64 protein-coding genes, 1 rRNA gene and 1 pseudogene are annotated in these 56,565 nt (G+C 35.7%); 45 read left to right on the top strand and 21 right to left on the bottom strand.

Going from position 1 to position 56,565, the window contains the following annotated elements; translation table 11 throughout:
* Positions 1-214, bottom strand: a pseudogene (locus P9E47_RS20010) (IS4 family transposase); the annotation flags it as partial.
* Between the two features lie 224 nt (positions 215-438).
* On the opposite strand from P9E47_RS20010, the gene P9E47_RS20015 reads away from it, so the two are divergent.
* The 5 genes from P9E47_RS20015 (at position 439) to P9E47_RS20035 (ending at position 6,422) form a co-directional block, all read left to right on the top strand.
* Positions 439-678 (top strand): hypothetical protein, encoded by a 240-nt coding sequence (locus P9E47_RS20015; protein ID WP_003331864.1) that lies wholly within the window; start codon positions 439-441, stop codon positions 676-678.
* A complete protein-coding gene (locus tag P9E47_RS20020) occupies positions 675-968 on the top strand; it encodes a hypothetical protein (RefSeq protein WP_326164530.1) in 294 nt (97 codons plus the stop codon). The genes P9E47_RS20015 and P9E47_RS20020 overlap by 4 nt, the downstream gene beginning before the upstream one ends.
* Entirely contained in the window at positions 965-1,186 is a 222-nt protein-coding gene (locus tag P9E47_RS20025) for a hypothetical protein (protein WP_003331866.1), read from the top strand. Before P9E47_RS20020 ends, P9E47_RS20025 begins: the two co-directional genes overlap by 4 nt.
* Positions 1,187-1,505: 319 nt before the next feature.
* Entirely contained in the window at positions 1,506-3,464 is a 1,959-nt protein-coding gene (locus P9E47_RS20030) for an HIRAN domain-containing protein (protein ID WP_003331867.1), read from the top strand.
* A gap of 234 nt (positions 3,465-3,698) precedes the next feature.
* Positions 3,699-6,422, top strand: coding sequence for an MBL fold metallo-hydrolase (locus tag P9E47_RS20035; RefSeq protein WP_003331868.1), 2,724 nt, complete (start codon positions 3,699-3,701; stop codon positions 6,420-6,422).
* A gap of 94 nt (positions 6,423-6,516) precedes the next feature.
* On the opposite strand, the gene P9E47_RS20040 is transcribed toward P9E47_RS20035, so the two are convergent.
* Positions 6,517-8,217, bottom strand: a complete 1,701-nt coding sequence (locus P9E47_RS20040) for a methyl-accepting chemotaxis protein (RefSeq protein ID WP_326164533.1) — start codon at positions 8,215-8,217, stop codon at positions 6,517-6,519.
* A gap of 425 nt (positions 8,218-8,642) precedes the next feature.
* Here P9E47_RS20040 and P9E47_RS20045 point away from each other — a divergent pair, with 425 nt between their 5' ends.
* Complete coding sequence (locus P9E47_RS20045; protein ID WP_326164535.1) at positions 8,643-10,460, top strand: sensor domain-containing diguanylate cyclase; 1,818 nt, start codon at positions 8,643-8,645, stop codon at positions 10,458-10,460.
* Between the two features lie 235 nt (positions 10,461-10,695).
* Here the strand turns inward: P9E47_RS20045 and P9E47_RS20050 are convergent, their stop codons facing one another.
* From P9E47_RS20050 to P9E47_RS20060, 3 genes are read right to left on the bottom strand one after another with little or no spacing between them, the layout of a single operon-like run.
* A complete protein-coding gene (locus P9E47_RS20050; RefSeq protein WP_003331873.1) occupies positions 10,696-11,109 on the bottom strand; it encodes an EVE domain-containing protein in 414 nt (137 codons plus the stop codon).
* Positions 11,102-11,581: a MarR family winged helix-turn-helix transcriptional regulator gene (locus tag P9E47_RS20055; RefSeq protein WP_326164538.1), complete on the bottom strand. Its 480-nt coding sequence runs from the start codon at positions 11,579-11,581 to the stop codon at positions 11,102-11,104. Before P9E47_RS20055 ends, P9E47_RS20050 begins: the two co-directional genes overlap by 8 nt.
* Positions 11,578-11,991: an SRPBCC family protein gene (locus P9E47_RS20060; protein ID WP_003331875.1), complete on the bottom strand. Its 414-nt coding sequence runs from the start codon at positions 11,989-11,991 to the stop codon at positions 11,578-11,580. Before P9E47_RS20060 ends, P9E47_RS20055 begins: the two co-directional genes overlap by 4 nt.
* A 514-nt stretch (positions 11,992-12,505) precedes the next feature.
* Here P9E47_RS20060 and P9E47_RS20065 point away from each other — a divergent pair.
* Entirely contained in the window at positions 12,506-13,078 is a 573-nt protein-coding gene (locus tag P9E47_RS20065; protein ID WP_003331876.1) for a VWA-like domain-containing protein, read from the top strand.
* A gap of 48 nt (positions 13,079-13,126) precedes the next feature.
* On the opposite strand, the gene P9E47_RS20070 is transcribed toward P9E47_RS20065, so the two are convergent.
* Positions 13,127-13,774 carry a YczE/YyaS/YitT family protein gene (locus tag P9E47_RS20070; protein WP_326164540.1) on the bottom strand — a complete coding sequence of 216 codons (648 nt, stop codon included), beginning with the start codon at positions 13,772-13,774 and terminating at the stop codon, positions 13,127-13,129.
* Positions 13,771-14,217, bottom strand: a complete 447-nt coding sequence (locus tag P9E47_RS20075) for a GNAT family N-acetyltransferase (RefSeq protein ID WP_003331878.1) — start codon at positions 14,215-14,217, stop codon at positions 13,771-13,773. The genes P9E47_RS20070 and P9E47_RS20075 overlap by 4 nt, the downstream gene beginning before the upstream one ends.
* Before the next feature lie 144 nt (positions 14,218-14,361).
* On the opposite strand from P9E47_RS20075, the gene P9E47_RS20080 reads away from it, so the two are divergent.
* The 3 genes from P9E47_RS20080 to P9E47_RS20090 all read left to right on the top strand — a co-directional run bounded on the left by P9E47_RS20080 (position 14,362) and on the right by P9E47_RS20090 (position 16,837).
* Positions 14,362-14,814 carry a MarR family winged helix-turn-helix transcriptional regulator gene (locus P9E47_RS20080; RefSeq protein ID WP_003331879.1) on the top strand — a complete coding sequence of 151 codons (453 nt, stop codon included), beginning with the start codon at positions 14,362-14,364 and terminating at the stop codon, positions 14,812-14,814.
* A 22-nt stretch (positions 14,815-14,836) separates the two neighbouring features.
* On the top strand, positions 14,837-15,355 hold the full coding sequence (locus P9E47_RS20085; RefSeq protein ID WP_003331880.1) for a GNAT family N-acetyltransferase: 519 nt from the start codon (positions 14,837-14,839) through the stop codon (positions 15,353-15,355).
* Between the two features lie 231 nt (positions 15,356-15,586).
* Complete coding sequence (locus P9E47_RS20090; RefSeq protein WP_326164542.1) at positions 15,587-16,837, top strand: sensor domain-containing protein; 1,251 nt, start codon at positions 15,587-15,589, stop codon at positions 16,835-16,837.
* A gap of 442 nt (positions 16,838-17,279) precedes the next feature.
* Here the strand turns inward: P9E47_RS20090 and P9E47_RS20095 are convergent, their stop codons facing one another.
* Positions 17,280-17,831 (bottom strand): helix-turn-helix domain-containing protein, encoded by a 552-nt coding sequence (locus tag P9E47_RS20095; protein WP_003331882.1) that lies wholly within the window; start codon positions 17,829-17,831, stop codon positions 17,280-17,282.
* A gap of 99 nt (positions 17,832-17,930) precedes the next feature.
* Between P9E47_RS20095 and P9E47_RS20100 the strand changes: the two genes are divergently transcribed.
* On the top strand, positions 17,931-18,656 hold the full coding sequence (locus P9E47_RS20100) for an AzlC family ABC transporter permease (protein ID WP_326164544.1): 726 nt from the start codon (positions 17,931-17,933) through the stop codon (positions 18,654-18,656).
* Complete coding sequence (locus P9E47_RS20105; RefSeq protein WP_003331885.1) at positions 18,653-18,976, top strand: AzlD domain-containing protein; 324 nt, start codon at positions 18,653-18,655, stop codon at positions 18,974-18,976. The genes P9E47_RS20100 and P9E47_RS20105 overlap by 4 nt, the downstream gene beginning before the upstream one ends.
* A gap of 100 nt (positions 18,977-19,076) precedes the next feature.
* On the opposite strand, the gene P9E47_RS20110 is transcribed toward P9E47_RS20105, so the two are convergent.
* Positions 19,077-19,484 carry a MerR family transcriptional regulator gene (locus P9E47_RS20110; protein WP_003331886.1) on the bottom strand — a complete coding sequence of 136 codons (408 nt, stop codon included), beginning with the start codon at positions 19,482-19,484 and terminating at the stop codon, positions 19,077-19,079.
* A 229-nt stretch (positions 19,485-19,713) separates the two neighbouring features.
* Here P9E47_RS20110 and P9E47_RS20115 point away from each other — a divergent pair, with 229 nt between their 5' ends.
* Entirely contained in the window at positions 19,714-20,754 is a 1,041-nt protein-coding gene (locus tag P9E47_RS20115; protein ID WP_326164546.1) for an NAD(P)-dependent alcohol dehydrogenase, read from the top strand.
* Positions 20,755-21,140: 386 nt separating this feature from the next.
* Here P9E47_RS20115 and P9E47_RS20120 read toward each other — a convergent pair whose 3' ends face one another.
* Positions 21,141-21,320, bottom strand: coding sequence for an aspartyl-phosphate phosphatase Spo0E family protein (locus P9E47_RS20120; protein ID WP_326164547.1), 180 nt, complete (start codon positions 21,318-21,320; stop codon positions 21,141-21,143).
* 331 nt (positions 21,321-21,651) lie between these two features.
* Between P9E47_RS20120 and P9E47_RS20125 the strand changes: the two genes are divergently transcribed.
* The 3 genes from P9E47_RS20125 to P9E47_RS20135 all read left to right on the top strand — a co-directional run bounded on the left by P9E47_RS20125 (position 21,652) and on the right by P9E47_RS20135 (position 22,963).
* Positions 21,652-22,215, top strand: coding sequence for an RNA polymerase sigma factor (locus P9E47_RS20125; protein ID WP_326164550.1), 564 nt, complete (start codon positions 21,652-21,654; stop codon positions 22,213-22,215).
* Positions 22,215-22,415, top strand: a complete 201-nt coding sequence (locus P9E47_RS20130) for a hypothetical protein (RefSeq protein WP_003331890.1) — start codon at positions 22,215-22,217, stop codon at positions 22,413-22,415. Before P9E47_RS20125 ends, P9E47_RS20130 begins: the two co-directional genes overlap by 1 nt.
* Before the next feature lie 305 nt (positions 22,416-22,720).
* Positions 22,721-22,963, top strand: a complete 243-nt coding sequence (locus tag P9E47_RS20135) for a GGDEF domain-containing protein (RefSeq protein WP_326164552.1) — start codon at positions 22,721-22,723, stop codon at positions 22,961-22,963.
* A 243-nt stretch (positions 22,964-23,206) separates the two neighbouring features.
* Here P9E47_RS20135 and P9E47_RS20140 read toward each other — a convergent pair whose 3' ends face one another.
* The 3 genes from P9E47_RS20140 to P9E47_RS20150 all read right to left on the bottom strand — a co-directional run bounded on the left by P9E47_RS20140 (position 23,207) and on the right by P9E47_RS20150 (position 25,667).
* Positions 23,207-24,331, bottom strand: coding sequence for an HD-GYP domain-containing protein (locus P9E47_RS20140; RefSeq protein ID WP_003331927.1), 1,125 nt, complete (start codon positions 24,329-24,331; stop codon positions 23,207-23,209).
* Positions 24,332-24,390: 59 nt separating this feature from the next.
* Positions 24,391-25,254 (bottom strand): putative bifunctional diguanylate cyclase/phosphodiesterase, encoded by an 864-nt coding sequence (locus tag P9E47_RS20145; RefSeq protein WP_326164555.1) that lies wholly within the window; start codon positions 25,252-25,254, stop codon positions 24,391-24,393.
* Positions 25,255-25,316: 62 nt separating this feature from the next.
* Entirely contained in the window at positions 25,317-25,667 is a 351-nt protein-coding gene (locus P9E47_RS20150; RefSeq protein WP_003331929.1) for a hypothetical protein, read from the bottom strand.
* Between the two features lie 979 nt (positions 25,668-26,646).
* Here P9E47_RS20150 and P9E47_RS20155 point away from each other — a divergent pair.
* On the top strand, positions 26,647-27,513 hold the full coding sequence (locus P9E47_RS20155) for a helix-turn-helix domain-containing protein (protein ID WP_003331931.1): 867 nt from the start codon (positions 26,647-26,649) through the stop codon (positions 27,511-27,513).
* A 366-nt stretch (positions 27,514-27,879) separates the two neighbouring features.
* Here the strand turns inward: P9E47_RS20155 and P9E47_RS20160 are convergent, their stop codons facing one another.
* Positions 27,880-28,056, bottom strand: coding sequence for an ROK family protein (locus P9E47_RS20160; protein ID WP_326164570.1), 177 nt, complete (start codon positions 28,054-28,056; stop codon positions 27,880-27,882).
* Between the two features lie 313 nt (positions 28,057-28,369).
* Between P9E47_RS20160 and efeO the strand changes: the two genes are divergently transcribed.
* The 5 genes from efeO (at position 28,370) to P9E47_RS20185 (ending at position 33,077) form a co-directional block, all read left to right on the top strand.
* The gene (gene efeO, locus P9E47_RS20165) at positions 28,370-29,230 is read left to right on the top strand and encodes an iron uptake system protein EfeO (protein ID WP_003331933.1); all 861 of its coding nucleotides are present in this window, start codon (positions 28,370-28,372) and stop codon (positions 29,228-29,230) included.
* Positions 29,231-30,535 carry an iron uptake transporter deferrochelatase/peroxidase subunit gene (gene efeB, locus P9E47_RS20170; RefSeq protein WP_003331934.1) on the top strand — a complete coding sequence of 435 codons (1,305 nt, stop codon included), beginning with the start codon at positions 29,231-29,233 and terminating at the stop codon, positions 30,533-30,535.
* 59 nt (positions 30,536-30,594) lie between these two features.
* On the top strand, positions 30,595-32,349 hold the full coding sequence (locus P9E47_RS20175) for an FTR1 family iron permease (protein ID WP_326164557.1): 1,755 nt from the start codon (positions 30,595-30,597) through the stop codon (positions 32,347-32,349).
* A gap of 133 nt (positions 32,350-32,482) precedes the next feature.
* Positions 32,483-32,875 (top strand): SET domain-containing protein, encoded by a 393-nt coding sequence (locus P9E47_RS20180; RefSeq protein ID WP_003331936.1) that lies wholly within the window; start codon positions 32,483-32,485, stop codon positions 32,873-32,875.
* A complete protein-coding gene (locus tag P9E47_RS20185; protein ID WP_003331937.1) occupies positions 32,868-33,077 on the top strand; it encodes a hypothetical protein in 210 nt (69 codons plus the stop codon). Before P9E47_RS20180 ends, P9E47_RS20185 begins: the two co-directional genes overlap by 8 nt.
* 67 nt (positions 33,078-33,144) lie before the next feature.
* Here P9E47_RS20185 and P9E47_RS20190 read toward each other — a convergent pair whose 3' ends face one another.
* Entirely contained in the window at positions 33,145-34,362 is a 1,218-nt protein-coding gene (locus tag P9E47_RS20190; RefSeq protein WP_003331939.1) for a CynX/NimT family MFS transporter, read from the bottom strand.
* A 165-nt stretch (positions 34,363-34,527) separates the two neighbouring features.
* Between P9E47_RS20190 and P9E47_RS20195 the strand changes: the two genes are divergently transcribed.
* Positions 34,528-35,448 (top strand): VOC family protein, encoded by a 921-nt coding sequence (locus P9E47_RS20195; RefSeq protein ID WP_326164559.1) that lies wholly within the window; start codon positions 34,528-34,530, stop codon positions 35,446-35,448.
* Positions 35,449-35,520: 72 nt separating this feature from the next.
* Here P9E47_RS20195 and P9E47_RS20200 read toward each other — a convergent pair whose 3' ends face one another.
* Both P9E47_RS20200 and P9E47_RS20205 read right to left on the bottom strand, forming a co-directional pair.
* The gene (locus P9E47_RS20200) at positions 35,521-36,114 is read right to left on the bottom strand and encodes a Uma2 family endonuclease (RefSeq protein WP_326164560.1); all 594 of its coding nucleotides are present in this window, start codon (positions 36,112-36,114) and stop codon (positions 35,521-35,523) included.
* A 227-nt stretch (positions 36,115-36,341) separates the two neighbouring features.
* Positions 36,342-37,103, bottom strand: coding sequence for a MerR family transcriptional regulator (locus tag P9E47_RS20205; protein ID WP_326164563.1), 762 nt, complete (start codon positions 37,101-37,103; stop codon positions 36,342-36,344).
* A gap of 231 nt (positions 37,104-37,334) precedes the next feature.
* Here P9E47_RS20205 and P9E47_RS20210 point away from each other — a divergent pair, with 231 nt between their 5' ends.
* The 17 genes from P9E47_RS20210 to P9E47_RS20290 all read left to right on the top strand — a co-directional run bounded on the left by P9E47_RS20210 (position 37,335) and on the right by P9E47_RS20290 (position 47,805).
* Complete coding sequence (locus tag P9E47_RS20210; RefSeq protein ID WP_326164565.1) at positions 37,335-37,907, top strand: nitroreductase family protein; 573 nt, start codon at positions 37,335-37,337, stop codon at positions 37,905-37,907.
* Between the two features lie 163 nt (positions 37,908-38,070).
* Positions 38,071-38,286 carry a hypothetical protein gene (locus P9E47_RS20215; RefSeq protein WP_003331944.1) on the top strand — a complete coding sequence of 72 codons (216 nt, stop codon included), beginning with the start codon at positions 38,071-38,073 and terminating at the stop codon, positions 38,284-38,286.
* A 67-nt stretch (positions 38,287-38,353) separates the two neighbouring features.
* Positions 38,354-38,755 carry a DUF3888 domain-containing protein gene (locus P9E47_RS20220; RefSeq protein ID WP_003331945.1) on the top strand — a complete coding sequence of 134 codons (402 nt, stop codon included), beginning with the start codon at positions 38,354-38,356 and terminating at the stop codon, positions 38,753-38,755.
* A 237-nt stretch (positions 38,756-38,992) separates the two neighbouring features.
* Positions 38,993-39,325, top strand: a complete 333-nt coding sequence (locus tag P9E47_RS20225) for a hypothetical protein (RefSeq protein WP_003331946.1) — start codon at positions 38,993-38,995, stop codon at positions 39,323-39,325.
* 122 nt (positions 39,326-39,447) lie between these two features.
* Entirely contained in the window at positions 39,448-40,053 is a 606-nt protein-coding gene (locus P9E47_RS20230) for a hypothetical protein (RefSeq protein ID WP_003331947.1), read from the top strand.
* 111 nt (positions 40,054-40,164) lie between these two features.
* On the top strand, positions 40,165-40,641 hold the full coding sequence (locus P9E47_RS20235) for a hypothetical protein (RefSeq protein WP_003331948.1): 477 nt from the start codon (positions 40,165-40,167) through the stop codon (positions 40,639-40,641).
* A gap of 305 nt (positions 40,642-40,946) precedes the next feature.
* On the top strand, positions 40,947-41,390 hold the full coding sequence (locus P9E47_RS20240) for an NUDIX domain-containing protein (protein WP_003331949.1): 444 nt from the start codon (positions 40,947-40,949) through the stop codon (positions 41,388-41,390).
* A 146-nt stretch (positions 41,391-41,536) separates the two neighbouring features.
* On the top strand, positions 41,537-41,755 hold the full coding sequence (locus P9E47_RS20245; RefSeq protein WP_003331950.1) for a tautomerase family protein: 219 nt from the start codon (positions 41,537-41,539) through the stop codon (positions 41,753-41,755).
* 52 nt (positions 41,756-41,807) lie between these two features.
* Positions 41,808-42,134 carry a hypothetical protein gene (locus P9E47_RS20250; RefSeq protein WP_039957515.1) on the top strand — a complete coding sequence of 109 codons (327 nt, stop codon included), beginning with the start codon at positions 41,808-41,810 and terminating at the stop codon, positions 42,132-42,134.
* Between the two features lie 17 nt (positions 42,135-42,151).
* Positions 42,152-42,490: a DUF1835 domain-containing protein gene (locus P9E47_RS20255; RefSeq protein ID WP_003331952.1), complete on the top strand. Its 339-nt coding sequence runs from the start codon at positions 42,152-42,154 to the stop codon at positions 42,488-42,490.
* A gap of 2 nt (positions 42,491-42,492) precedes the next feature.
* The gene (locus tag P9E47_RS20260) at positions 42,493-43,554 is read left to right on the top strand and encodes a hypothetical protein (RefSeq protein WP_003331953.1); all 1,062 of its coding nucleotides are present in this window, start codon (positions 42,493-42,495) and stop codon (positions 43,552-43,554) included.
* 19 nt (positions 43,555-43,573) lie between these two features.
* Complete coding sequence (locus P9E47_RS20265) at positions 43,574-44,812, top strand: DUF2812 domain-containing protein (protein WP_003331954.1); 1,239 nt, start codon at positions 43,574-43,576, stop codon at positions 44,810-44,812.
* Positions 44,813-44,818: 6 nt separating this feature from the next.
* Positions 44,819-45,574 (top strand): oxygen-insensitive NADPH nitroreductase, encoded by a 756-nt coding sequence (gene nfsA, locus P9E47_RS20270; protein ID WP_326164567.1) that lies wholly within the window; start codon positions 44,819-44,821, stop codon positions 45,572-45,574.
* 135 nt (positions 45,575-45,709) lie between these two features.
* Positions 45,710-45,904 (top strand): hypothetical protein, encoded by a 195-nt coding sequence (locus tag P9E47_RS20275; RefSeq protein WP_003331956.1) that lies wholly within the window; start codon positions 45,710-45,712, stop codon positions 45,902-45,904.
* Between the two features lie 33 nt (positions 45,905-45,937).
* Complete coding sequence (locus P9E47_RS20280; protein ID WP_003331957.1) at positions 45,938-46,879, top strand: hypothetical protein; 942 nt, start codon at positions 45,938-45,940, stop codon at positions 46,877-46,879.
* 211 nt (positions 46,880-47,090) lie between these two features.
* Positions 47,091-47,417, top strand: a complete 327-nt coding sequence (locus P9E47_RS20285) for a DUF7694 domain-containing protein (RefSeq protein WP_003331958.1) — start codon at positions 47,091-47,093, stop codon at positions 47,415-47,417.
* Between the two features lie 79 nt (positions 47,418-47,496).
* Positions 47,497-47,805 carry a hypothetical protein gene (locus P9E47_RS20290; RefSeq protein ID WP_003331959.1) on the top strand — a complete coding sequence of 103 codons (309 nt, stop codon included), beginning with the start codon at positions 47,497-47,499 and terminating at the stop codon, positions 47,803-47,805.
* Positions 47,806-47,890: 85 nt separating this feature from the next.
* Here P9E47_RS20290 and P9E47_RS23000 read toward each other — a convergent pair whose 3' ends face one another.
* Complete coding sequence (locus P9E47_RS23000; RefSeq protein ID WP_157382132.1) at positions 47,891-48,145, bottom strand: diguanylate cyclase domain-containing protein; 255 nt, start codon at positions 48,143-48,145, stop codon at positions 47,891-47,893.
* Positions 48,146-48,217: 72 nt separating this feature from the next.
* On the opposite strand from P9E47_RS23000, the gene P9E47_RS20295 reads away from it, so the two are divergent.
* Positions 48,218-48,781: a glutathione peroxidase gene (locus P9E47_RS20295; protein ID WP_003331960.1), complete on the top strand. Its 564-nt coding sequence runs from the start codon at positions 48,218-48,220 to the stop codon at positions 48,779-48,781.
* Positions 48,782-48,850: 69 nt separating this feature from the next.
* On the opposite strand, the gene P9E47_RS20300 is transcribed toward P9E47_RS20295, so the two are convergent.
* The 3 genes from P9E47_RS20300 to P9E47_RS20310 all read right to left on the bottom strand — a co-directional run bounded on the left by P9E47_RS20300 (position 48,851) and on the right by P9E47_RS20310 (position 52,215).
* Positions 48,851-49,594, bottom strand: a complete 744-nt coding sequence (locus P9E47_RS20300; RefSeq protein WP_003331961.1) for an SDR family NAD(P)-dependent oxidoreductase — start codon at positions 49,592-49,594, stop codon at positions 48,851-48,853.
* Between the two features lie 180 nt (positions 49,595-49,774).
* Complete coding sequence (locus tag P9E47_RS20305; protein WP_051015815.1) at positions 49,775-51,286, bottom strand: SLC13 family permease; 1,512 nt, start codon at positions 51,284-51,286, stop codon at positions 49,775-49,777.
* Between the two features lie 353 nt (positions 51,287-51,639).
* Positions 51,640-52,215, bottom strand: a complete 576-nt coding sequence (locus P9E47_RS20310; protein WP_003331963.1) for a DoxX family protein — start codon at positions 52,213-52,215, stop codon at positions 51,640-51,642.
* A 262-nt stretch (positions 52,216-52,477) separates the two neighbouring features.
* On the opposite strand from P9E47_RS20310, the gene P9E47_RS20315 reads away from it, so the two are divergent.
* From P9E47_RS20315 to P9E47_RS20330, 4 genes are all read left to right on the top strand, one after another.
* Positions 52,478-53,386 (top strand): DMT family transporter, encoded by a 909-nt coding sequence (locus P9E47_RS20315; protein ID WP_003331964.1) that lies wholly within the window; start codon positions 52,478-52,480, stop codon positions 53,384-53,386.
* A 73-nt stretch (positions 53,387-53,459) separates the two neighbouring features.
* The gene (locus P9E47_RS20320) at positions 53,460-55,688 is read left to right on the top strand and encodes an ATP-dependent helicase (RefSeq protein WP_326164568.1); all 2,229 of its coding nucleotides are present in this window, start codon (positions 53,460-53,462) and stop codon (positions 55,686-55,688) included.
* A gap of 42 nt (positions 55,689-55,730) precedes the next feature.
* Positions 55,731-56,057 (top strand): YnfA family protein, encoded by a 327-nt coding sequence (locus P9E47_RS20325; protein ID WP_326164571.1) that lies wholly within the window; start codon positions 55,731-55,733, stop codon positions 56,055-56,057.
* Between the two features lie 413 nt (positions 56,058-56,470).
* Positions 56,471-56,565 (top strand): 16S ribosomal RNA (locus P9E47_RS20330); the annotation flags it as partial.

A 56,565-nucleotide genomic window follows, 5' to 3' on the forward strand; every position in this document is an offset into this window, starting at 1 on the left:
ACTCCATCAAATCTTTATAGGCCCGCATCTTGATATCGAACTCAGGATAAGATTTCCAATGATCCAGTTGAGCTATCACAAAAATCTTTACAAGTGCTTCTATAGATAGCTTTTTCGTACCGTAGTTTAAGATTGGACAAGCTAAATCTTTAGTGGGTAATAATGACAAACATTGACGTAATACAGTATTTTGATTTAATATTGAATTGCTCATAGGGAGCTCCTTTTGTAGAAAGTTTGTTTTGTTGTGGGAACAAACATCTAACATTTCTACAATAGGAGCTTTCTTTTTGTTTGTCTACAAAATAAATTTGAAAATTTACATATTTTTCAAGCTATGCAAAGCTAGTGGGTCGTGAACTGTGTCCCACTGACTTGAAAATAATTACATAAACAAATAAAATTAAACTAAAGAAAAAATGAAAGTTGGTGATGATGATGGAAAGGATAAAAGAGGAATGGGTGCCAACACGTCAAGCGGAATTTGAAGCTCTAAATGAAGATTTTATTTCGAATAAAGAAATTTTAGATAATATTAAAGAAGCAGAAGAAACGGCCAGAATGAATCTTGAACAATACAAAAAGGCAATTACAGAAAGAAAAGTAAAAAATTATTCAATTGTCCAATTAAAAATGTGGGAAGAAATGGAGCAGTTGAAAAAGGAGAGAAAACTGTGAAATTCGAAAAAACAAGATTGGTTTATGAAGGTACACCTGATGAGTATACTAAATACATTCGTCAGGTTTTTTTATGTTTTGCTATCCATTTTGAGAATGTCTGGAAAGGTTTAGGTCATTTAAAGAAAACTAGAGTGTCAAATTCCAAATGGCATATTTCGTTGGGGGGATATGGAATTATTCATGCGGGTGATGCTCTAAAGCATCATATATATCCTTTAATATTTAAATATAATTCTGTATTAACTTTAGCACAATCGATTACATATGATAGAGAGGAGTCTGTTTGATTAACGATTCAGTCATTCGTTTCATAAAAGTTAATTCAAGTCAATGTGCAGAATATGTATTTCATTACGATACTGTAATTGACATACCCAATCATTCCGATCATCATCTACAGTTTGAATATAACCGCGATATTCCTACGCCCAGATTTCCAATGGATTCATACAAAGATATTGAATCTGTTCTTGAAATGATTGTAAGAGATGAAATCCTTGGTTAAAGAATATTTAACTGGCACATGAGATAAGCAATTGATCTTGAGCCGTGTCACGGTGACTGGAACTGTGTCCCGTTGTTGCAGCAAGAACCATTTAAGACTGTCGGAAGCATAGTCGGATTGTTCCAAGATAACATGGGTGATGCAAGACAATTATTGGAATCATTGATGAGATTAATAGCAATGCAGAAGTAATTGCAGGAGCATAGAGTTTGCATCATTATGTGAAGACACCTTGAGGAAAAAAGATTATTCAGGGGGTCTTTTTTTTACTCCAAGGCTTTTTGAATGAATTTTGAAAATAGGTCAAAAGGTGAATGATATGTCAATAAATATAAACGAAAGCATTTATCAGTTTATTAATCGTATGGCTGAACAACATCCGGGTCTCCCATATCGCTTTCAAGATGCAACGGTTGCAGGCTCAGTAGAAGCGCGTTATTTTCTTTGGGAGGAGGGGCTGTCAGTTGGAGAGAAAGAGCTATTAGCAATGGGGTTAATGGAGAAAGTAGCAGAATGTGTTGAACAAGCAGATACTGATAGTGAATTACGCACTATACTTGAAGAGAAGCCGGTATTTCTTTATCTTGCGAATTTAACCAACCGAATTAAGTTACTTATATCTGAAAAGCTTATCGATAAAGACAGGCTTTATTCCTTTGCCATTCGTTTAGCGACGGAGAGCGAGTTTGAAGATGAGGTTAAGCTAGGTATGCTGGTGCTTGGTTTTTTTGAAAATGATTTGGTAAGAAAAATCATCAAGATGCTCGGTTATCATAGTGAACTAACAATTTATGCGGTGGAAGCTTCCAAAAATTTTCATGACTACAATGAATTTCTATATGATTTAGCTCAAAATACATGCGGGTATGGGAAATTGGCAGCACTTATAAATTTTGAACCAATTTTTCTACTGCAACAAAAATGGATTTTGGAATATGGTGTGATCAATGAAGCACTCCCTAATATGTCCGCCATTATGTGCTTAGAAAAGGTAGACATGAGAAGGTTTTACCAAAGGCTTGAAATAACAGAGGACGTTTTTTCGAAGTTGTCATACCTTGTTGCTTATGCTGCAGAAACCAATGATATCAAAGTATTCAGCCAAAGTTTAGCTCTTGTTGAAAAATATATAGGTGCTGCTAATAATTACGCAAAGTACTTTATTGACTTGGCTGCCATTATTGCAATTAAAAAGAGTATGGCACCTTACTGGTATCATAGTGGAGAGGATATTAAAAAAGAGAATGGATGGACTAGTAACAAAGAACACGTAATAAGAAACAAGTGCTCTGAACTGCTCAAACAAGCAAAGTGGAGGCAATGTCTTATACAGGAGCTGGATATGCCCTGTCATCAGACAAGCTTAATTATACTTACTATGGAAGAAATCGGCCTAGTGCCCAGTTTTGAAACGCTACTTCCTCTATTACAAAGGGATTTTTTTGACATGAATGTTTTAAAATTTGTATTAGTAGATCATTCAGAACATTATTTGCATGACATTTTCAATTATCTCAGTAAGGTACTCCCTAAGGAAGTTTTCTGTGACGACCCTTTGGAAATCTCAAAGGATAGCATTAGTTCTGAATACAAACCAGATATTTGGCTTGTTTTTCTGCTTAAAGCGCTTCGTAAAGAACGTCAAAATGAGGAAGCATTGTTTATACGCTGTCTGACAAGCCGCTTTCCAGATGTCCGAATTGAAGCAATTCATGCGTTGCGAGTGTTTAAGAGTAATTGGAGTGCATTGGTATTTCCAGCACTAGAACAAGCTTGTGAAGTCGAGCCAGTTAATAATATTAAAAAGCGCTTTCAGCGTCTAATGGGAAAGAATGACGGCGGACAGAAAAAGGAGCAACGCTATATTGATGTTACCGAGATGAAGGTTGCCCCATCATTATGGGATGCGAGCCTATGTACCACAAAGATTGCCGGCACATATTATCGAGATCTAATGGTTATGGAAGGGAGAATAGAGAACGGGGATATTTTATATTTAATAAGGGAGCCGGATAATCCCTATGATTCAAATGCAATTATCGTAACTGCAGAGGATGGTTATGTGCTTGGTTATGTACCAAAAGCAGATAACTTAACGCCTGCTTCAATGATGGATGCAGGAGAAAAATTGTATGCCATTTTTCGAAGCGAGAATTTAGAAAAAGGAAAACCTGATATTCAAATCATGATAAGTAAACGTCCGGAGAAAGCTGGCACATTAGTCCAATTTCCTTTTTCAAAGGTGGGGAAAATAGGGAAGTATCCAAAAGGAGAATAAATATTAAATTGACTGATTTTCAATGTATCGAATAAACTCAAAAAGAAATCCCAAATTTATGTACTTTTTAGTTAAGATAAGAAAAAAGAGAGATAGGTCCAAGGAGGGGGTTCAGATATTTGGCGAAAATAAGATTTCGTTCCGTTTTTATCTGGGGAGCTTGCTCGAAGTTGGACGCAGGACCGGGAGCTGTGTCCCAAAAGAAAATATGTTTGAAAAGAAAGGAAGATAGATTTGAGAATTAGTATTTTAGGTGGCGGAAATGAAGTAGGTGCATCTTGTATCCATATTAATATGGGGGAAACAAATCTTTTAGTTGATGCGGGCATGAGAATGCATGGTGATGACTCACTTCCAGCTCTTGGTATGCTAGAAAGCCTAGGTAAACTTGATGCCGTGCTAATTACGCATGCACATGCTGATCATATTGGGGCGCTTCCAATTGTTCATTCTCTATTTCCCGATATCCCTTTCTATGCAACTCCTCCTACCATAGATTTAATAAAAATAATGATGAAGGATTCTTATAAAATTTTAGAACAACGTTCCTATCAAATGAATACTCTGATGCCTTATACAGAAGAACAGGTTAACAACCTCTTTAACTCTTTACTTCATATTCCAGCAAGTGGCGTTTTACGTATCGGTGATTTAAAAATTACAAGCTTCCGTGCAGGTCATATTTTAGGAGCTGTCATGTTCTTAATAGAAGGAGATCAACAACAACTTCTCATTACGGGGGATCTAAGCTTTCGCGCCGGCAGAACGATTCCAGGGGCGGAAGTTCCTCATCAAGTTAATCCTGATGTAATTGTTATTGAATCAACGTACGGAAATCGCGCCCATACTGATAGAAATACAGAAGAACGCCTTCTCGCAGAACATGTTTCCGAAGTCATTTCTAGTGGTGGATTCGTACTTATTCCTGCTTTTGCACTTGGGCGTGCTCAAGAGGTTCTTTTAGTATTACAAGATTATATGGAAAGAGGACTTATTCCGGAGTTCCCAATTTATGTAGACGGTTTAGTTACCCCTATAAGTAAAATTTATAACAGCTACCCTCAATATTTAAAAGGGCCTGTTGCCCATCGTATTCGCAAAAATGGAGATGTTTTTATTACAGAAGGGCGTGTTAGGGCAGTCAGTCCGAAAGAACGAAATGAAGTGCTTCAAGGTAAACCTGGCTGCATTGTTGCTTCCTCTGGTATGTTGACTGGGGGGGCTAGTTCATGGTATGCAGAACGGCTAATTTCTAATGAAAAAAATGCAATTTTCATAACAGGTTATCAAGATGAAGAAAGCCCAGGCAGAAAATTATTAAACCTTGCTGAAAATATTGAAAATCAGTTAGAACTAAACGGAACAACATATGAAGTCAAATGTCTTGTTAGAAAATATGGTCTTTCTGGACATGCTGATGCAAATGAAATCAACCGTTTCATCCAATCGTTAAAACCTACCTATACATTGCTCGTACATGGTGATGATGATGCAAGGAGTCAGATCGCTAGTCAAATTGATCAACGATTTCGTCCTATTTTAACGGAAAATGGCCAAACCTATTCTTTTGAAAAACGTAGCACTGGCAAAGGGGTAGTGGGGAAAAGATATAAGGTTGATGATGATGGAATAAAGCTTAGAGAAATGATTGGCGGCCTTATTCTTTATCAGCCTGAAAATGAAACCCTATTTAAACTCGTTATTTGTACAGGCATCTATCCAAAAGGGCGTTTGCTAACTTGTCAAACTCTTAAAGGAAAGCAATTAAAGTTGAGTCTAGAGCAAGTAGCCGAAACAATTGGAAACTGGAATCGTTCTATCGAGGAATTGACGGAAGCAGCCAATGAAGTTTTCGAATTTATTGTTCCTTTTCTAGAAAAACTGGACTGGGACATCATTCCTGAGGAGATATTGTCCCTTGAGGCCATTTTTGAAAAGTTTCAGTTAACAGACATTAAGGAAAAGCTTGCCGTAGCTTTAGCATTACAGAGTTTTCCAAGTGATCATTATTTAATACAAAATGGTATAAAATTTTATCGTTTTACTAAGGAGATGAAAAAGCAGCTCCTTCATTTAGATTTACCAATTCAAGGGAAACAGCTTAACCCCACTGCTGCTATGGAAACAGTTAGACAGCTGCTTACATCGAATCGGCACTTTATTCGCTGTGGAGTTGATGATTTAGGGAAAGAAAGTGAAAGATTGACCATCTATTTTGACTTCCCTGATGCCGTCAGTGAACAAGAGAAAGCTGGTATTTCTGAGAAAATTCGAAAAGAAACTGGTTGGAGGATAAGTTTTTCTGAATCTGTTCGCCAAGACCTCTTGCATACACTTCTTGTCAAACTCTTAGGCAGCTCAATAGGTTCACCATCTATTCATTTAAATGAGCGTAAAGTAGTCGTTTCGACAGAAAAACCACAAGGTGAAGAGAAACTAATCCGAACATTTAAGGAGGAAACAGGTTTTGACTTACAATTTAAATATGACAATGCTACTGACCCTGTGAAAATGGGGGATAAAGATATTTTTCAAGTGGATTCATCAATGCCACGTCTAGAAAATAACGCTGCGATGGAAGAAGCGAAAAAATGGGCACGTGAACGTGGCATAAAAATTTACAAAACCAGCTTGAAGGATTACAATGGTGAATCAATGTTAGAGGTGCATTTCATTTCACCAGAAATTGCAATGAGACATGTAATCGACCTTGAAGAACTTTCATACCGGGTTGGAATGCCTGTTACTTTTTCAAAAAATCCAAAGCAAAATGAAATCATTCGCATTACGTTTGAATCAATCCCTAACAATTGGAATTTTAAAAAGAATCCCTCCATTCATATGGATAAAAAGCTAGTTGTTTTAAAATTAACAACCTTTCCCAATGAATTGGAACAAAAGACAGTAAGTGAAAAAATCAATAAAGAAACAGGTTATACTCTGGAAGTGATAGTCTAAATTAGTGGGACACAGGGTCGGGAACTGTGTCCCATCAATATTTTGACATGAGAAAAATGGGGAACACCGCCCATGAGTGTCCCCCATTTTTTGATTATATCTTAAACCTGCTAATAATATTCTGAAGTTTTTCCGCAAGATTTGATAGAGCATTTGCAGACGCTGATATTTCCTCCATCGATGTAAATTGTTCTTCTGCAGAAGTAGCAACATGTTGTGAGTGTACGGATGTCTCATTAGATACATTAGAGATTTCAGTTACAGTACTGGATACTTCCTGAATAGTTGAAGTTACTTCTTCCGTTGTGACTGCCATGTCGTTAATATAGTCAGCCAACTTCTCCATAAAGTGAAGGATCCCTGAAAATCTTTCTTCGGTTTGTTGAACTATATCCAAACCATCCTTAACATCGTATGTTACTTGTTCAATTGATTGATTTGACTGAACCATATCTTGTTGGATATCAAAGATTAATTTAGAAATTTGTGAGGAAGATGTTCGTGATTGTTCAGCTAATTTTCTTACCTCATCTGCAACAACTGCAAATCCTTTCCCATGCTCTCCTGCTCTTGCAGCCTCAATCGCTGCATTCAATGCTAATAAATTTGTTTGTTCCGCTATTTCAGAGATCACATTAGATATATTACCGATTTCTTGTGAACGTCTTTCTAAAGATTTAAGTTTTTCTCCACTTTCAGTTACGGATAGGGTGATAGAGCTAATTTGTTTTACGGTTTTATCAACAAATTCTCCGCCTTCTTTTGCCTTTTGGGTTGCTTGAGAACTGACTGCTGAAATGAAGGATGCATTCTCTGCAATTGATTGCACCCGAATTGCCACTTCATCTAATGAACTCGCGCTCTCTTGCAGACTTACAGACGTACGTTCTACACCACTTGCAACTTGATGAATAGACTTCGTAATTGTTGCTGTTGCTTTATTCGTTTGATCAGCGCTGGCAGTTAATTCCTCAGAAGAAGAAGCAACTTGTTTTGAAGCTGACATAACCTCATTCATCATAGTATTAAGATTCATAGTCATACGGTTATAGCTCCTAGATAATTCTCCTAATTCATCCCCTGAGTGATCTAGAAGTCCCGCTGTAAAATCACCGTTACCTGCTAATTCAAGAGCATTTGAAACAGAATGTAGTCTCTTCTTAATTCTTAATGTATACATAATAACCGCTAGGGTTGAGGTGGCTATTACTATAGTAAGAACGAGTATGAATGTTACTAAAAATCCCTTTACAATTTTTCCAATAATATTTTGCGAAGCACCTACATAAAACATGCCAATGGGATTATCATTTTTATCTAATAAAGGCATATAAGCAGTTTGATATAGTTTACCTGCCACATTAGCCTCTCCATAATAATTTTCAACTTTTTTTAATACTGTTTCCACCACTTCTTTTGAAGCTTTTGTTCCAACAGCACGTTCGTTATTTAAAATAACATTGGTGGCTATTCTAGTATCATCTAAGAAAATTGTTACTGTATCCCCCGTGTCTGCGCCAACTTCATCAACAATTTTGTAGTTTTCATTTATGAGAGTGTTTCCTTTATAAAGTTTATCTCCTTTTACCTCCCATTCACCTGGGTAACCACTATCCAGATAACGGTAGGATAGATTAAGATCGCCTTTTGCCTTTTCTATCGCAAATTCCTCAATCCCTTTTGTAATTTGATAATTAACAACTATGCCAACAATAGCCGACAATGTAAGTATAATAGCAATAACTAATATATTAATTTTTGTACCTAATTTTAGTTTTGCAAAAAACTTCAACATGAAACACCCCAATCCTATATCTATGTATATGGACCAACGTTTCATTAGCAAGAAGCAGGGTCTCTGCTTTACACCAATTTCACATATTTATATTAATATTATCTCTTTTAAAACAACGTGAAATGGATATATTATGTAGATTTCTTGAATTTTATCCGCAACGATTAGTGGAGGGATATTGGACTATCGTGATTTTTCTTTCAATGAGTAATAAAATAATATCTCAACTTTTGCACCGCCAAAATCTAGAAGTTTGAGTAACTGCTAAACAAACGTTTAATTGAAAGGCTGGAAAGTCTGATAAGTCAATGTTATTAGCTATCCAAAGTTTAAAATTCATAATGGTAAATAGAGAATTATGTGATACTCTAAATAAAAAGGGTGAGTTTTTGTATTTAGGCTATTAAGTGGATGGGGTGTACTAGATGAATAGATTTTTATTATTAACTTTTTTCGTCTTCAATTTACTTTTTGTGAACTACAGTCATCTGCATCCTGCCTATGCTGAATCTCTAGGAAAACACTATGAATACTATATTGATAGTACAAAAGAAGTTACAATTGATGACCTTCTATCAGGTCGGTATGATGACGAATTCAAGTCAATTAAAGAAGATTATCCATCTTTTGCTTACTCGGATGATGTCATTTGGCTAAGACTTGATCCTGAAAAGTTAATAGAAGATACTAGGAATCCACATTGGTTTGAATTCATTGATAAAGTGAATCATACTGATTTGTATACAGTTGCAAAAGATGACACATATACACTCGAAAAGGGTGGTATCTCAGGAGTAAAAAACCAAGTTGTGGATTACCGATCTTTTATCTATGAGATAAGCAGTCAAGACTTAAAATACATTTTTCTCAAACTAAGTGGCGATATGCCTATACCTGTTAATACAAAGCTAATGAGTACAACGTCCTTTATTGAAGAGGTTGCCAAGTACAAATATGCATCTGGCATTTTTTATGGGTTTATGATATCGCTTTCGCTTTATAATTTGTTTTTATTTTTTTCGCTTCGGGAAAAGGCTTACCTATATTATGTTTTTTATGTAATGTCATTTATTTTATTTCAATTTACAATGAACGGTCTCGACCTTGAATATTTTGGCGACAGCTTGAACGAATGGATGTTAATTAATTCAATTTCGATTTCTTCCTGTATTCTTTATTTTTTCATGATTCTTTTTTCAAAGGAATTTCTCGGTACGAGGAAGGTTTTACCTAGGGTAAATAAAGTTTTGAACATCATGATGGTACTTGTCTTTTTACCAATCATCTTCATTCCTTTTATTGAGTTTAAGACATTGTCTGACTCTGTTTCTATGCTTGGCCTCGTCGTTTGTTTCCTTCTTTGGTATGTTGGTTACCGCCTTATGGCTAAGGGGCTTCGAATTGCCCGTTTTTATGTTGTTGCATGGACGATCCTTTTATTAACGGTTATTATTCAGGCGTTAAGCTTTTTGTATATCATTCCGTTCCATCCCATGATTTTTGAACTCATTCCGGAAATTGGCGCAGCGTTAGAGGTAATTTTCTTATCACTTGCTCTTGCAGATAAAATTAATGCTATTAAATGGGAGCGTGAGGAAGCGCAGCGTATACTGAATGAAGAACTTGAAAGGATTGTTAGCCAAAGGACGAAGGAACTAGAGTCAGCGAATGCTGATTTAGAAAAATTATCAAATACGGATCAATTAACACAGATTTACAATCGACATAAGCTAGAAAAATCGCTTTCTTTTATGATTGAAAAAGCGAATCAAGAAAAAAGTCCGCTTTCAATTATCTTATTAGATATTGACCATTTCAAACAAGTGAATGACCAACACGGCCATTCAGTGGGAGACCAGGTATTAGTTGCTTTTGCTAATCTAGTAAAAGAAGTCATTCCGAAAAATTATATTTTTGGGCGTTGGGGCGGCGAGGAGTTTTTATTAATTTGTCCAGAAACTTCAGAAATAGAGGCGCTGCCATTTGCAGAGCACATTTGCTCGAGTGTCGAATCACACGATTTCCCAGTTGTTCATCGAAAAACCTGCTCTCTTGGCGTGGCAACTTACCATCATGGGGAATCCATGGGGACATTGCTTTCACACGCTGACAAAGGATTATACCATGCAAAAGAAACGGGAAGAAATAAAGCACAGTTTTGGGACATGGGGACGGGAACTGTGTCCCATTTGAACTTGCCAACAACATCTTTACCTGAATCTAATAATGAATGTGGATGTTAAAAAGAAATAGTAAAAATTCAGAGCTGTCATTATGGGCAGTTCTTTTTTATATCAAAAATTCATTTAGTAAATGATGTAATATCTGTCCTTTTTGCATGAAATAAGCGGAGTTGCCCAATAATAAGTCCCTTTTCAAGTAATATGTACGGCATTCTTGGGCTTTTGATTCTTTTAGTTTTAGAGTATTAGTTATAAGTAAATCGCTCAAATAAATCTATCACTAATTATTAGACCATTAGTTTTTGAGATTCATTAAGTCAGATATGATCATAAATAATTCTTTCGGAATTTCAAAGTGTCCAAACCTTAATCTAGAGCGATAATCTTGCCACAACGGTAAGCTTGAAACTAAGTTTAGCGGCACAGGTGTTATTGATTTAAGAAATTTTACATTCATTCTAAAAGGTTGGAATCCAGGGTACATTTCAACCTGATAAATATTACTATCTAATATTTCGCCAATTGCAGTAAATTTTTGACAAGGGATTTTTGTACTTAATGAATTCTTGGGGCTGTAATATATAATCCAATCTCCTTTTTTCATCCTTTTTAAGGGGGAGGATTTGCCATGACAAAGCTGACAGAAACCTCCCAAAACCCCGTGTTTTACGTGATCATCTGAAGCGACACCAATCCAATATTTATTCATGACTTTCCTCCATGGAGCTAAAATCAATTCTTGAAAGTGAATATAATTGTTTTCTAAAAAAATCTTCTTCTATACCGAGAGAAGAAAAGAAGACATCATCTATTCTTTCAACTAATGGAACTGCTATTTCTAATTTGTCTTGTCCACTTTTTGTCAAACAAATAATATTTGCCCTGGGATCTCTTTCTGAAGTGTTTCTAACTATTAATTCACTTTGTTCCAACTTTTTTACTATACTTGAAACGGTCATAACATCCATATCGGCCTCTCTAGCAATTGAAGCCTGGTTAATATCCTCATGGCTTTTTGATAGATATCCTAAAGTAGTCAATACAACAAATTGGGGATGAGTAAGATTTATTTCTCTTAATTTCCTTTTAATTTCCCTATGCCATATGTTGTAAACCTTTATGAATAAAAATCCTATTGATTCTGAAGATTCCCCTTTAAATTTTGATGGAAATTCTCTCAATTTTCCACCAACTCCTTTATTGAAAGCACAGCTTTTGGTACATCACTAAATAAGTTTTTCAATAAATTAATGCTATGCTCATTAGCCTTACCATCTTTTAATTCAACAGTATGTTTAATAGTACATTTTTCATAGACTTTTGTTATCTCGTGATTAAAATATATTTCACCAAAGGAAGGAATAGTAGTTTTTGTACAAAAACTTTTATTCTCTTGAACATTTACAATTTCATAGGGTACGAGAGGTTGGCTTTCAACTTCAATCGTTCCAGTGCTACCAATGGAGAAATTCCCTTCCAAAGTTATTTTCTTTAGTTTGGAATCCCATTGGTACCATCGGTTTACATCTGCGTATAATTTCCAAACCTTTTCGGGTGAAGTATTTACTAATAATTCAAAACAAAACTTCATCAATATCTCCCTCTTTCATTGTATGTATACTTATTATAATTATACTTATATTAATTGTCAATAATAAGGTGAAAATAATTAATAATGAATTAATAAGCAAAAATTTTTAAGATAAACAATTTTGAATAGGGATAATGGATTGGATTGATAAGCTGATAGTTGATAGGGGTATTAAACGATATGAGATTGGTTATCATTGCGGAATTGAATTGAATCTTAACGATGACTAAAGGCGTTAAAATGAATATTTACACTGATTATGATGAAGACGTTAGATTGCTAAATAGTGAGGGAGCAGGGGGGTAACTTCTCCTGCTCTTTAAACGATTAAAATTTCCCTGCACTAAAATAATCACATGGTTGACTTTTCAGTGTTCCAATTGAATAATTTGTGAATGAGGAAATCCATCTTTATTAGTTTTTTGAGAACAAATCCAACACGAACAATGCCCCTTTTGCGAATTTTTATTACGTGGCTTCACTAGCCATCACAAAATAAAAAGGATTTTTAGAAATGGTAATAGAAATTAGTAAATATGGCATTAATGATATTGAAAATAAACTAAACTTGTTTTGTTTATTTCCATTTCAGCCTGTCGAAAAAAGAAGAACATATGCGAGGCTTTCCAGAAGACAATCTAGCACCCCTGACATACCTCGCCCCTCTTATGTTGATGTAGGAGGCGATGAGCACGGCAGAACATTCGGCGTAGTGCTGGATACATCGGGGTCTATGGATAAAAAACTTCTGGCCAAAGCACTCGGAACAATTGCGAGTTATAGCGTTGCACGCGATGTTCCTGCAGTTCGTGTTGTGTTTTGTGACGCCTCCGCTTACGATGCAGGCTATATGGTTCCAGAGGAAATTGCCGAAACTGTTAAAGTAAAAGGCCGGGGTGGAACACTTCTTCAGTCAGGAATTGATTTACTTGAAAACGCAACAGACTTTCCGAAAAACGGTCCCATTTTAATCATCACTGACGGAGAATGTGACCGCTTAATTGTTAAACGAAAGCATGCTTTTTTACTGCCAAAAGGAAAACATCTTCCTTTTATCCCTAAAGGAGACCTGTTCCGAATTGATTAGGGGACACGGGGTCGGGAACTGTGTTCCATTAAATATAGCAGATATCTTTTACTCCCAATTTTTTGATTGTGTACATATGCCCGATAGATTAGGGTTGTTCGTCAGTCTTTCAATCATTTTCATAAAGTAATTGAGACTAACCCCACCTAAACAAAGAGTAATTACAGTACCAATACCGATGGGTCCATTGAATATAATGGCAGAGAGCAAGAAGAATAGATATATTACTGTTCTTGAAAACAGTATGCTTATTTTAGTTAATTCTTGAATGATCAAAGTTAAATGGTCAACAGGAATGGGTGCAAAGTTTGTGTATAAATAAATTGCAGTTCCAAGTCCGATTAAGATTATACCGATTCCAAAACAAATAAGTTTACTGAACCATGTTTCGGGTGTAATCAAATTATGTAATAGGAAAAGCCACATATCAATACTAATACCAGTTATAAAGGATGTCAGTAATCCCAAGAATTCAGGTTTTTGTTTTTTTAGAAATGAATTGCAAAATATCAGTATAAAAGCGATTATGACTTCCCAACTTCCCACTGTAAGACCTACTGTTTCAGATAGTCCAACTAACAGTGCATCAAATGGTGATGTTCCAAGTTTTGATTGAATGGTGAGAGTAATGCCAAATGCTAAAATCAAAATTCCTAAAACATAAAATGTAAATTTTGTTAAGCCTAATTTTTTCATACGTATTTTGTAGACAATTCTTTTACCATTAAAATATGAGGTATGCCATCTTCCATAAATACACTTGATGAAGTCTGATATCCGAGTTTTTTATAAAAACCTTCTGCATGTTTTTGTCCATGCAATTTAGTTTTGGATACTCCATTTTTTTCTGCTACTTCTTCTAATGCTTTAATAATTACTTTTCCTAACCCAAATTTACGGTAAGGCTTTAAGATACAAATTCTCTCTAACTTACCGAATCCATCAACTAATCTTATTCTGCCTGTTCCGACTGGTTGTTCATTGAAATAAACTAATATGTGTTCGCATTGTCCATTAAGTGTATCAAATTCGTCAAGTTCATCTTCTAATGGAACACCTTGTTCTTCAACAAATACTTCTATTCTTATATCAAAGGCTTTTTTTAAATCCTCTTTTGTAGTAATTATTTTTGATTTCATCATTCTACCGCCCTCTCTGTGGTGATTTCTTTAGTTATGCTCACTCCATTATATATTGGAGTACTTTTGTTGTAAATGCAACAAAAATACAATAATATTAATTTTAGTATTAGCAAATACAACGAACAGGTGGGGTTGCAAATTATGAAGGAAATTCTTCGAGAAATTGGAATGATAGCAAGGGCTTTAGATTCTATCAGTAATATAGAATTTAAAGAATTTGACCTCACAAAAGGACAATATTTATACCTCGTTCGGATATGTGAACATCCAGGAATCATTCAAGAAAAGTTAGCTGAGATGATAAAGGTAGACCGAACAACAACAGCTCGTGCAATAAAGAAACTTGAGTTACAGGGTTTTATTGAAAAGAGAGATGATAGGCATAACCAAAAAATCAAAAAACTTTTTCCAACAGAAAAAGGGCAAAGTGTTTATCCTTTCATCAGAAGAGAAAATGATTATTCTAATACGGTAGCACTATCTGGATTGTCTGAAGAAGAAGTAGAAACCCTTTTTTATCTTCTTCAAAAGGTTAGAAAAAATATAGAAATAGATTGGGAATTTGTGAAAAAAGGAAACAAGAGAAATTATTGATGAAATAGGAGTAAATATTAAAATGACAATAAATATAAAACAATGCACCCTTGAAGATTTACACATGCTTCAAGAAATCAGTTATGAAACATTTAATGAGACATTTAAGCATCAGAATTCACCTGAAAATATGAATGCTTATTTGGAAAGGGCATTTAACTCAAAGCAATTAGAAAAAGAATTATCCAATATTTCTTCACAATTCTATATTGTTTATTTTGACAATGAAATCGCTGGATATTTAAAGGTTAATACCCATGATGCTCAGTCTGAAGAAATGGGTAATGAATCACTTGAAATTGAGCGGATTTATATAAAGAACAAATTTCAAAAACTTGGGCTTGGTAAATATCTGCTAAATAAAGCTATGGAAATTGCGTTGGAGCGAAATAAAAAGAAAATCTGGTTAGGGGTTTGGGAAAAAAATGAAAATGCTATTGTCTTTTATAAGAAAATGGGATTTGTCCAAACAGGAGCACACTCTTTTTATATGGGTGATGAAGAACAAACGGACTTTATTATGACAAAATCGTTATTGTAATTTAAAGTTATAGTTTGCTATAGACGTTGGTTGAACCGTAATGGGACACAGGGGCGGGAACTGTGTCCCGTTGGTTTTTTCTCGGGTTGTTCTCTTGTTTCTGTTCTTGTTCTATATAAAAGTTTTATAATAAAGTTGTTCAGATGTTTAATGATAATTCCAGAAAAAAGCATACTTTTCAGTTTTCATTATAATATAGAAGATATTTTAACCTTTAGGATGGTAGTTAATATGGAAGAAAATATACAAACTAGAACAGACTTACGAACAGATGAAGAGAGATTCCGTATGTTAGTAGAACATGTTAGTGATTGGATTTGGGAGGTGGATGAGAATGGTATATATACTTATGCAAGTCCAAGGATATATGATATATTAGGGTATTTACCTTCTGAGGTTTTAGGAAAAACTCCATTTGATTTGATGGAAGAAGGGGAAGCAAAACGAATAGCCCCCATCTTTGAGTATCATGTCTCTAATAAGCTGCCCATTAAAAACCTAGAAAATATAAACCTTCATCGTGACGGATATGAAGTGATTTTGGAAACCAGTGGGTCCCCCATTTTAAATGCTGAGGGAGATTGTGTTGGATATAGAGGGATGGATAGAGACATAACTGAAAGGAAGCAGATAGAGCGAAGGCAGCAGCAACTTCTTGGGATTATAGAGGCGTCCCCTGACTTTATTGCAACTTTTGATATTGCTGGGAATAGTTTTTATTATAATCCGGCTGCACGTAAACTGCTTAGTATTAATGAAAATGCTGCCTTTAACGAAGCTGTGATGGAAAGATGGGTAACAGATTTACTTAAAACGGAAGGAATACCTACCGCAATAGAAAATGGGCATTGGAAAGGGGAATCTGCTATTCTCAAAGATGATGGGACAAGTATACCAGTCTCGCAAATGATTGTAGCACATAAATCGGAAAGTGGTGCTGTTGAGTTTTTATCAACAATTGCACATGATATAACAGAAAGAAAAGAACTTGAAAAAGTTATTTATAATCAAGCACATTATGACCCGCTAACGAATTTACCAAATAGAAGATTCTTGCAAAAAAAATGGGCAGAACTAATGGGTACTTTTAAAATCCCAAAAAAAGTTGCTGTTTTATTTATGGACTTGGATAATTTTAAATATATCAATGATACGCTTGGTCATGAATTTGGAGATCGATTACTTAAAGTGGCTGCATCCCAGTTGGAAGTTTTTGTTGAGGAAAATGATTTTGTTTGTCGATATGGTGGAGATGAGTTTGTATTGATCTTTAATAATATTGAAAAAGATTTTGAGGTTCAGGAAAAAGCAGAACAGTTAATAGAATCATTTCATGAGCCATTTGGGATTGATGGACATTTAATAAAGGTGACAGGAAGTATTGGCATTAGTATTTTTCCGGATGATGGAGTGGAATTAGACACACTAATAAAAAAAGCAGACAATGCGATGTATAAGATTAAGAGAAATGGAAAAAAATGACTTTCTATGAGTGAGGCTAACCAATAGATCTCTTTAGAGAGAACCTCATTCCTCTTCCTCATGCCCAAAAGTTGGCTTCCAAACGGTAAGGTAGTTGGAAGAGCAGCGGGTAGATCTTATGTATTCAATCATTATTCGGTCAGATTTTTCAATCAAAAATCAAAACCAATTGGGGACGGATCCAATAGAATTTCGCCCCTTTTCTTTTTGTCCAATAAGGGCTTTAACCTTCTTCTATCTCCGTTATCTTTGTCCTACAAAAAATTGTGCAAATGCTTCATTCTTCTGGTTTACTAGGCAAGTAACTCCATTTTTTACTTCTTCAACCTAGTCTTATTCGATTGTAAAATCAATATAAATGCAGGCTGGATCTTTTAACTATATTATTATTTGAATAAAAGGTGAATGTCGTTAAGCATTTAATAAAAAATAGACATGGATATTAATCAGGATAGTAGATAATAGTGTAGAATCGAACCAGTTCGTCTGAAGAGTTTATATAAATGTGTTCAGTATTTGCATTAAATTTAATAGTTTCGTCAGGATTTAATTCAAACTTCTCCCCTTGGATATCAAGCGTAAGTGTTCCTCGTTGTATTAGTACATATTCCTCACCTGTATGCTTTTCGGATACATGACGAAAACCAGGCTTTAAGTCTACAGTGAAAATTTCAAACTTTTTTTCTGGATGAAATGGGAAGATAGAATAAACAAGATAGTTTTCATCATCATCAATTATTGGATTAAGTTCATTCATATTTATTTTTTCAATTTGCGGCTTATCATTTTCCTTTAAAAACCCTGAAAAAGATACTTGTAATCCATTTGCAATTTTCCAAAGAGTGGTGACAGTTGGATTTGATTTTCCATTTTCAATTTGGGCTAACATTGCTTTACTAACTCCAGTCAGTTCCGACACGTTATCTAGGCTCAATCCTCGCTTTTTTCTTATTTTGGCCAGATTTTTCGCTATTGCCTCTTGAATGAATTCCATAAAAAATCTCCTTGACTCTTTTTTGTATTCATAATAACATACATAGAAATAACATAACAGACTTATGTACAATATAGTAAACAAAAGGGTGATGCAACCATGAGCGAATTAGCAAATAAAAAATATAAAGAAGAAACTCCCCCTACATTTTCTCAAGGAGTAAAAGCTTGCGTTCCAACATTAATTGGCTACATCAGTATTGGAATTGCAATGGGGATCGTTGGAGCAGCATCCAATCTAAGTATAGTAGAAGTTGCTCTTATGTCGGTCTTAGTTTACGCTGGTGCATCTCAATTTATCATTTGTGCATTGTTAGTAGCAGGAAGTCCTTTTTCAGTTATTGTATTCACAACTTTTATTGTGAATTTACGACATTTTTTATTAAGTATGACATTAGCTCCACACTTTACGAAGTATTCTTTAATGAAAAATATCGGGATTGGATCACTTTTAACGGATGAATCGTTTGGTGTTGCCGTTAATAAGATTGTTAAAAGAGAAATGATTAATGCAAGTTGGATGAATGGGTTGAATGTAACAGCTTATATTTTCTGGATTTTATCTTGTACATTGGGTGCCATCTTTGGTAAATGGATTTCAAATCCGGAAGTTTTAGGGTTGGATTTTTCTTTAACAGCAATGTTTCTAGCATTACTTGTTTTGCAATTAGAAAGTATGGATCGTGGTAAATTGAAACTTTATCTATCGCTAATTGTTTATGTAGTTGTATTGATGTTAGTTCTCTGTATGTTTGTTCCTTCATATATTGCGATTCTCTTAACAACAATCATTGTTGCAACTATTGGGGTGGTGAAAGACAAATGAATTTGAATTTATCTATTTTATTAATCATTTTAGGTGGTGCTATTGTAACCTTTATTCCGAGAGTTATTCCATTTATCGTTATTAGAAATATAGGGCTTCCGAAAATTGTTGTCAAATGGCTTTCCTATATTCCTATTTGTATTTTTGCTGCACTTATCGTTGATAGCTTTATCATTCAAGATCATTCATTACTATCCATTGATTGGAGAGTTCTTACCGCTATTGTACCAACACTTATCATAGCCCTATGGACAAAGAGTTTGTCTGTTACAGTTATCGTGGGAATAGTAAGTATGGCCACTGTTAGGTTTTTGTTTTAATGGAGCCAATTATCGAGGAGAATTTAAGGCTGTCGTGAACTTATTGACAGCCTGTGCTATTCTCAAGAAGTTAACAAGTTCTTTGTTTGCATATCCTTCTTTAATTAGAAATCTTTATTTTATTGTTTTTATGGATAGCTTCCGTTCCAGCATCCAAAGCGGACTTATAATACCGACACTTATGCTCGATGAGTTCCATTGTTTTTTTTAACTCTTCCATTTGTGCTTCCACTGTGGCTTTTCGTTCCAGAAACATGTTATATCTTTGCTGCAACGTGGAATCCCCTTCAGAGCACCAATCAATAAAATTTTTTATCTCCTTAATAGGCATCCCGGTCGCTTTTAAACATTCAATTACTTTTAAGGCGTCTATGTCCGACTCTTTAAACAGTCGTGTTCCGTTAGGTGTCCGTTCTACAAAAGGCATTAGGCCCTCCTTGTCGTAGTAACGCAGAGTATATACGGTAAGATTTAATTTTTCTGCAGCTTCGCTGATAGAATAGTTCATCGTTGTTTCTCCTTTTTTATATAGACTTCGAGTTAACTCTAAATTTAGGCAAAATTTTATCATGCTGAATTTTAATTGTCAAAGTAAAGTCTTTTTATGATTTTATGTTGAATTCTGCATAAAATACTTATCCCTTGACTTCGAGTTAACTATAGGGTTTATTCTAGTTTTGCAAGAGAAAAGATAAGTAAATACTCTTAAAAAATCAAGTTGATGGAGGTTTAAACAAATGATAACAGCTAAAGCGCGAGCAGTGGACGGTCCTGATAAACCGTTTCGAGCTGCTGAGATTAAAAGACGTGATCTTGATTCACATGATGTTCTAATTGAAATTAAATATGCAGGCATTTGCCATTCTGATATCCATACTGCTCACGGTGAATGGGGGCCAGTGCACTATCCACTCGTACCCGGGCATGAGATTGCGGGCATTGTCACGGCTGTAGGACCTAGTGTTACAAAATATAAGGTTGGCGACCGAGCGGGAGTCGGATGTATGGTTGATTCCTGTGGTGAATGTGAGAACTGCCGTAATGGAGAGGAGCAATATTGTCTAAAAGGAAAAGTCGATACTTACGCTGGTGTTGACAAATACGGGGAACCAACTCAAGGTGGCTATTCTACCCATATCGTTGTTCCGGAAGATTTTGTACTTAGAATACCTGATAGCATTGCACTTGATGACGCAGCACCATTACTTTGTGCAGGTATTACCACATATTCTCCATTAAACCACTGGGGAGCGGGTCCTGGTAAGAAGGTAGCTGTTGTTGGTATGGGCGGTCTTGGTCATATGGCTGTCCAAATTGCACATGCAATGGGTGCTGAGGTAACAGTTCTATCACAAACATTGAAGAAAAAAGATGATGGTTTAAAATTAGGAGCAGACAATTACTATGCTACAAATGATCCCGAAACATTCGAGAAACTTGCAGGATATTTTGACTTAATTATTAACACAGTGAGTGCAAAGATTGACCTGAACGCTTATTTAGGGCTGCTTGCTCTTGACGGAAGTCTAGTAAACGTCGGTGCTCCTGCAGAACCGCTGTCATTAAACGTGTTCAATTTAATCGGTCATCGTCGTTCATTTGCAGGTTCCATGATTGGTGGCATCCGTGAGACCCAGGAGATGTTGGATTTCTGTGCGAAACATAATATTGTACCTAAGATTGAAGTAATTTCAGCCAATCAAATTGACGAAGCTTACGAACGAGTATTAGCTTCCGATGTAAAATATCGATTCGTGATTGACATTAGTACAATGTGAATTTACCTCGTCATTTAGCTATAGCACCCATGACCAAAGTAGGGCATTAACTAATGGAATACCTTCAGGTTTAACTCCTGAATATTATGGGCAACGTGCTTCGCAAGGATTAATTAATAGTGAAGGTACCCAACCCTCTGAAGATGGTCAGGGTTACTTGAACATGCCGGGTATTTATATCAAAGTACATATTCAAGTATGGGGAATGTTTCCAAGGCAATATCAATAGAGTGAGGAGGAGGGTCAAGGGGACATTCACCTATACTTTTATTGGCTCACCAGCTTTACCTGATGATATTTCTGACCTTACCAATACCAGTTAATAAATTAGAAATGGACAATAGAAGGTATAGAAGGAACTTTTGATTTCATAATGTTGAAGTTAGTTATCGTGTTAAGTGTAATTTCATCAATTGATATTCATTTATTATGTTATCAAGCTGTTGGCTTATTTTGATGGTCTTCGGATGCAAGTAACCATATAGTTTACCTGTCTCTATAAGCTCATTTCTTAAAACTTCAATTTTTGCCTCAATTTTAACCTGTTTATTTTTATTCATGGACATAGGTATTATCTCCTGTGACATTGTATAGGAAAATTATACCATATAATACTGGTAGTTATATACTATTTATAGTTTCAATATTATTAGATTTTTATTTAATTTGTCTAAATGAAAATGAGAAAAAACCAAAAAAATATTCTGAAACTTAATTGAAATTTTTAACGTCATAAGGGTAAAAGGACCCATTAAAATTGTTTTTATTAAAAGACAGGTTGGTCGTACTAGACTTGGGGTACGTACACTCAGTTGATAATTTACAAAAATTATCCAATCGAAGATAAAAATATGTTAAGGTTTAGTAGTTAAGCAAAAAAACACGAGGAGCCTTAATATGTTTCGTGAAATTTTCCGAAGGAAGAAAAAAGAACCTAATCATTCCTTTAAACTTATATATGAAATGTTTTATTCGCATGTCTATAAAACGGCATTTTTCATTACAAAAGATTATCATTCTACCCAGGACATCGTACAGGAAACATTCATTAAAGTCTTTAAAAATTTGGATAAACTCGAAGACGGTTCAAAAATGAAAGCATGGATTTCGACAATTACTACCAGAACAGCAATAGATTTTATTCGAAAGCAAAGAAAAGGGAATGAATTTGAAACAGAAGATTTCGATACTTTGATACTGAATGTAAGTGAACATGCATCGACCGTTGAAGAAGAAGTAGAAAAATCCATTTTTAGTGAAATGATTAGATCTGAAATTCAAAAACTTTCTCCTGAATATAGAAGTGTACTTTATTTTAAATATATAGAAGATTTAAAAGATCAAGAGATTGCAAATGTTTTGGGGTTAAATGTCCCAACAGTTAAAACCCGAATTCACCGTGCGAAAAATCAACTGAAGAAAAAATTACATACGAAGTCGTTTGTGGATGGTGAACTATAATGAATAAATACGATGATCAATTAGAAAGGCTTATTCACCAAAGTATTCAAGAGGATTTTAAAAATGTACCTGAACTAAATAACAGAAAAGAAGAAACATGGAATAAAATCTCAAAATATATCTTTAAATCAAGAAAAAATAAAATTCCGTATAAACCATTGATATTAGTAATGTTATTGAAACAAAGGAAGTTGAAGTAAAGGGAGTTAATGCAACGTTAGTTATTACTTCTCATGAAAATCTAAAATTTGTAGTTTGGAGCAACTAGAATACTGAATTTTTAATTGATGCATATCTCTCAGAGGAAGAAATTTTGAGGGTAGCAGACTCATTGGAATGAAAAATTAATGATAGGCGTGTGAAGGAACCTCCACTAAGATAATCGCATATTTGACTTTCAAAAGGTAAATTTTTTCGAAAAAGTCATGCAACAGTTGCAGAATATTTGATAGAGAAATTACGGTGATTATTTTTATTAACAGTTATTATTCAGGCGTTAAGCTTTTTGTATATCATTCCGTTCCATCCTATGATTTTTGAACTCATTCCGAAAAATCATATTTTTGGGCGTTGGGGCGGCGAGGAATTTTTATTAATTTGTCCAGAAACTTCAAAAATAGAGGCGTTACCATCATGGGGAATCCATGGGGCATTGCTTTCACGCGCTGACAAAGGATTATACCATGCAAAAGACACGGGGAGAAATAAAGCACAGCTTTATCAAGAAACCGATATGCAACATGAATAAATTTTTTGCTTGAAGATTTTAAACAAAATTGGAGAAGTGCTGGGATTCTTTGTTTAAGCGGAGTTTCCATCATGCTTTGGGGTCCGAGACATTAAATGATTGATGAATGCCTATTTGGAAAGGGCATTTAACTTAGAATCTTCTAGTTCAAGAATAGTTTTCAAACCGTCTCTCATTAATGTTTGATCATCTGCAATCAATATTGTTATTGGATTCATTCTCTCCACTGTCCTAGTTTTTTCCTTAATCAATCACTTTCTTTATAAAATACAAGTTGTTTGTACTAAGATCTATTTCTTTGCCATGTAGACTTCTCCATTTTTTATCATATATAAGTTTCACTACAGGCTTGCCAATTGGTTTACCCTTGATTTCTGTAACAATCCCAACATCTCCATTATTTAACAAAACCAGACTTCCCTCAGCGTAAATATTTATAACTTCTAAAAATTCCGAAATAATTTTATAGTCAAATAGAATATCTCCAGAACCAAGTAATAACTCAATTATCTCGCTCGTTGGATATGCAGGTCGATGAGGTCGAGCGTAACTTAATGCAGTATAAACATCTACAACAGCAATGATTCTTGAGAAAAGATGTAAATCATTATTTTTTAAACCATTAGGATAACCCGATCCATCAAATCGTTCATGGTGTTGATAAGCGGGTAAACTAATCTCTTTTGGAAATTTTTCTTGTAATATTTGAAAACCAATAATCACATGTTCATTCAATTTCTTTTTTTCGTTTTTAGGTAAAACATAATCGCTATTTAAAAGATTTTGATCAACAAGACAATTTCCGATATCGTATAATAAGGCAGCTCTTGCAAGTAAAACTAGTTCACTATTACTCAAATTCAAATTAATACCAATTGCAGTTGCAAGTAATGATGTTTTTATATATCTATTAAAATGTTCCCTGCCGTTTTCACTGATCACACGAAATTTTAATAGTAATTCTAATATTTCGGTCCGATCAATTGCTTGAAAAAAAATACTTTCTACTTTTTTCGTATGCTGGATAAAATTAGTTTCAAGCATCATTTTTCCGACCTTTATTGCATCATTTTTAATCATATCCAATAGTCCAGTACTATCTAAATGGTTTAACTGGTTTATAATATTAGTATATCGTTGCGGGTTTGCCCCGATTATCTCCATTTTATGATTGTTATTTTTAGCCTCTCCATTGTGTTCATATTTAACAACAACTTCACTGATACTGTACTTATTAAATAAGATCTGAATTGTTTTATCAGTTAACATTACACCTTTTTTAAGCAAAATGCTCCCATTATGATTTATCACATCCATCGACAAAATCATTCCCGGTTTAACTTTTGAAATCGGTATTCTTTGATTCATAATACACTCCTCCCTCTATAAATATTAATTTTGTGCCGATTTCAATATACAATTTTCTATTAGTTCATTTTTACTAGTAACTTTCCAAAATCTTCTCCACCAATTGGTTCACTAAAATAAAAGCCTTGTATAATATTACAACCCAACTTTTTTACAAACTCCATTTGTTCTTTTGTTTCAATCCCTTCAACAACAATAGGTAAATCTAATTGTTTAGCGAGAGAAACAATTGATAAAAAAACGATTTTGTTTTTTTTGCTATTATTTATTTTATTTATGAAGGACTTATCAATTTTCAATACATCGACATTAAGCTGTGCCAAATAACTTAAAGAATTATAACCCGTTCCAAAGTCATCTAATGCGATGTGAATCCCCAATGTCCTTATATCATCGATAATTGAAATAAAATTCGCGATATTATGAATAGCCATTGTTTCTGTTAGCTCAAATACCAAAAATGCTGGATCAACTTTGTTTTTTGTAAGAGTCTGAATAATCGTTTCGATCAAATTTTCTTGATGTAGTTGAGCAAAAGAAAAATTAATGGATAGTTTCACTTCATATCCGTTTGAATGCCAATATTGCAACTGTCTACAAGCTTTGTCGAAAATCCACTTCCCAAACGGAATAATAAGTCCCGATTTTTCAAATAATGGTATAAATTGTCCAGGTGATATTTTTCCAATAGTTGGATGATGCCAACGAACTAATGCTTCCGCAGCAATTATCTTGTTAGTGTTTAGACAGTATTGAGGCTGGTACACTAAATCAATTTGCCCTTCTATTAATGCACTTTGTAACTCTTTTTCAAAGTATCGTCTATTAAGAAAATCAATAGTGGATTCCAACTGATGTTGATTGAATTTTTTTATTGATAACCTTTGGTCTTCTCCTGTATTGTTGCTATTTTTAATGTCCATCTTATCCCCCCGCTAACACATTAATTTTTAAGGACTATAGATACATTTAATTGTAAATAACATCAATAAGCATTTTTGTTCTTTTCAAAAGTTAAAGTAGCTTTTGCAAGTAAAATGAGTTCTTCAGTATTCATATTCAAGTTAATGCCAATTCCTATTGCATATATAGACGTTTTTATATATCTATAAAAATGGATACGCCCATTATCGTTTGTAATTAGTAATTTTAAAAGAAACTCCAAAATTTGCTTCTGTTCAATTGCTTTTAGAAAAATTTGTTTTACTTTTTTAGGATATGGCACTAAATTTGTTTCAATAGTCATTATTGCCGCCCTTTCTACTTCTTTTTTAATGGTTATCATATCTTTACTGTAATCAATCCTGCCTTCCCTAGTTGGTAATACTTTCATCATTTACTTTCCTCCAGCTTTTTTATTATTGCTCCCAGAAAAATGGGGTTTATACAGTTTAATTGTAATTTCGAAAAGTCATATTTTTCATGACCAATAGTCATAAAGAAAGTAACAAAATGGTATGGGGGTTATATTTTTCCTATGGATGTTAACATTTAAAGTAATGACAATGTGAAGTAATTAGTATCTTTTTACTAGACCTCAACAAGCGAATTCATCAGTTACCTGTTGTAATGTAATTTGAGAAAAACATGCCGCAATATTTTTGATAAAATTGATAATACTTTATAATGATTACAGACAAGAAGAGATTTCTGAACAAAAATCACTAAAGTCGGTAATTTATTTGGTGAAACAATTGCTAGTGGGTTTTTCAAATAAGTGGTTTAAAACTTGATAATGGGATCCATTCGGACCTTGTCCAGGGTATAACTCAATTTAAAAAAAGATAATAATCGTTACCAGCAGAGAATTCGGAGGATTTTTTGGTATATTATAATGAGATAACCGAAAAATGTTAACGGGTTGTGGTCTGTCTTTTTTACGGTAAAGTTTCCTTTCTTCAATCGCGTCATTGGCAAATGATCTCACCCGAAGACTAAAACTACGAAATGTTAAAAAAAGTTTGTGTAAGTAGATGATAGATTTAATGAGCAAGGAATTGTTGATCCGTTTTGTTATTCAATAACTCCGTCATAAATACAAAAATGCATTGCTCAAGTAAGGCTCCTAATCTTGTTTGTAACGTTCAATTTCTTTCAAGGTTAGTTTACTTTCAAGTTGGTACAATTTTTTAAAGCATTTTAAATACCGACATCTGTTGCCGGAAAAAGGTTAGGCATATAAGAGTTCTTAGTGAAAATAAATATTCTAAGAAGCAGGTTGCTTACAATTGAATATTATAGTCTTTTAGGACGAATGTCAATGATTTTTTTCTTAAAATACGAAAGATGTCTTAAAGTGCGAAAGGAGATGTAATATGTCGGACATCTTGATAAAAGAATTAGGAGAACGCATTCGCAGTGTTAGAAAAGAAAGAAATATGACGCTACACGATTTACAGGAAGCTACAGGTATGTCAAATAGTGCATTAAGTAAAGTTGAAAGAGGGGCTGTAGTCGTTGGGGCCGACAATTTATACGCTATTAGCAAAACATTAGGAGTCAGTATTGATTGGCTTATCACAGGAAATGCCCCTGCGATTAATAAAATAAACGAATTGTCTTATAAGACAAAAAAACTTGATGATGAATTTCTCATCAATGAAGTTATTTCTATTTTCAATGAGTTAAGCCGTAAAGAAAGAGAAGACTTGTTTTTTGTTATTAAAGGCGCAGAACTAATGATAAAAAGACAATCAACTAGAAATAAAAATGAAGCTGAAAATAATACTTCAAAAATAACAATTGAGAAGTCCGATTACAACTATAGTAATGAAAGTAAAATGATTAAATTACCAGTGTTAGGCGTAGCAGCAGCTGGAGCACCAATGGAGGCGATTCCTTACATAGAAGGTTATCTTGAAGTTCAAGAAAAATATAAAGATTGTTTTATCGTACGGATCAAAGGAGATTCGATGATCAATGCAGGAATAGAAAACGGTGGTTATGCTCTCGTCAGACAGCAGCAAGTAGTAGAGAGCGGGGAAGTTGCATTAGTCATGGTGGACAACAATGTGACAATTAAACGCTTTAAAAGAGAAGGTGAGAAAGTCGTCCTTATCCCAGAAAACAACAACATGTCTCCAATGGTTTATACAAAAAGTTTAGACGTAAAGATCCTGGGCAAAGTTGTCAAGTGGTACTCCGCCCAGGAAGCAGCAAACATTTTTAAAGAAGAAATATAAATTGTATATTTATATATAGTTTTGTATAAACGGATACATTAAACCAAATTTCACGTTGTTTATAAATCTTTACTTAAATTAGTAACTTTTTTTGTTGAAATTTCTGGCAAAAGCATAGTGTTACACCATCGTTTAAACCCTTGAAAACTCAATGTTTACAAGGGTTTAAACGATGGTGTCTTCTGTCAAACTTAAGTTAAAAACATTATATAGTTAAATAGAATTTCAATAAACATGTATTATTTTTTTTTCTGAAAAGAAATTGGCAATGGCAAAAGAAGCTGCTCCAATGGCAGTAGAATAGTTGCCTAAAAGGGAAAAACGGATTTCTGTACTTGACTTATGGGTTAAAGGTGTTAATGATATTTACCATTCCAATGCTGATATACACTTGGTTGTTGACGTTTTTTCCAGCCCATATAGTTGTTCTCCATGTGCCCCGGCATTTGCTTCATTTTCAATTTTCGTTGGAATATGAAATTGCTCCTCAATAATTTTTTGTAAATCGATGTTTTTCCAGTTTAAATTGGGTGCAAATAAAATGTTATCATCTGGACCCGCTTATCCGGGAACTCCTATTTCGCACAAATGTATTATCAGATTCTTGTTCCATTCCTAATGAGCTCATTAGGCTTCAACGTTTTTGCTACCAGAACCTTTAGACGACCATATTAATATTCCGATGCCTAACATTAAGAGGAAAAGTCCAAACCAAGAACGAGACACGGGGGCGGGAACTGTGTCCCATTATAAAAAAGTTATTGAAAACAGTTATCAAAAGTGTATAATATTTATATACAGATGAGAATGAATATCAATATCAGTTTGAAAATACATAAGGGGAGTGTTTTATTTTATGAAAAAAATATCAGTAACATTTGTCATTCTTTTATCTAGTACTCTACTATTCGGTTGTGCTCAATCGGATGAAACGGTAAAGCCATCGTCTCAAGAGGGTGTTAAACAGGAAACAACAGCGGTGACTTCGAATCCGCTTGAGGAAGTGACTAAGCAATATCGTGAATATGCAATTGGAGAAATTGATGCTTTTGTTACAGCGACTGAAGAATTCACAACGGCAATCAAAAACGGCGATTTAGAAAAGGCAAAAGAACTTTATGCACCAAGTCGTGTTCATTATGAGCGGGCTGAGCCAATTGCAGAGGTCTTCGGGGATTTGGATCCAAAGATTGATGCTCGTGAAGGTGATGTTCCTGAAAATGAATGGGGCGGATACCACAGATTAGAAAAAGGATTATGGATTGATAACACGACAAAAGGCTATGAAGACTATGCGGATCAGCTAATGAAGGATGTTCATTTGCTCCGTGCAAAGGTTGAAACCGTTGAGGTAACACCTGATTTATTAATTACTGGTGCTGTAGATCTGCTTAATGAAGTTTCAACATCAAAAGTAACCGGTGAAGAGGATCGTTATTCTCATACAGATTTATATGACTTCATGGCAAACGTGGAAGGTGCCGAAAAAATTTACCTATTATTAAAACCAGCATTAGATGTCAAAGATGCTGACCTTTCAAAACTAATTAGTGATAAGTTTTCAATACTTTATCGATTATTAGCAGAGCATAAACAAGGTGATAGTTTTGTATCTTATACGGAATTAACAAAAGATGAAGTAAAAGCATTAAGTCAAGCCCTTGATGCACTTGCTGAACCGCTATCACAAATCGGTATCGTTGTGGAGGGAGTTTAAGTGGCAGATTATCAATCTGACAAACAAACGAAGCGAGAGGGTAATGCTATATCACGTCGTAATTTATTAAAATTAGCCGGTGTTGGTGGACTTGGTGTAATCATTGGAGCAACAGGAGCAGGAAGCGTTTTGAACTTGGTAGAAGGCGAAGCAAAAAAAATGGATGCTTCGCCTTCTTTAGGAAATGATATCGTTCCATTTTACGGAAAGCATCAAGCTGGTATTGCAACGGAGGCTCAGAATCATGTGTACTTTGCATCACTAGAAGTGACAGCTTCTTCATTAGATGATTTGAAATCATTATTTCAAGAATGGACAGTCGCAGCTTCCCTGATGACGCAAGGACAGCCCGTTGGAGAGGCTTTAACAAATGGCTATGTACCGCCAAAGGATACAGGCGAAGCGGAGGGTCTTTCAGCGGCTAATTTGACAATTACTTTTGGAGTTGGTCCGAGTCTTTTCGTAAAAGATGGAAAGGATCGGTTTGGTCTTAAATCAAAGCAACCTAAAGAATTAGTTGACCTTCCTCCTTTTCCGCTTGATGCTCTAAAAGAAGAATGGACAGGTGGCGATATTTGTATTCAAGCTTGTGCGGATGACCCACAGGTGGCCTTTCATGCAGCAAGGAACTTACTCCGAATTGCTCGTGGAAAAGCCATTCTTCACTGGGCACAGGCAGGTTTTCAACGGACCAAGCAGGCAGATGCCAATAAAGAAACACCTCGAAATCTTTTTGGATTCAAAGACGGGACGGCTAACATCAATGTAGTAGATGATAAAGAGATGAATAAACATGTCTGGGTACAGGGTGAAGATGGACCGGCTTGGTTAACAAATGGTACGTATTTGATAGTCCGTAAGATTCAAATGTATATAGAAGTATGGGATCGTACCACGCTTCGTGAACAGGAAAATACATTTGGTAGACACCGTGCTTCGGGTGCACCGTTAGGTCAGGAAAAAGAACACGAAAAAATGGATTTGGCCCGAAAAAATGAGCAGGGCGATTATGTAATTCCCGAAGATTCGCATGCCCGTATTGCCTTTGGTGATGGTAAACAAAAGATTTTACGTCGCCCTTATTCCTATGCGGATGGAATGGATCCTAAAACAGGTAGCCTTGATGCAGGACTATTATTTTTAAGCTTCCAACAAAGCCCGTCAACCTCATTCATACCCATGCAGGAACGATTGTCCCGTATCGATAAGCTTAATGAATATACAGTACACCGTGGAAGCGCCATTTTTGCTATTTTTCCAGGAATTAAAAAAGGAGAATACATCGGACAGACATTATTTGGATAACAATGAAACTTTGCAGCTAGCAAAGTTTTTTTCTACATTTTACAAGGAGTGGAATAATAATGGAAAGTTTAACTCGAAACAAACTGGCAACCATTTTTCTTGCCTTTGTATTTTTATTGAATGGATTGTTTTTTCAAGCCTCGAATAGTTATGCGGCTCAAAATCATGATGAATTGTTTGTTTATATCGGTGATTCTATTATGAAAGCAAAAAAAGAAGATTGGGACTCCATCTATCAAAATATGAAACAATTCGAGGAAGCCTTTCAAACGGTGAAAAACAAAGAGAGTAAAGTAGCTTCCCAGGTTGAGAATCAGCTAAAGGCAGTCTATTCTGCATTGGAAACAAAGAATAAAGAACAAATAAGCGAGGCGCTTTCCACACTTTCCACTTCTTTAGTCAATTATGATGCTGAACAAAATCCGGTTGATATAGAAAAAGAAAGACAAAAGCTGAAGGTATTACTTCCAATCATGGAGGATTTCAAATCGGCAGTTGAAGTAGAGGATTATGGAACTGCCAATCGTCATTATCAAAACTTACAGGTACAATGGACAGCTGTTGAAAAAATAGTTCGCGCCGAAAGTGTTGCAACCTATGGCGAAATTGAAACAAAAATGGCTTTCCTACGAATTGCTATCACACAACAGCCACAGGACCAAGAAAAGGCACTTAATAGCTTGGCTGAACTTACTACAGCAATTAATAACTTTTTGACTGGAAAAGAAACAAAAAAAGCTTCAAATGAAAGCTATACTCTAAGAGATGTGGTGGACTTCATTAGTGTCTCTATTGAAGCAATCCAATCGAATGACATTAAAAAGGCCACGACAGAATTGAACCAATCCTTAATAATATGGCCAATGGTTGAAGGGGAAGTATCAACCAGGGACAGCAAACTATATAGTGATATGGAAACGAAGATTCCAATTGTTATTAGTTTGCTAAGCTCGACAAATAAAGACACTGACAGGGCAACTGAAGTATTATTGGATTTAAAAACACGGCTTGAACCGCTCTTAACTTCGATGAGTTATTCTTACTGGGATGCGGCGCTTATACTGCTTCGTGAAGGGTTAGAGGCTCTATTAATAGTGGCAACCCTGCTTGCGTTTTTGAGAAAAACGAATCATGCTGATAAGCAAAAATGGATTTGGGGCGGTGTCGCTGCCGGTGTAGGTGCGAGTGCGTTGTTTGCTATCCTCATTACCTTCCTATTCTCTAAACTCACAGCTGCATCAAGTCGCGAATATATCGAAGGTATTGTTGGTATTATTGCAGTTATTATGATGATTACAGTTGGAATGTGGCTACATAATAATACAAATATTAAAAAATGGAATAACTATATTCAAAAATATATGGGTAAAGCAATTGCTACAGGAAGTCTTATTACCTTTAGTGCCATCAGCTTTTTAGCAATTTTTAGAGAAGGTGCAGAAACCATTATTTTTTATGCAGGGATGGCTCCTAATATGGAACTCAGTCAATTATCACTTGGTATTGCCATTGCTTTTGTTATTTTACTTGTGATCGGGTTCTTAATTATTCGTTATAGTGTAAATATTCCTATTCGTCCCTTTTTCATAGTAGCAACTGTATTGATTTACTTTTTAGCATTTAAAATTCTTGGAATGAGTATCCATTCTCTACAAGTAGCGGGAGTTATTCCAACACACAGCTTGCACGACTTCCCACATATCGATTGGATCGGTCTTTTTCCATCCCTTGAAACATTTATTCCGCAGCTGGCATTATTTGTGATTATTTGTGGAACTAGTTTATGGATAAAGCGAAATGAAGCAAGATTATAGGCAGTGAGATGCGGGTCGGGCGGGTGGACCCCGGGGTCGGGAACTATGTCCCGTTAAAGTTACTGGCAATCCATAGAACTCCATGTTATTGTTACACTTAGATAAAAAATTAAAAAGTAAGTAGGCGAACAACATGATTGAGATAAAAAAATCACCACTAAGTGATGGAGAATTTAATAGAGGGGTATTTGCTACATGTGATATCAAAAAAGGGGAGCTAATACATGAAGCCCCTGTCATTTCTTATCCAAACGACCAGCATCAATACATTGAGAAAACCTTACTTGCTGATTATGCTTTTGAGTATGGGATCAATCATTCTGCAATCCTTCTAGGTTATGGAATGCTGTTTAATCATTCATATGAACCGAATGCCACTTATGAAATTAATTTTAAAAATCACACATTTGACTTCTATGCTTATACAGATATAAAAGCCGGAGATGAGATTCTAATTAATTATAATGGTGATGTTGATGACAAAGAACGTTTGTGGTTTGATCAGGAGGAGGAAGAGAATGAATAAACGATGGACGATCGGTCAAATTAAAGAATTTGTTGAAAAGAATTCGGATAGTAAGTTACTAACAACGGAATACCACGGTTTTTCACAAAAGTTACTATTTCAATGTGCATGTGGTAATAATTTTGAAAAAACATTTACGAAATTTAAAAATAATCACCAACGTAAATGTGATGTCTGCCAACCTCCTAAAGCTTCACGCTAAAATAATATGGGACACGGGGTCGGGAACTGTGTCCCACCCCACCACATTATCTGGCATATCTTTTGCTTTATTCATTAATTATGACCCTTCTACCACCAAGCCATCCAGCAATAAGAAGAATAATAGAAACAAAAACTAGCATATACAAAGGCGCAGTCCAACTTCCCGTAAGGTCATGTATTCCACCAAATAAAACAGGTCCCAGCGCAGCAAGTGAATAACCGAATGATTGGGCCATCCCGGATAGTTCCGAAGCGTCATACCCATCTTTTGTTCTTAATGTAAAAAACATCAACGATAAACTGAACCCACTACCGCAACCTACTCCAAGCAAAATCGCTGAAATAATAATCAAGCTTTGGTTCCCATTAAGTAAACCAATTACGCCTAATAGAAAAATAACACCTGTAATGGCACCTAATAATTTTTGATTATTCATTTTATCAGCAATAATAGGCATGATAAACGTTAGAGGAATCGCAGAAAATAACATAAGAGAGAGCATCCACCCTGCTTCATTCAAGGAATATCCATTAAATAATATAATATCTGGCAACCAAGTCAACATCGTATAATACATAAGAGATTGAAATCCCATGAAAATGGTCACTTGCCAAGCAGTAAAAGAAGTCCACATATTTGTTTTCTTTCTATTGTTGCTTTGGTTAAATTTGGATGGATTTTTGGAAGCTTTGGGTTTTGGAAACCAAAAAAAGAGTGCAATAATAACTAAAATTGCCCAAGCGCCTAAGGCTCCTTGCCATCCTAAATTACCTATATTTGAAAGTGGTACACTTAATCCTGATGCTAATGCACCGAATATGTTCATAAAAACAGAATAAAGCCCCGTAATTAGACCGATTTTAAAAGGAAACCCTGTCTTTACAAAACTTGGTAATAACACATTCCCAAAAGATATGGCAATTCCGATTAAGGCGGTGCCGATAAACAAGGTACCGACACCGGTAACTGAACGCATCATTATTCCGATCAACAGTACGATCATGGATAGGAAAATTGTTTTTTCCATACCTATCCGATGTGCAACCTTTGGTGAAAAAGGAGAAACTAATGCAAAAGCGAGTAATGGTAACGTTGTAATAAAACCAACAACTACGTTGCTTACTTCTAAACTATCACGAATAGTGGGAACTAACGAACCAACAGATGTTAAAGGAGTACGTAGATTAGAAGCAATTAATAATATTCCAATAAGTAATAAAATCCGACTCTTTTCTTTATTTTTACTTTGTTCAGTATCTAAAACTGTTTTTTGCGCCTCCATTAATTTATTAAATCTCCTTCCGTTTCCCCATTTATTTTTTAAATTTAGTGTAACGGAAATATTTCCATACTACAAATGATGTAATCTAAATATAAGTGTTATATTTGAGGGAAGAAAGAATAAAGCTATAATCTGTTAGAGACAAAAAAGGTAGGTGGAATCACTATGGCAAAAATAACTCAAAACATCAACATCGTTCCACATTTGTGGTATGACAAAGAGGCAAAAGAAGCAGCGGAGTTTTATGCTTCCATTTTCCCGGATTCAAGAATGACGAATGTAACAATACTCCACGGTACACCTTCAGGTGACGCGGATTTAGTTTCCTTTGAGTTGTGGGGGCAGAAGTTTATGGCAATTAGTGCAGGGCCTTATTTTAAATTCAATCCGTCGGTGTCTTTCATGGTGAATTTTGACCCGTCACGAGAAAAGGACGCGAGTGAAATGATCGATGAGGTTTGGAACAAATTATCCATAGATGGCATAGTATTAATGCCACTTGATAAGTATCCGTTTAGTGAGAAGTATGGCTGGATTCAAGATAAGTATGGTTTGTCGTGGCAGTTAATCCTTACCAATCCTGAAGGGGAGGAGCGGCCTACGATCATATCATCACTACTGTTTGTCGGTGATCAATGCGGCAAAGCGGAGGAGGCGATGAATTTTTATTTATCTGTATTTAAAAATTCAAAGCAAGGCCATATTGCCCGTTACCCTCAAGGAATGGAACCTGATAAAGAAGGAACCATTATGTTTTCTGATTTCATGCTTGAAAATCAGTGGTTCACTGCAATGGATAGTGCACATGATCATAAATTTAGTTTCAATGAGGCTATCTCATTTATGGTCTATTGTGACACACAAGAAGAGATTGATCACTACTGGGATAAGTTGTCTGCTGTTCCCGAAGCTGAGCAATGCGGTTGGTTAAAAGATAAGTATGGATTGTCCTGGCAGATTGTACCGAAGGCAATGGACGAGATGATCAGTAAGAGCACACCGGAACAAATTGATCGTGTAAACAAGGCAACTCTCAAAATGAAGAAACTTGATCTGGCGGAGTTGGAGAAAGCGTACAAGGGATAACATAAAAAACGTCATTTCACATTAATTGATCGAAATGACGTTTTGTTAATTTATCGAAAGAGAAATCCCACCTTAAATTAATGAAGGAGGGATTTTGTTCAAAATTTCAGCCATTGTGAAGGAAATGCAAGGGATGTTTGGAGAAGTGATAATTTCACTATCTTGGAAAATATTAATTAGTTCATATCGTTCATTTTGTAAAATAAATTGCTCTAATACGAAAATTGCAGGGTCGACAATCCAGTATTCAGGAATGCCGTAATAAGAATAGGTCTTTAATTTATCAATTTTATCCCGTTTTCGTGTGGAAGGAGATAATATCTCTACAACTAAATCTGGGGGGCCCTCAACGCCACGCTTACTTAAAATATTAATACGGTTTCGATGAACGAGAACAAGATCAGGCTGTCTGACTTCAGTAGAAGCTAAAATGACATCAATTGGAGCATCCAAAATGATGTAGTCAGATTCACAACTTTGTGTGAACTTTTTTATCATTTCAATGCTTAGTAACTGATGAGTAACTGAAGGAGCGGGACTCATTAACTCTAATTTTCCACCTGCTAATTCATAACGATTTCCATCATTAATTGTTGTATAGTCATCGTATGTAAGAACTTGTTCTTTTATATGGATTTTTGCTTGATCTTGTCCTTTTTCACTCATCTCTAATCCCTCCAAAATAGAAAATAGCTGATTCCAGTATAGCATATCCGTTAATAGGAGGGGCGAGGGACAATTTTAACTTTTTATTTCAAACCGTTAAATAACGGAAACGGGGACAGGGACTTAACTGGAAATCCCCATTCGCCCTATTTAGTCGCCGTTTTAATCTTGAATTTATTTTATTATTTTTGAATGAAGAAAATTGACCCAAAGAAAATCCGTAAGCCTTATTGCATTCCTACATAAATTAATATTGCATCCCGTAGAAATTGCGCTCCATTTTTAACCTTTTTATCATAGTAAGCTGTAAATCTTTCATCGGCTACATACATTTCAGCCAGTCCGGCATGGGCTTCTTTAGAGTAGTCAGCCCAAGAATACATTAACCATTCTTTATGCTTGGCTGCAAGTTCTTGCGCCAGTTCGGACGCAGGGTTACCAGTCGCAGACGCTCTTTCAAGTAACTCAAAAACTTCTTCACCTAAGTTTGTCATAGCTTGATAATCTTCTTGGGACATTCCCTTTAGTTTTGCATTGCTTGCATCAACTGTTTCATCGCCATACGTGTTGCGAATTTCCTTGCCATATTTTTGTTCATTATCTTTGATTAATTTTTCTTTAAAACCTTCGAATTTTTGTTTATCTGTCATTTCTAAATTTTCCTCCCTAGCGGCTATTGTTTTCTCAACCGTTATAATTAGTTTATTGAGTCGATCTCGTTTTTTCTTAAGATGGGCAGAATGGCTTTTTAGAGCTTCTGTTTGATTAAATTCAGGCTGATTGATGATGTCTATTATTTCTTCCAAACTAAACTCTAATTCCCGATAGAATAAAATTTGTTGAAGTAAATCTACTTCTTTTTGACCATAAATTCGGTAACCAGATGAGTTTATTCTTGCAGGCTTCAAGAGCCCGATTTCATCATAATAACGAAGTGTCCGACCACTCACCCCTGATAACTGCGCCAATTTGTTCACTGTATATTCCATAACAGATATCCCTCCTGACAATTCATATGATAAACCTTAACGTTGCGTAAAGGTCAAGGGGAATTAAAAATATCTATAAAAAATATTATCTGAGAATAAGGATGAGGATATGAATAGCATATTGGAGATATGCCAATTATAATGATTTAAAACAAAAGCAAATGGAAAAGTCATTAATGTAGATATACTACATAGAATTATTATATTGATTCATAAAAAGGGGAGAACTAAATGGATGTATTGGAAGCAATCAAAACGAGAAGAAGTATAAGTAGAGTGAAGGATACTCCTGTTCCAAAGGAAATGATTGAGAAAATTCTTGAAGCAGGTACAGATGCTCCGAATTATCACCATACTAATCCATGGAGATTCTTTGTTTTAACAGGTGAAGGGAGAAAGCATTTGGGGGATGTATTTGTTGAGATTGAAAAATCAAAACTTCCGGAAAGTGAACTTGAGAAGAGTCAGGAAAAATTAGAAAAACTGAAAAATAAACCATTAAGAGCACCTGTCGTCATTGCGGTTGGGGTAGAGCCTTCAAAGAAGCCAAAGGTTTTAATAAAAGAAGAATATGCCGCTGTGAACAGCTGCATACAAAATATGTTACTTGCAGCCCATAGTCTGGGTCTTGGCGCTATTTGGAGAACGGGCGCAAGAACTTATCACCCAATGGTAAGAGACCTTTTCAAACTCTCAGAAAATGGAGAAATCGTTGCATTTCTCTACCTTGGATATCCCGACATGACCCCACCAGAAAGAATTAAGCCCCATTTTAGTCAATTTACAAAATGGATAGAGGAATAGTTGATTAGAAAGGGTTGGAGAACATCATTTCCTGAGCTTAAAGGAGATGGTGTTTTTTATTAATTGGTAATTACATTCCAAATATTCCTTTTATTTTGTTAAAATAAGGGTAACTTCGTTGCACTTGCATATTAAAAACTTCAACTAAAGCGGGGATTTAAAATTGAAAGATTTTATTGGAATATTTCTTTTTTGCATCATTATTTGCTGGTTTGCCGCTACTTTCTTCCTCGGTCTAATTCTAAATAATGTTTGGGCTTTAATTATTTTTATAGCATTCTTGTTAGCGGTATTAATTACAATTTTTATGAAACAAGAATCAAGAATTGAAGATTTAGAAAAGAAAGTAGAACAGTTATTAAATAGTCAGCAAGATTAAGAGGGGGGTATCACTGCATCTGTATAAGGCTAGTTTAGTTTCCGCAAACTAAACTGAGGTGATGATAATGAAAAAATTGATTGTTTTACTTTTGTTAGGATTATATTTAGTAGGCTACAATACACCAGCTCATTCACAAACACTAAATGAAGCTGATACGGAACTATGTGATACGTTGAAATATGCCTTAATTAATACCCTAAGAGAACCGATTGATAAAGCAATAGCTGAAATTTATCAAGATGATAAGAATGCACCAGAGGGGCTTACTTGGGCTTCATATGATACGGAAATTCTGAAGATAAAGCAGATGAATGGAGTAGGTGGAGCCTATGCGATCACATTAAAGGTTCTCCCTTATTATCGTGCTCATAACACGTATGGCGAGGATATAGTCATAGTAAGTTCTAACGGAGAGCTCATTGAATATAAACATTTAAAAACGTTTCCCATAGTCGAGTTCAATTAATACACAGTTGGGGTAGAGCCTTCAGTGAAGCCAAAGGCTTTAAAGAAGGAGGAATATATTAAATAATAACATGAAGGAATCTGCCTTATTTAACGAGTTTTGTGATGATATATATGTGTTTAGGGTGGAGAGAGTGGATATGTTAAAAAAAGTCACATTTAAAAGGAACTCCCCTCTTTTTATTGTGGAATTGCTGCACAAGAAGGAAGAAATATAAAATTACTAGGGGGATTAGATATGATTGGTTGGCTTAACGTTGTCAGTCTCGTGCTTGGGTTAGTGGCTTGGATACTTCCTGTTGTTAACCTAATGCGATACAAAAAGAATGCCCATAATAATTGGTTTGTTCTATCCATTATGAGTATTAGTGCTTGTGCTATTTCGCTATATTTCCAGATTTTCTATCATTATCATCTGGTAAAGAGTAAGGATTGGACTGCCCTTATGGATACAATGGGTGCTGTTGTATTTGCCGCGGAAGTTCTTCTCATCATTACCATCATATTAAATGTAATTACTCTGATTGTATATCGTGACAGTAACACACTTAAATTAAAGAGAGACATTTAAACAGCGAAAAACGGGAGTAATAAATCAAGATGTATTTTATGAAATTAGAGAGATTATCGACGAATATTTTAATGCCCATAGCTCTATGTTAGCAACTAAAATGATTTTCAGGAGGTGATTGCTTGAGATATGTCAATACATTTGTTATCAGTTTAATAAGCTTTTTCGTGCTAGATTTCTTTCAGGTTGACAATGTGTTCATAGTTGGTACTGTAATGGTTTTAATATTAGTGGGGGTTATGCTTCCGTTGCTGTATACTGTTCTTTTGGAAACGGATATTGATAAGATTGAAAAGTTTCTATTAAAAAATAAACGAAATCCAAATTTTTATATTGTATATGCAATGGCAAATCGGCTTGATGAGGATGTTAGAGATTTAACAGAAAAACTTTTAAAAAAGTATAAGTCACCATCACGTCAAGCCCATTATAAAATTGCGGAAGCCTTGTATTTTAAAAATTTTTCAGTCATACGATCGCAAGTTGAACAAATTAAGAATCCTTCCTATCAATCCTACTATCAAGCTATTGTTTTATTAGAAGATGGCGATATCAATGGTGCTAATAATGCCATTGAAAAAATTTCATCGAAGTGGATGAAAAACGCCTTATTAGCCGAACGGAAAAAAAGCTTAACAACTTATTGGATGCTAAAAGCTATGCGGAGAAGGCAATACTGCATTCAAAAGGACTGCAAAGATATTTGTTACATAAAACTTATGAAATAGAATTTAGCGAATAGTACTTTTTCGCATTGGTATGGATGGACGGCGATTCTTCGAAGAGGAGGGATTGCCATTTTTCGTATTTGTTACTAAATATAGAGGGGGAATATTGAAATGAAATCCAAAAGGACAGTTGCGACAGTAGTTACCATTATATTGTCTATTTTTGTGTTGATAAATCTATTAAAGAAGGACTTATGGGATGTTAATGCAGAATCGTTGAAAAAAGAAGTATTAACGATTGGAGAATCTGTTGAAACAGTCAATTTATCAGATCTAACTCCATTTGAATGGGATGTAGCATACTCCTTTGATCCATACGCATCAAAGGATATGATCTATGCTACAGTTGGATATAAATGGGACAATATTAGCGAAACGGTAAGTGAAGGAATGAACCAAATTGTTTTTATGAAGGATGGAAAAGTGGTTTGTTATTTGTATGGCTACCCTGAAAATAATGGATATGGCCTATATTTTACCGGTGAAAATAAAACGGGTGTAACTTCTGCTTCTGTGTTTAGTGCTGAGGATGATTTAACTTTCCGTGTTGTAAGAAGTGATGGTGTTATACATTTAAAGAATAATTAAGTAACAACCATCTTCAACATCTCGCTTATTCTAGTAAACAGTCCTTAGTACAAGACCCCTTCAATTATTTAATGATTTGTTGTAATATATTAAATGTAGTAAAAATAATAATCTTCATTTATGAACTGGAAAATTGTAGATAGGGTTCCGCTATTTATATAGGGCTGTGACCGAGGTCTACATCTTTTACAAAATGTAAAAGGCACCTATTGACATAAAAGGTCCGAGGGGAAAGGTTCAGCGTATTTGTTATGCGTTGAAACCTTTCTTTTCGGACCTTTTTATTTTAAAAGGAGGTTAATCGTATGGAAAGAATTGACGAATTAAAAGCTGGTGTTGCTGTAATTATTTTGAATGAGGAAAATCAAGTTTTATTACAGAAAAGGGCAGATGTAGGATTATGGGGTATTCCTTCGGGACATGTAGAAATAGGAGAAACAGTTTCTGAAACAGCTATAAGGGAGGTAAAAGAGGAAACCAATTTAGATATTAAAATTAAAAAGTTAATTGGTGTTTATTCTGACCCTAATTCACAGGTGTTTGTTTATCCAAGTGGTAAAGTAGTACATTTTATAACAACTTGTTTTCTTGCTGAAATTACAGGTGGAGAACTTAGATGTAATTCGGATGAATCACTTGAAATCAAATTTTTTGAAATACAAAACCTACCTCATGATTTACTGAAAATGCATCCTCGATGGTTAAAAGATGCTCTTGCGAATAGTGAAATCATTTATTCGTTAAAGTGATATCCTTATTCAAGGATAACGGGTAGCGTTTATGCAATAAAAGCGTAAACGCCTTTTCTATTTATTTAAAAACGGGGCAGGGAAATTATGTTAAAATTAGAGGTAGCGAAAGTGATCATATAAATTAAAATTCTGGGGTGGGTAAAATGCCTATTATAACTGTTAAATTAGCGAAAGGTAGAACGATTGAACAAAAACAGCAATTTGTCGAAGCTGTTACAAAAGAAGCAGTAAAAACTTTAAATGTTAAAAAGGAATGGATTACAGTATTGTTTGATGAATACGAACGTGAAAATTGGGCAACTGATGGACAGTTACATTCATTAAAATTTGGCGAAGGCTTTGGGAAGCAAGGAACAGAATGAACAAGCTCTTAGCTTGCGTATGAAGAGGTGTATTCGAGATAAGGAGGCGTACATGACTAAAAAAGTATCAGCAATGTTGGGGTTAATTTCTGGTCTATTGTCAATTTGTCTATGGATTTCCCTTAGCTTCTTTAATCCTTATTCAAATGCGGTTGATATTGAACCCATAATAAATACGTTCATCATGTTATTTCTTCCTGCTTGTTTAGCAATCACTTCGTCTATAATGTCTAAAAAGCTTTTAATGTTAATTGCTTTCCTATGGGCATTGCCAATTAGTTTGTATATGGCCATGACTCCCGGCATATTTGCCTTGTTTGGTGTTACATGCTTTGCCTATTTACTCAGTTACCTTCTGATGCTTGTAAGAGTGCGATAGAAAGGGATGTACAGTCAGTGAATAAATTTCAGCAAAATAATAGAAACATTGAAAGAGAATATAATACGGTACATCTCGTATGTGGTGAATCTCCTGCGGGATATTTGCGTGTAGGTTTGGGACGTGAGAATAAAGTGATTGGGTTTCCAGACTTTTTTGCAGTTGGCCCCATAAAGGAGCTTCCTGAAAAAGTGGGGAGAAAGCGCAGATACGAATGGCTGCGGGATCATTTGAATTATCCAAATGATTTTATCGAAAAAGAGTATGAAAAGAGATTTTCCAAAACTCTTGCGGAAATTGATGCTATACCAGATCATGTTCCGATTGTTATTTGGATACAGCCTGTATTGATATAAACGTGAGGAGTCATAAAGTTGAAAGTGCTATTTTTGTACAGGGGAAAACATATGCAAAAAATGGGGTTAAGTTTGCTCAAAATAATCAGGCAGACATTATAAAATGGGTTGAAGTTGAAATAGGATTAAAATATGGAAAGCAATTTCAACTACATAAGGAAGAGGAGGGGAGTCTCCTTTATAAAGAATGCATCGATGGAGTTGCAGTCTCCCCTTCAGGATATATTGAAATTAAATTTGATCATAAAGGGAAACTCACTTTTTTCTCGATACATGGTCATTTTCCTCCAAAGGAAATGGTAAAGGAAGAGCTGTATACACTTACCTTAGAAAAAGTAGTACATATTGCTAAAGAACAGCTTAAGCTAATTGAATTTCCTTCTTATAAACAAAAGCGATTATTTCCCATTTTTGTAGTAGAAGAGATATATGTGAGAAATGATCAAATGTCGATCATTCCATTTGAAGTCTTCGCAGATACAAGGTCATATTTTAAAGTAGACGAAACGATTTATTGGGATAAACCTATTAATCAAACGTTTGAACAAAAAGAAATTAATTGGATTGAGGATGTATCAGTTGAGCAAGCATTTTCTTCCGAGCCCTCTCCGGATTCATTTCCAATCACAACAGAGGAACAGGAAAAATGTATAACGTCAGTTAAGGACTTTTTAAGGCAAGAATATCTTAATGAAACCGGAAAATGGACTTTAAAAACACTTCACCGTGATAAAGGGTACATTCATGCCATATTGAGAACGAACAAACAAGATAATCGAGTATTTCAACGGAAACTGATGATCATGATTGATGCGAAGAGTTTTGAAGTGTTAAATTACATGGATAACCAAGCGATGTTGGAGATTTTTAATCAATTTCAAGCCCCTGATAAAGTAAGGATAACGAAAGAAGAAGCATATAAAAAAGTCAAGGAACGGTTTGAGCTTAAATCTTACTATGTCTACGATTTTGAACAAAAACAATATGTGCTTTGCGGAAAATTAGATTGCGAATATGGGGTGAATGGGTCAAATGGGGAAGTTATAGTGTTAAATGATTTGTAGTTAGAGGAGGGTGATGAGAATGAATAAGACAGTCCTCAAACTTCGTCCCAGTGATTATTGGCGGATCGGTGAGCATGAAAGCTGGTTCCAAGACATGGCGGCTAAGGGATTCCATCTCAAAAAAATGGGAATATATTTTGCTCATTTTGTTAAAGGTGAACCAAAGAAAATGAGGTATAGAATAGATGTATTAATGAAAAAGAAGATTTCACCTGAACAAATAGAGATGTATGCAGAAAGCGGATGGGACTATGTGACAGGCTACCAATTTTTTAAAGTGTTTTCATCATCAGAGGAGCTTGATGCACAAGAGCTTTATACAGATCCTGCCGAGCAATCTCATACATTAAAGGAACTGGATAAGAAATTAGCTATGAATGCTAGTGTAATTGCTGTCTCAATGCTCTTAATGATCGGGATGTTTACTTCTATTTGGTTTTTAGATGGTACACCTACTTTAGTTTTAGTTGAAGGGCAGGCTATTCAACAAACTATTTTAACCTTCTTCATCGGATATTTGGCCTATAAATCACTGCAAGCGGCTATTTTCATTCGTACTTTGCGGAAAAATTTAATCAAAGGAAAACCGATTGATCATCATGCCCCTTGGGAGAAACTCTTCCGAAGAAATTCAACGATAGCTTTCCTATTTACACTAGTTGTTGGGTTGAGTATAATCCTTCCAGTTTTACACCTAGTAAAAGGTGACACGAAAACATTGCCAGAAGTAAGTCTGGACCTACCAATTGTCAGATTAGCAGATATAGAGCAGAATCCTGCCTTAGTTCGGGGAGAACCCGCGTATATGAGTGACAATGTTGATTGGGCAAACAGATATACGTATGATTGGAGCCCATTTGCACCGGTGCAATATAAATCTGATGAAAACGGGGTAGTTCCTGGGGAATCGTGGAAGGACGGGAGTGGTGGATATTCACCAAGTATTGAAACAAGGTTTTATCAACTGAGAATTCCAGCTATGGCGGATAATCTAATTTTTGATTTAATAAAATGGTATAGGTATGAAGATCCTTTTGAAGATTATGTTAAAACAAAGCATCCAAACTTTGATCTATTGATTATTCATGAGGAAGAGGAGCTTAAAGAAGTTTTCGCATCTAGAGGGAAATACGTCATGCATGTTCGTTATCATGGCTACGCAAATATTAATTCAGTTATAGAAAATGTTGAAAAGAAGATTATGGGACGCGGGGTCGGGAACTGCGTCCCGCTTGATAAAACAATTAGAAAAAGGTGACTATTCATGACAAAGCAAAATTCTTTATCGGAAATAGTTAATTTGATGCGAAATCATGTCTCTGTTCGGCGTTATACTACTGATGTTATTCCTAAAGAGCATTTGCTCGAAATTATTCGGGCTGCACAAGGTGCTCCTTCATCCCATTTTGTCCAAGCTTATTCGATCATTCATGTTACTGATCAGGAAAAGAAAAACAAAATTGCTGAACTCACTGGTAACCAAAAGCAGGTCAGTGACTGCTCGGACTTTTTACTATTTTGCGGGGATCTAAAACGGTTGGAGTACGCATGTAAGAAACATGGAATCGCAATTGAACATGATACCCTTGAAAATTTTATGGTAGCAGTTATAGACACGGCTTTAATTTCCCAAAATGTAATCACCGCTGCTGAATCCTTGGGATATGGCGGATGTTATGTTGGGGGTGTCCGTAATAATCCGGGACAGATTAGTGAATTAGTTCGCCTTCCTGATAAGGTATTCCCGCTATTTGGGTTATGCTTGGGGGTTCCTGCAAAGAGAAACGAAGTCAAACCAAGACTGCCGCTCGAAGCGATCATCCACGAAAATGAATACAATGAGGAGAAATACCTTACGATTTTGGATGAGTATGATCAAATTATGAACGATTATTATAAAGCCAGAACCAGCAACAACAAGGAAACCAATTGGACGAAAACAATGGCTGATTTCATGAAAGAAAAGCGAAGACTGCATATGCGTGAATTCATTGAAAGGAAAGGATTTTCTCTAGAATAGCTGTGAGACACGGGGTCGGGAACTACGTCCCACTTCCAGCGGCAGATAAACCATAAAAATGAATGAAACTTTAATCAATGGTCTATCGTATATAAAGGCATTCCCAAGTTATTTTAATTAGAGGTGGTGCCAAAAATGAAAGAATGGTGGAACAAAAAGAAAGAAAAGATGAGGAAAAGCAAGAAACACAATGATCAATATTCGTTTGGTGATTTCCTTATTGATGTGCTTATCTGGATACCCGAGTTGGTCCTACTGCCATTTAGAATTATTTTTTGGTTGCTAAGAGGGTTGGGAAGATTAATAGAAAATATCTTTGATGTTGTGTGAAGGGAATTGCCTGATATTTGTGAGGTGGAACCAATGATTCAACAATTAAATACGGAACTAAAAGTAGTAAAGGAAAAAATGAGAAAAAAAGAAAAATGGGAAGCGCGGCTGAAAAATGTACTAGAGACAATTAAGGACGAAGAAGAAAAACTACAACATGTACAGCACCAATTTGAAAAAGAGCAAAAGGATGTTGACCGACTTGAATCGTTAAGTGTAGCGAGCATTTTTTATGCTCTTATTGGTCAAAAACTTGAAAAATTAGATAAGGAAAATCAGGAGCTGATTGCAGCTCGTTTAAAATTACAAGAAGCGACCAAGACCGCTACTGACTTAAAAGAGGAGAGTAAGGAGCTTCAAGAAAAGCTTTCAACAGTTGCTAATATTGAAACTGAATATCAATCTTTATTAATGCGAAAAGAAAAATTAATTCATAGCCAAGATCCTGTTCTAGGTCAGAAACTGGATGCACTTCTTGAACTGGAAACAGATTTACATTCAAACCTAAAGGAACATGAAGAGGCCATTGAAGCTGGAGAAAAGGCAAGTTCTTCACTTGAAAAGGCTCTTAAATCGCTTGATAGTGCGAAAGGATGGTCAACCTTCGACATGTTTGGTGGCGGTATGATTTCTACAGCGATCAAACATAGCCATATTAATGATTCACGTGATGAAATTCATCATGCACAAAGGGCGCTGCGGCATTTCCAGGAAGAACTTAAAGATGTTGAAAAGGCTAACCAGAGCAATTTTAAAATAAGCGGTCTATTAACATTTGTTGATTATTTTTTTGACGGGATTATTGTGGATTGGTTCGTTCATGGACATATTCAAGATTCATATGAACAAACCTCAAAAATTTTAAATCAGGTTGCCACCACTTTATCTCAATTGAAAGAGAAGTATGATGAAATAAAGAATAACCTATCCATAACTGAACGGAAGCGGATATCATTAATAGAAAATATGGGTTAAGTTGTTCTTCAACATGCTATGCGAACTGAATCCAAAGGGGTTCAGTTTTTTCTATGACTTTAATTAAATAAATGTTTAATTAAATGTAAAAATATACGTTATCCTAAAGCGGAGTCCCTGTTTTTATACAAAAGAAATAGCCCGTACTATTGATTGGGAACTAATGTTCTGATATAATAAAAACAGAACATACAATCGGGGTGAGTTAAAAATGAAAACTGAAAGTATAATAGAAGTAAAGCTTCCGAAATTCGTTGTCAAACAAATGAAGAAGAATGGATCGGATAATATTAAGTCGTATGATTACGGGGATTGTGCCATTATTGTCAGCAGGAATGACGGAAGATGGCATTACTCTATTAGCCACGCCAATCGGATTCCAACATTTGATGAAATTATGAAAATTAAAAGCCTTCTATTCCCAGATATTATGATGGAGATGGTATCTGTATCTCAGCAGTCAAATTGTTTTATAGTTCATTTTTTCGAATCAACGGTGGATAAAAACAAAAACTTTGAAAAAGGATTTTATCACTAAAAAGTTAAGCTAGGTTACGTATGAATATTGGTGCTTTATGTGTTATATTTAATTAAAATCATGGGTGGAGTTGGTTAAGTTGGAGGAAATTTTAAAGCAAATTCTTAATGAAATCAATAATTTAAAAGAGGGACAAGAACGAATTGCAGAAAAGGTTACCAACGTAGATTCTAAGGTAGATAGTCTTGATTCAAAAGCAGAAAATATACTATCAGAGATGCGCAGTAATTTTAGGTATATAAATGATAAATTAGATGAACATCGTAAAGTTTTTGATGTGGTTTCTGACGAAATTAAAAGTGTAAAAATAGATATTGAATATCTAAGTTCAAAAACTGGTAAACATGATACTGAACTCAATAATATCTTGAACAGACTTAGAGGTTAAAGTCAATTTGTAATGGAACAAGTGGGACACGGGTTCCGCTTCCCACTCCATATGGGATTGCAAATAGAGAATCCCGCAAAAGTTGTTATAATCTAGCGGGATTTTTTGATTCTCGGGAGTATTGATAGTGAACGACTTGATTTCTGCCTTTATTTTTTGCTTCATAAAGGGCTTTGTCACATAAAATGTATAGCGTGTCCCATTCGGTATTTTGATCGGGAATAATGGTGAGTAGCCCGAGGCTAAGAGTGTATCGCACAGATAATTCATCATTAGCTGCTTGACAAATGAAGGTGGGACGTGGGGTCGGGAACTGCGCCCCGCCGACTCTGCGTCTCATTATGGCTTGACTTATATTTTTAATAGTTTATAATAATTATTAAAAAATATTCATTATAAAAAGGTGGTCAAAATGAGTGTGCATCGTTTTGAAGCGGACAGAATAAATAACAAAAGTGTGTCTTTGGAAAGCTACAAGGGTAAAGTGATGCTAATTGTTAATACGGCTAGTAAATGTAAATTCACACCACAGTTTGATGATTTGCAGAAGCTTTATGAGCAACATAAAGATAATAATTTTGAAATTTTAGGATTTCCTTGCAACCAATTTGGAGAACAGGAACCCGGTGGAAATGAAGAGGCAGCGGCTTTTTGTAAGCTTAATTATGGTGTGAATTTTCCTATATTTGCAAAGGTTAATGTGAATGGACCTGAGGAACATCCATTGTTTCAATACTTAAAAAATCAAGCGCCATTTAGAGGATTTGATGAGAATAACTTCAATGAAAAGTTGTTAAAAATGATGATTTTTGATAAAAACCCAGAATGGTTAGTAGGAAACGAGATTAAATGGAATTTCACAAAATTCTTAATTGACCAAGAGGGAAGGGTTATTAAAAGATACGAGCCAACGGATGAATTTTCGGCTATTTCTGCTGATATTGCCAAACTTGTCCAACATGAATCGGTATCGTAAATTAGAAACAAAATGGGACACGGGGTCGGGAACTGCGTCCCATTTTAATACCTTCAAAGTGAAAAATTCTTATTGAGCAGTATAGCCGCCGTCTACTAACAAGTTAGCACCGGTAACAAACGATGCTTCATCGCTTGCAAGGAATAATACAGCATTGGCTACTTCTTCAGGTCTGCCGAGGCGGCCGATTGGATGTAAGGATTTCAAATGCTCTAACATCTCATCAGAAAGTCCATCTAGGATATTTGTTACAATATATCCTGGGCATATTGCATTGATGCGAATGCCTTTCTTTGCATATGTAACGGCAGCAGTACGAGTCATGTTCACAACGCCGCCTTTCGCAGCAGCGTAAGCAGTCACAGATGGCTGTCCGACATGTCCTAGGATTGAGGCACAGTTAATAATGGAGCCGCCGCCAATCTCCTCCATATGTGGGATAACATATTTATTGCAAAGGAATACACCAGTAAGGTCAACGCTAAGAGTGTAATTCCAATCTTCTAGGGTTACTGTGTCGAGGTCTCCCATATCGCCAACACCTGCATTAGCAAATAGGATATCCACTTTACCAAAAGTATTGATTGTTTCTTCAACAAGATTTTTTACATCTTCTTCTTTTGACACATCGGTTTTAACGAAAATAGCTTCCCCGCCAAGTTCTTTAATCTTCTGGACTACATTTTCTCCTTTTTCTTTATTACGGGCAGCAATGATTACTTTTGCGCCTTCTTTAGCAAATAGTAATGCTGTGCTTTCGCCAATTCCAAATGTACCACCTGTAATAATCGCAACCTTTTCTTGTAAACGCATAAGAAAGTCCTCCGTTACCATATCATTTTTTGTGAAAGTATTCACAAATTGTTGTACAAAAATAATTATACATAATATAAACACTGGCGAGCCTGGGCAAATTTGAATGTTTTATAACTTTTATATAAAAAAAGGGAAAGGACCGTATTGCTTCCGCAACAAGGCCTCTCCCGTGTTCTATTATAACAATCCTACCCATTTCCAGTAGGTTGCAGCAAAGAGAAGAATCAACAGATAGCCAATGATGGTCAAAGGAACCCCAGATTTTAAGAAGTCTTTTGTAGTAAAGGCACCAGTACCATAAGCAACCATGTTTTGCGGTGCGTTCACTGGTAACAGGAATCCAAAGCTTACAACAAATTGTTGGATCAATACGATACCTATAAGCGTTGCGACAGAATATCCTTCTAGCCCTTGGGTTAGGGAAATAACCACCGGGATAAAAGCAGAAGCTAAACTTGTTGCACTGGCAAAGCCAAGGTGGATCAGGAAGTTAAAGGCAGCAACGGCAGCGATGATGCCAAGTACTGATAGTGTAGAGATTCCGATGCTGCTGAACATGGCAGATGACATCCAGTTTGCTGCTTGTGTTTTAAGCAGGACTGTTCCCAAAGAGATACCAGCTGCAAACAGGATGATGGTTCCCCAAGGAATATTGGATTCTGCTTCTTTCCAACTAAATACGCCAATTTTAGGTGTAAGCATGATGGCTACGGCAAGGAGTGTAGAGGTTGTAGTGTCGATGTCATGTAGTGTACCTTCTGTAGCCCAAAGGAATAACAGAGTTACTGAGATAATGGTTAATCTGATTTGGGGCTTAGTCATCTTTCCTAATTCATCCAATTGTTTTCTAACCATTTCATTTCCGTTCGGAATACTGTCCATTTCTGGCGGTATGACTTTTAACATAACAAAGTAAAGAAGGACGGACATGGCAATTGACCATGGAGCAGCATAAAGGAACCATTGTCCCCAGGTTACACTTTTGCCAAAGGCTTCTTCAATAAATCCGATGGCTACCATGTTTTGTGCAGCGGCTGTTTTAACACCGATATTCCAAATTGAACCAATTTGCGCTGAAGTAATCATTAATAGGGCGGCTAAGCGGCTGTTTTTTTCCAATCCGAATGCAGCTACCATCCCTAGAATAATTGGTACGATGGCTCCCACTCGGGCTGTAGTACTAGGTACAAAAAAGGCTAAGACAACTCCAACAAGAATTGCACCAATGAGAATGCTCTTAGTTTGAGAGCCTACCTTTGACAAAATGGTAAGTGCAATCCTCTTATCTAGCTTGGTCGCTTGCATCGCCGCTGCTAAGAATAGTGCAGCTGCTACCAGAATGGCAGCTGAGTTGCTAAAACCAGAGAGTGACATCGTTAAGGCAGTTTTAGTACCCATTATCTGTGTTGGGTCTTCCAAGCTTGGCCCAAATCCTAAAAGCAAAGTTAATAAAACGGTAATAAGTGCTGCACTTACCGGATAAGAAACAGCTTCGGTTACCCACAAAATAACAGCAAAAGCTAGAACAGCCAACGTGCGATGACCCGCAACTGATAATCCTTCCGGGGTTGGCAACATTAAAATAACGATAAGAGCTAGGAAAGCTACCAGCAAGAAAATGGCTTTTAATTTTTGCTTTTTCTTATCAGCACTTTCACTTTTTGTTGAACTCTTTTTGTGTGAATCCATACTTTGAAAACCCTTTAATTTGGCTGAAATGCTAGACATACATCAACACTCCTTCCTTCTACTGGGCTAATTAAATACTATTTATTAATTAAAATGGACATGTAACACCCCCTCATTTCTAAAAATATATTGAATCTCTTATAAAATGGACCCTAGTCTATTAAATGATCCTGTACCTTTATCATAATTCTTATATAATTTAAAAGGTATGGATATCTAATGAAACATTTGTGCATATTTTGTGAAAATGGGGTCTTTTACAGGGACGCGGGGTCGGGAACTGCGTCCCTGTGGGTGGGCATGATTTGTTTATAAAAGTGGGACGCAGTTCCCGACCCTGCGTCCCGATTTTTTCATAGATTTGCAGAATGCTCACTATTCTTAGATGATTCCCGGTGCCAAGGTGTACCGAGTAGTGGCAGTACCCAACGGTCCAAGCCGTACCAACCGGCGTTTTTCCAAGCAAGTACAAGCCAAGTCGCCAGTATAAACAAAATTGGATTTGTACTTAGTGTTCCTGCGAAAAGAAAGCTGACGTTCATAATCGTGCCAAAGAACGCTGCAATTCCAGTTAAAAGTCCGACGATAAGACCAAGCCCTACTAACAGTTCACCATACGCAACGACAAATCCAAAGATTTTTGCGTTCGGCAGTACAGTGTTTTCTAAGAAACTTGCATACCAGCCGGTTACGTCCTTGCCATCCGCGGCTTTAGCTAATGCTCCTTGGATAAATCCCTGAACAGCTGCACCCGCATTTTCTCCTGTCCAAGCATCGCTCTGGACCTTATGCCAGCCTGCAGTAAGCCAAGCGTATCCAACATAAAGTCGGATAATCAGCCATATCCAAGCTGCGTAGACACTGGAAAACAAATACTTTGAAACAGGGTTTTCCGGGATAATAATGTTTTTTTCTTTTGTTCCATTCAAAGATAACACCCCCAAATTATGATCTGAAAATTTAGATTAAAAACTAATTATAGGTAAATGTTTACAATTAAGCAACACTTACCATTGTTTTATTATTAAATACCGTAAATATTATGCAATTAATCGTGAAGTTGTGAAGTAAAATTATTAATTAGTTAGGATTTCTCATTTAAATAAACGTTTAATTATAGTTAATATATTTTAAAAGATATAAAATAAGAGGTGTTATTATAATAATTTGCGCGGTTGAAAGGATAAGATGATGGAAAACAAACATACTGTGGGTCATATAGTTGCCATACTAACTATTGCTATATGGGGAACAACTTTTATTTCTACTAAACTACTATTAAATGATTTTACGCCAATCGAGATCCTTTTTTTCCGATTTATCATGGGATTGATCGCCTTGATAATTGTGTATCCACACCGGCTGAAAGTGAAGGATAAAAAACATGAGCTGCTATTTGCAGGAGCAGGGTTATGCGGTGTAACTTTATATTACCTTTTGGAAAATATCGCATTAACCTATACAATGGCTTCGAATGTAGGTGTAATTTGTTCGTTGGCTCCATTTTTTACAGCTATTCTCATATACCTATTTTTGAAGGATGAACCGTTGCGAGGTAATTTCTTCATTGGCTTTGTCGTTGCAATGGTTGGGATTTCCCTAATTAGTTTTAGCGGGACTTCCAACTTTCAACTAAATCCTTTAGGTGATTTATTGGCAGTTGGCGCTACAATCGTTTGGGCGTTTTATTCTTTATTTACTAGAAAAATAAGCAGTTACGGCTATAATACAATTCAAATTACAAGAAGAATGTTTTTCTATGGAATTATATTTATGTTACCGGCTTTATTTTTATACAATTTCAGACTAGGCATCGAGCGTTTTGCGAACCCTGTGAACTTATTTAATATTATATTCTTGGGACTGGGTGCTTCTGCACTTTGTTTTGTTACATGGAACTTTGCTTTGAAAGTGCTTGGGGCGGTTAGAACGAGTATTTATATTTACATGATTCCTGTCATTACAGTGGTTACTTCCATGATAGTATTACATGAAAAAATAACGGGGATGGCTGCGTTAGGTACAATTCTTACATTGGCAGGTCTTTTTGTTTCTGAAGGGAAAATATATTTTTTGAAGAAAAAAGCCGCTCAAGTCTGAGCGGTTTTTCCTATTTTAAAAATGCTATAATGGGAGCATAGTTTTGAACGGCATTCGATAGGAGTAAACTGAAATGAACGGAAGTAATGATTTTTTTGAACGTAAAAAACAAGAATTAGGAGTTTCCTTGAATGAGATCCAAAGGAAGGCAGTCCTTCAAACTGAAGGTCCGCTTCTTCTTCTTGCGTCACCTGGGTCAGGGAAGACGACTACGATTATTATGCGAATCGGCTATCTTATTGAAGTGAAGGGTGTAAATCCGACAAGAATCAAGGCGGTTACCTTTAGCCGGGCTTCAGCTATTGATATGAAGGAACGGTTTAAACGATTTTTTCCGGAACTTCCGCCCGTTGACTTTTCAACTATCCATGGCCTTGCCTTTCAGGTAGTCCGGGATTATTTTCGTAAAGCGGGTATTTCCTATCGCATCATTGAAGGTGATCTGGATGTGGATTTAGGGAAGCAAGGAAAAAGTAGTTGGAAGGAGCAGCCACTACATAAGAAGATCATTTTACGAAACTTGTTTCAATCTATTGTCAGGGAAACTATTACCGAGGACCAAATGGACGAGTTAACAACATACATAAGCTTTATTAAAAATAAAATGCTGTCAAAAGAAAAGTGGTCGACGGTTAAGGTCGATGTTCCTGAAGCTGAGCGAATTTTTGAAGAGTATGAGGCTTTTAAAAAGTCGGGCTACCATCAGCTTTTGCTAGACTTCGATGATATGTTGACGATTGCCAATCAAGCATTAAAGGAAGACAGCGGGCTTCTTCAAGCTTATCAAGGACGGTATGATTATTTCTTAACAGATGAAAGCCAAGATACTTCAATGGTGCAGCATGCTATCATTGAGAAGTTGGTTCAAAAGCACGGGAATCTTTGTGTAGTAGCCGATGACGACCAAAGCATTTATAGCTGGCGCGGCGCGGAGCCGTCTTATTTGCTTAACTTTAAACAGGTATATCCAAATGCAGAGATTTTGTTTATGGAACAAAATTACCGCTCATCGAAGGGTATTGTTGATGCAGCAAATCAATTCATAAAGCGAAATAAAAACCGTTATGATAAAAACATGTTTACGGAAAACCCTGCTGAGGAGCCTATTCAGATTCGAAGTTTGCCGGATTACATCTATCAAGCTAAATATTTAGTACAAAAAATCCAGGATATCACATATAACCTTAGGGAAGTAGCCATTTTGTATCGGAATAATTCTTCATCTATCGCTTTGATGAATGAATTTGACCGTGCAGGCATTCCATTCTTTATGAAGGATGCTGACAATCGCTTTTTTTCACATTGGGTAGTTCAAGATATCCTAAACTTCATGCGGATGACATATACCGACAAGCGGCCAGATATTTTAGAAAAAATTCATCTAAAATTTAATGGGTATATTAGCAAAAAACAAATGGCGGCATTGAAAGAAATAAACAATAATGAATCGGTTTTTGATAACTTGATCAAATTTGTGGAGATCCAGGATTATCAAGTGAAACCTTTAAAGGAAAGCAAAGAGACCTTCCAGCAGATGAAAGGGATGCCGCCGCTCCATGCCATTCAGGTCATCCGTGATCGTTTAGGCTACGAGAAGACTCTTGAGAAAATGTGTGAGCGCCTTGGTTTTCGTAAAGATAACCTTTTGGGGATTCTGAATACATTGGAGGAAATTGCGGACGGGTTGGAGTCGATGGAGGAGTTTGCGAGTCGACTCAAATCACTTGAGGCTGAACTGAAGAAAGCAAAGTCGAGGAAGGGTCAGAATGCGGTGACATTCTCAACATTCCATAGTGCAAAGGGCCTTGAATTTGAATGGGTTTATATGATTGATTTAGTTGATGGAATCATTCCTTCATCTGACGATTATACAGGTGGAACGGTGGAGGGTGATGCAATTGAGGAGGCAACACGTCTTTTTTACGTCGGGATGACAAGGGCGAAAAAGCACCTTGAACTAATTGGATATAAAGAAAGAGATGGGGAAAAGACCCAGGATTCATTATTTGTATCCTATGTCAAAAATATAATCGATCCGCCTCCGCCTCCTACTGAAAATATCAAAGAAGATGTACAGGTTAAAAAGAAAATCAAGGTGGGGAACACTACTATTCCTTATAATCGTAATGCCATAAAAGATCAGGCGGAATTGGTAGAAGGCAGGGAAGTCAAACATAGGGTCTTCGGTCATGGTGAAATCGTTAAGCTCAGTGAAGACACGATCGAGGTGCGTTTTCAAACGGGTGTAAAAAATCTTTCAATTAGTACATGCTTGGAATTGGGGCTTATAGAGCTGGCATAATCATTTTTCAATCTAAAATTACAATAGAAGGGTGAGAGGGACATAGTTTACTCAATATTTATATTCATACTTGCTGGGCTCGCCGAAATAGGCGGAGGCTACTTAGTATGGCTATGGTTGCGGGAAGGGAAACCATATTGGTATGGAATCATTGGTGGCCTTATTCTAGTTTTATACGGCATCATCCCTACGCTTCAAAAATTCCCTTCATTTGGACGAGTGTATGCTGCTTATGGTGGCGTCTTTATCATTCTTTCCGTTTTGTGGGGATGGGGAATAGATAAAAAGACGCCTGATACTTATGATTGGATAGGAGCGGCTATTTGTTTGATCGGGGTTTCTGTTATGCTTTGGGCTCCAAGGCATTAAGGACCTCGTCCTGTTTTAAATAAGTGTTTAATTAATAATTTTGAAGTTTTTTTGAAAAAGTAGTTGATTTCTATGAAAATAAATTATAAAATAATTTTCGCTGACCAAAAAACAATATCTATTCAGTAACTTGAATCATAATATAAGCTTTTGTTTAAAGCTTATTTTTAAAAAGGTGTTGCATAGTTATTTTATTTTTGGTATTATGAAATTCCGGCGTTAAGCAAACGCTGAAAAATATTTTTTAAAAAAAGTTGTTGACTTCCGCGAAGTAAGATGTTAAGATAAATCTTGTCGCTGAAAACACGACGAACGAAATGATCTTTGAAAACTAAACAAAATGTCAAGCGTGCAAATAAAGTTGAACCTAGAGTTCAACACTAAGTCAGTATTAATTTTGAGCAATCAAACACTTTTTGGAGAGTTTGATCCTAGCTCAGGACGAACGCTGGCGGCGTGCCTAATACATGCAAGTCGAGCGGATGATTAAAGGAGCTTGCTCCTTTAG

The organism is Schinkia azotoformans, assembly GCF_035811335.1.
GTDB lineage: Bacteria > Bacillota > Bacilli > Bacillales > Bacillaceae_J > Schinkia > Schinkia azotoformans.

What these genes read in the sequence shown, in the direction of transcription:
- P9E47_RS20015 (WP_003331864.1), top strand. Translation starts at nt 439, where the DNA reads ATGGAAAGGATAAAAGAGGAATGGGTGCCAACACGTCAAGCGGAATTT.
- P9E47_RS20030 (WP_003331867.1), top strand. Translation starts at nt 1,506, where the DNA reads ATGTCAATAAATATAAACGAAAGCATTTATCAGTTTATTAATCGTATG.
- P9E47_RS20040 (WP_326164533.1), bottom strand. Translation starts at nt 8,217, where the DNA reads ATGTTGAAGTTTTTTGCAAAACTAAAATTAGGTACAAAAATTAATATA.
- P9E47_RS20045 (WP_326164535.1), top strand. Translation starts at nt 8,643, where the DNA reads ATGAATAGATTTTTATTATTAACTTTTTTCGTCTTCAATTTACTTTTT.
- P9E47_RS20050 (WP_003331873.1), bottom strand. Translation starts at nt 11,109, where the DNA reads ATGAATAAATATTGGATTGGTGTCGCTTCAGATGATCACGTAAAACAC.
- P9E47_RS20060 (WP_003331875.1), bottom strand. Translation starts at nt 11,991, where the DNA reads ATGAAGTTTTGTTTTGAATTATTAGTAAATACTTCACCCGAAAAGGTT.
- P9E47_RS20065 (WP_003331876.1), top strand. Translation starts at nt 12,506, where the DNA reads ATGGTAATAGAAATTAGTAAATATGGCATTAATGATATTGAAAATAAA.
- P9E47_RS20070 (WP_326164540.1), bottom strand. Translation starts at nt 13,774, where the DNA reads ATGAAAAAATTAGGCTTAACAAAATTTACATTTTATGTTTTAGGAATT.
- P9E47_RS20075 (WP_003331878.1), bottom strand. Translation starts at nt 14,217, where the DNA reads ATGAAATCAAAAATAATTACTACAAAAGAGGATTTAAAAAAAGCCTTT.
- P9E47_RS20080 (WP_003331879.1), top strand. Translation starts at nt 14,362, where the DNA reads ATGAAGGAAATTCTTCGAGAAATTGGAATGATAGCAAGGGCTTTAGAT.
- P9E47_RS20085 (WP_003331880.1), top strand. Translation starts at nt 14,837, where the DNA reads ATGACAATAAATATAAAACAATGCACCCTTGAAGATTTACACATGCTT.
- P9E47_RS20090 (WP_326164542.1), top strand. Translation starts at nt 15,587, where the DNA reads ATGGAAGAAAATATACAAACTAGAACAGACTTACGAACAGATGAAGAG.
- P9E47_RS20095 (WP_003331882.1), bottom strand. Translation starts at nt 17,831, where the DNA reads ATGGAATTCATTCAAGAGGCAATAGCGAAAAATCTGGCCAAAATAAGA.
- P9E47_RS20100 (WP_326164544.1), top strand. Translation starts at nt 17,931, where the DNA reads ATGAGCGAATTAGCAAATAAAAAATATAAAGAAGAAACTCCCCCTACA.
- P9E47_RS20105 (WP_003331885.1), top strand. Translation starts at nt 18,653, where the DNA reads ATGAATTTGAATTTATCTATTTTATTAATCATTTTAGGTGGTGCTATT.
- P9E47_RS20110 (WP_003331886.1), bottom strand. Translation starts at nt 19,484, where the DNA reads ATGAACTATTCTATCAGCGAAGCTGCAGAAAAATTAAATCTTACCGTA.
- P9E47_RS20115 (WP_326164546.1), top strand. Translation starts at nt 19,714, where the DNA reads ATGATAACAGCTAAAGCGCGAGCAGTGGACGGTCCTGATAAACCGTTT.
- P9E47_RS20120 (WP_326164547.1), bottom strand. Translation starts at nt 21,320, where the DNA reads ATGTCCATGAATAAAAATAAACAGGTTAAAATTGAGGCAAAAATTGAA.
- P9E47_RS20125 (WP_326164550.1), top strand. Translation starts at nt 21,652, where the DNA reads ATGTTTCGTGAAATTTTCCGAAGGAAGAAAAAAGAACCTAATCATTCC.
- P9E47_RS20130 (WP_003331890.1), top strand. Translation starts at nt 22,215, where the DNA reads ATGAATAAATACGATGATCAATTAGAAAGGCTTATTCACCAAAGTATT.
- P9E47_RS20140 (WP_003331927.1), bottom strand. Translation starts at nt 24,331, where the DNA reads ATGAATCAAAGAATACCGATTTCAAAAGTTAAACCGGGAATGATTTTG.
- P9E47_RS20145 (WP_326164555.1), bottom strand. Translation starts at nt 25,254, where the DNA reads ATGGACATTAAAAATAGCAACAATACAGGAGAAGACCAAAGGTTATCA.
- P9E47_RS20150 (WP_003331929.1), bottom strand. Translation starts at nt 25,667, where the DNA reads ATGATGAAAGTATTACCAACTAGGGAAGGCAGGATTGATTACAGTAAA.
- P9E47_RS20155 (WP_003331931.1), top strand. Translation starts at nt 26,647, where the DNA reads ATGTCGGACATCTTGATAAAAGAATTAGGAGAACGCATTCGCAGTGTT.
- efeO (WP_003331933.1), top strand. Translation starts at nt 28,370, where the DNA reads ATGAAAAAAATATCAGTAACATTTGTCATTCTTTTATCTAGTACTCTA.
- P9E47_RS20175 (WP_326164557.1), top strand. Translation starts at nt 30,595, where the DNA reads ATGGAAAGTTTAACTCGAAACAAACTGGCAACCATTTTTCTTGCCTTT.
- P9E47_RS20180 (WP_003331936.1), top strand. Translation starts at nt 32,483, where the DNA reads ATGATTGAGATAAAAAAATCACCACTAAGTGATGGAGAATTTAATAGA.
- P9E47_RS20185 (WP_003331937.1), top strand. Translation starts at nt 32,868, where the DNA reads ATGAATAAACGATGGACGATCGGTCAAATTAAAGAATTTGTTGAAAAG.
- P9E47_RS20190 (WP_003331939.1), bottom strand. Translation starts at nt 34,362, where the DNA reads ATGGAGGCGCAAAAAACAGTTTTAGATACTGAACAAAGTAAAAATAAA.
- P9E47_RS20195 (WP_326164559.1), top strand. Translation starts at nt 34,528, where the DNA reads ATGGCAAAAATAACTCAAAACATCAACATCGTTCCACATTTGTGGTAT.
- P9E47_RS20200 (WP_326164560.1), bottom strand. Translation starts at nt 36,114, where the DNA reads ATGAGTGAAAAAGGACAAGATCAAGCAAAAATCCATATAAAAGAACAA.
- P9E47_RS20205 (WP_326164563.1), bottom strand. Translation starts at nt 37,103, where the DNA reads ATGGAATATACAGTGAACAAATTGGCGCAGTTATCAGGGGTGAGTGGT.
- P9E47_RS20210 (WP_326164565.1), top strand. Translation starts at nt 37,335, where the DNA reads ATGGATGTATTGGAAGCAATCAAAACGAGAAGAAGTATAAGTAGAGTG.
- P9E47_RS20220 (WP_003331945.1), top strand. Translation starts at nt 38,354, where the DNA reads ATGAAAAAATTGATTGTTTTACTTTTGTTAGGATTATATTTAGTAGGC.
- P9E47_RS20225 (WP_003331946.1), top strand. Translation starts at nt 38,993, where the DNA reads ATGATTGGTTGGCTTAACGTTGTCAGTCTCGTGCTTGGGTTAGTGGCT.
- P9E47_RS20235 (WP_003331948.1), top strand. Translation starts at nt 40,165, where the DNA reads ATGAAATCCAAAAGGACAGTTGCGACAGTAGTTACCATTATATTGTCT.
- P9E47_RS20240 (WP_003331949.1), top strand. Translation starts at nt 40,947, where the DNA reads ATGGAAAGAATTGACGAATTAAAAGCTGGTGTTGCTGTAATTATTTTG.
- P9E47_RS20245 (WP_003331950.1), top strand. Translation starts at nt 41,537, where the DNA reads ATGCCTATTATAACTGTTAAATTAGCGAAAGGTAGAACGATTGAACAA.
- P9E47_RS20250 (WP_039957515.1), top strand. Translation starts at nt 41,808, where the DNA reads ATGACTAAAAAAGTATCAGCAATGTTGGGGTTAATTTCTGGTCTATTG.
- P9E47_RS20265 (WP_003331954.1), top strand. Translation starts at nt 43,574, where the DNA reads ATGAATAAGACAGTCCTCAAACTTCGTCCCAGTGATTATTGGCGGATC.
- nfsA (WP_326164567.1), top strand. Translation starts at nt 44,819, where the DNA reads ATGACAAAGCAAAATTCTTTATCGGAAATAGTTAATTTGATGCGAAAT.
- P9E47_RS20275 (WP_003331956.1), top strand. Translation starts at nt 45,710, where the DNA reads ATGAAAGAATGGTGGAACAAAAAGAAAGAAAAGATGAGGAAAAGCAAG.
- P9E47_RS20280 (WP_003331957.1), top strand. Translation starts at nt 45,938, where the DNA reads ATGATTCAACAATTAAATACGGAACTAAAAGTAGTAAAGGAAAAAATG.
- P9E47_RS20285 (WP_003331958.1), top strand. Translation starts at nt 47,091, where the DNA reads ATGAAAACTGAAAGTATAATAGAAGTAAAGCTTCCGAAATTCGTTGTC.
- P9E47_RS23000 (WP_157382132.1), bottom strand. Translation starts at nt 48,145, where the DNA reads ATGAGACGCAGAGTCGGCGGGGCGCAGTTCCCGACCCCACGTCCCACC.
- P9E47_RS20295 (WP_003331960.1), top strand. Translation starts at nt 48,218, where the DNA reads ATGAGTGTGCATCGTTTTGAAGCGGACAGAATAAATAACAAAAGTGTG.
- P9E47_RS20300 (WP_003331961.1), bottom strand. Translation starts at nt 49,594, where the DNA reads ATGCGTTTACAAGAAAAGGTTGCGATTATTACAGGTGGTACATTTGGA.
- P9E47_RS20305 (WP_051015815.1), bottom strand. Translation starts at nt 51,286, where the DNA reads ATGGATTCACACAAAAAGAGTTCAACAAAAAGTGAAAGTGCTGATAAG.
- P9E47_RS20315 (WP_003331964.1), top strand. Translation starts at nt 52,478, where the DNA reads ATGGAAAACAAACATACTGTGGGTCATATAGTTGCCATACTAACTATT.
- P9E47_RS20320 (WP_326164568.1), top strand. Translation starts at nt 53,460, where the DNA reads ATGAACGGAAGTAATGATTTTTTTGAACGTAAAAAACAAGAATTAGGA.